This window comes from Microcoleus sp. B9-D4 (genome assembly GCF_036705105.1).
In the GTDB taxonomy this organism is placed as follows: domain Bacteria; phylum Cyanobacteriota; class Cyanobacteriia; order Cyanobacteriales; family Microcoleaceae; genus Microcoleus.
The window spans coordinates 1-57,671 of sequence record NZ_JAUBTS010000007.1; the positions used below are offsets into that span (position 1 = coordinate 1).

The following is a 57,671-nucleotide window of genomic DNA, read 5'->3' on the forward strand; positions in this document are numbered from 1 at the left end:
AATATACCCGTAGGAGTGTTGCCAATATTTTAGGTGAAATAGCAGTGGGAAATGAGGAGGTAATCAACCGTTTAATCTTACTGCTCGATGAAACTTATGATGAAGATACCCGTAGAAAAGTTACCGAGAGTTTGGGTAATATAGCAGTGGGAAATGAGGAGGTAATCAACCGTTTAATCTTACTGCTCGATGAAACTTATGATAAAGATACCCGTAGAAAAGTTACCGAGAGTTTGGGTAATATAGCAGTGGGAAATGAGGGAGCAATCAACCGTTTAATTCTACTGCTGGATGAAATTTCTGATTATTATACCCATGAGAGTGTTACCGAGAGTTTAGGTAAAATAGCAGTGGGAAATGAGGGGACGATTAACCGTTTAATCCTACTGCTGGATGAAACTTCTGGTTTTTATAACCGTGGGAGAGTTGCTGATATTTTGGGTAAAATCGCGGTAGGAAATGAGGGAGCGATCAACCGTTTAATCCTACTGCTCGATAAAACTTCTGATGAATATACCCGTCAGAGTGTTGCCGATATTTTTGCTAATATAGCAGTGGGAAATGAGGGGGCAATCAACCGTTTAATCCTGCTGTTGGATAAATATTCTCATTATAATACCCATGATAGTGTTGCCGATAGTTTGGGTAAAATAGCAGTGGCAAATGAGGAGGCAATCAACCGTTTAATCCTACTGTTGGAGGAAACTTCTGATGGATATACCCGTAGAAAAGTTGCTGATATTTTGGGTAATATAGCAGTGGGAAATGAGGAGGTAATCAACTGTTTAATCCTGCTGCTCAATGAAACTTCTGATAAATATATCCGTAGGGAAGTTGCCGATAGTTTGGGTAATATAGTAGTGGGAAATGAGGAGGTAATCAACCGTTTAATCCTGCTGCTCGATAAAACTTCTGATGAATATATCCGTCAGAGTGTTGCCAATATTTTTGCTAATATAGCAGTGGGAAATGAGGAGGTAATCAACCGTTTAATCCTAATGCTGGATGAAACTTCTGATGAAGATACCCGTCAGATAATTGCCAATAGTTTGGGTAATATAGCAGTGGGAAATGAGGGAACGATCAACCGTTTAATCCTACTGCTGGATGAAACTTCTGATGGATATACCCGTAGAAAAGTTGCTAATAGTTTGGGTAATATAGCAGTGGGAAATGAAGGGGCACTCAACCGTTTAATCCTACTGCTTGATGAAATTGACAAAAATAACCGTTGGAGAGTTGCCGAGAGTTTGGGTAAAATAGCAGTGGGAAATGAAGGGGCACTCAACCGTTTAATCCTACTGCTCGATAAATATTCTGATTATTATATCCGTAAGATAATTGCCGATAGTTTGGGTAATATAGCAGTGGGAAATGAGGAGGTAATCAACCGTTTGATCCTGCTGCTTAATGAAACTTCTGATTATTATATCCGTAAGATAATTGCCGAGAGTTTGGGTAATATAGCAGTGGGAAATGAGGGGGCGATCAACCGTTTAATCCAACTGCTGGATGAAACTTCTGATGAAGATACCCGTCAGAGAATTGCCAATAGTTTGGGTAAAATTATTGCAACTAAACAGCAATATAACCAAGTGGTTTCTGCCCTGAAATTTAATTTAACCTCAAGATTTTTCTACCATAAGGAATTTTTCTACCAAATTACTTGGTATTGCTCCCAAAACCTCACTTATCCAGAATTCTATATGGCATGGCATAGTGAAAAAAGCAACATCTGGAAAATTTTATGGAAACACTTAAATCGCCCCATATTTTAATACCAAACTTACCCCTACCTCTCAACATTCAATCTCTAGCCGATGAAACAGAACCCAGCACTATTTGTCAAGAACTTTGCACCCTAATTTACTCCCTCGCACTTCCCGATACAGACATCCCCACTGTTAGCAACTTTGCCCAACTCAAACAACAGATTATCACCGTAAAACGCCAACTGCAAAAACCCCACCTTGCCCTAATTCTACACGACTGTTACCCTCATCCCCCACTCCTCACCTGCTATCGCAAAATCGCCGATACTAAACTGGGTTTGCACATTATCTGGATAACCGATGAACCCCTCGAAGCACCTCTGCGCGGTTTTCCCCCCAGTCAGGATAATTTGTTAGGAGTAATTCAAACTTGGTTAGAGGAATTTTAGGGAAGAAACCGGGTTTCTCACATTAATTTATTTAATCACCCGAAAAGTTAGATTAATTCTGGGCTGAGTCGATTTAGCCGTTTTCGGGACATGATGCTGCCAAAACTTCTGAGTACCACTCCCCATCACCAAAAAATCACCATCACTTAAATTCAGTTCAATTTTGTTTTGATGATCGTCCCTACGTCTAAAGATAAAACGCCTGGTTTCTCCCAAGCTGAGAGAACCAATTACCGAACCTTTGGCTAAGTCCTTTTCATCATCACTATGCCAGCCGATATAATCTTGACCATTGCGATATAAATTCAGCATAACTCCATTAAACTGAGTATTAACTAAAGGCTCGATTTTTTCTTTGATTTGTAATAGCGGTTCATTCCAGGGTAAGGGCTGCATGGTCACACCGGAATAGGTATAAGCCTGAGTTCCATAATAAGCGGTTAACCGAGGCTGAAGCACCGATTTGCCAAAGATTTTTATCGGTTCTTCTTTCCAGGCTATTTGATTCAATAATTCGGTAAAGAGTTGCTGACTTTCTGGAGGTTGAAATAGGCCGGGATAGAAAATTACTTCGGCATTATTCAGTTCTAGGTTTTGCTCCTGGGAATTTGAATTGATATTAGGCATGGGATTATCCTTAGAAACCGGGTTTCTTGAAGAAACCCGGTTTTCTGTAAATCATCAATCAGCTATATCTATATTATAGTATTAATTGGCTAAAATGACAATGATTTCATCACTTCCACTATCGGGCTAATCAGCTTCCAAGTGGCTACCCCAAAATCAGGGAATGAAAGTCAATCTAAAATCTAAAATCTAAAATCGATTGACTGGCTAATAAATGACCTTTTGGCAGAATGAATAAAATAACCTTTCAGTGGGATGAGCAAAAAAACAAAATTAATCAACAAATGGAACCGGAATACGATCTGTCAAAAATGAAAAAAAGACCGAATCCTTTTGCTAAACAGTTAAAAAAACAGATCGCGATTTCTCTGGGAATTGATGTGATTGAATATTTTGAAACAATGGCTCAGGAAAAAGGTATATCTTCCCAGGAACTAATTAATCTTTATTTGCAAGACTGCGTTGTTTCTAAGCGTAAATTATCTCTGAATTAGCGACCGGGTGCGATCGCTTGCGGATGATGAGGTATAATAGTAGCATTAGATATTTCTCAACACATTGTTGAGCGTGAAAACACGCCGCATCATAGTTGGGAGATTTCCTCGCTCGTAATTCCCGCAAAGCCGTAGTAAAATCCCCTTCAGCTTTATCAACCCATTCAACTGTTAGCGGATTCATAAATCACCTTTCCTTTTTCTATAATTTCTCGCAAGAAAAAATCATTCCAGGCTAGGCGTTGCTCAATCTCTACAGGAGTTCGCACTAACAAATCTATGGCAAACTTTGGTTGAACTTTATTTAAAATTTCCCAAGTTTTGCGAAAATTGCTCCCTTTGTATGGCAAAATCACTAGCATATCTACATCCGAGTCATTTTGAGGGTTTCCATAAGCATAGGAGCCAAATAAAATAATTTTTTCTGGCTGAAATTCATTGACAATAGCCTGACTTAATTGCATGATGTTCTCCCTTTCTATCATACTCAATAAATGCTCCTTTATTGATTTTTTTGTAATTAAGACCAGTCTCAAATAGGAATAAATTGCATTTAGTTTAATCAATTAAATTTATTCTAGCATAATTGTAAAGTCTGTCAAGATCGTCTTAACTCTAAAAGGTTGTAACTCCTACCAAAAGCAGTCCGACTCCCAGTTGGTTTTTTTATTAATTTCCTCTCTCGTTCTTTTTCCTACCTATCGGTAGTAAGAGAGAAAAGATTCATTCTTAGAGTGACCAATGCCTCCCAATTATATCAACCTTCTTTCCCAACTAATAGCCAGACATGATTTTCACCAAAATAACTTCCCAGAAGCAAGCCACTTGCAGCCAACTGCAACAGCCGATTTGTGTGAGTTTTTAGGCGAAGAGGTTATTTATCAGACAATCGCGACTGCTACAACTCCTAAGCTCTACAAAATTCCTCAAGACTTGCCGCCTTCAATAATTTCTGCTTTGCACAGCCAAGGCATTCAACAGCTTTATTCGCACCAAATTAAAACACTCAAAGCCGTGCGCCAGGGCAAAGATGTCATCCTCAGCACAGCAACAGCTTCTGGCAAATCTTTAAGTGCGTACTTGCCTATTTTAGAGGGCATTCTCCAACATCAATTTACTGCACTCTCTATTTATGGCTTGAAAGCTTTAACAGCCGACCAAAGTCAAAAACTTGCCGATTTGCTCCAACTGATTCCTGAGCCTGCGCGCCCGCGCCTTGCCCTTCTAACTGGAGATACTCCTCCCAAAACCCGAGAACAATTATTAGCTGCAAATCCCAGCATAATCAGCGCCACACCAGAGTTAATTCACTATGCGCTGAAAGGCGTTCACTGGAGTCAGCCTTGGCAGCACTTTTTAAGTCGCCTCCGCTATATTGTCCTAGATGAAGCTCACACTTTTAACGGAGTTTACGGAGCTAACATGGCTAGCTTAATTCGCCGATTAAAATTGGCAGTAGACGAGCGCGGAGGTTGTTCTCAAAAACTGCAATTCCTGATGTTGAGTGCTACCGTTGGCAATCCCGTTAAATTAGCGAAGTTACTATCTGGTAGAAGTCGAAAGCGAAATATCAATGAACCCGAGCGGTTAGTTTGGATTAACTCTAGCGGAGCTGCTGTCCCAGAACGGCAATTAATTGTTACTAAACCGACTCATGATGCTAATTCAGATGTTGCTCGCATCATTATGTTTTTGTTGCAGCAAGGGCAAAGCGGAATTTGCTTCGGTAACGGCAGACAAGCAATTAAGAACTTGTGGGCAACTTTTAAGCAAGAAGCTGTAACTCAAACTAACTCGGGAATTGAGTCGCAAGTAGCAATTTTCTACGGCAGTTTAACAAGCGAGCGCCGCATGGAAATTATTAACTCTTTGCAGTCAGGAACAGTTAAGTGTATCCTCAGCACTAGCGCTCTCGAAGCAGGAATTGATTTACCTCAACTTGACTTTGCTATTATTAGTGGATGGCCGGGAAGCTTGCAAGCTTTTAGGCAGAGGGCTGGCAGGGCTGGTCGCGCAAACTCCGGTTTAATTGTCTTCATTCCTATTGCACAATCACCTTTGGATAACTATTTTGCCGAGCGCCCTGAATTGTTGGTGTCAGCCGAATCTGAATTGGTGAGCTTTAATGCCAATTATCCCATAGATATTGCCAAACATTTGATGTGCGCGGCTGTCGAAACAGGCATTCCTGCCAGTAAGCTCAAGCACTACTTTGGCAAGAGCGCTCCTCAAATTGCAACGGCTTTAATTGAGCAAGGTGTTCTTCACAGAAGCCGGGATAAATTATGGGCTAAGGGCTTTCCCCATAAAGATGTAAACTTTCGAGGGGGAACGGGTTCTAGCACGATACAACTGGTGGATGCGGAGACTCAAGAAGAGATTGAACTCCTCAGTGCGGAGATTGCTTATCGAGAGGTATTTCCTGGTGCTATTTACCGCACGCAAAACTCAGACGGCTGTTTGGTGACTTATACTTCGCGCTCACTCTTGAATGGCAAAGCTATTTTGCAAAACACCCCTGAAACTCGACTGTTTACTGTAGCGATTAGCCACACTCATACCAGCCTCAAGCAGAATTTGAGTTTGCCTCAACAAATCCCGTTGGTCATTCCAGAAGTTGAAGGAAATGTTCAAACCAATTCAACGGATAGTAAGGCAATTCCAGCTCAAGCTATTCTGGAACTGGTTTGGGGAGAAATTAGCCAACTCGTCACTGGTTATCAATTATTAACTCGCAATTACGAGTTAACTTGTCTCAATAGAAAGTGTGTCAATTACAAAGAGCATTTACCAAAATGTACTGCCTGTCCTGTTTGTGGCAAGAGAACTCGCTCTGCTGAGCTAACATCGGTTCTTAATGAGGTAAACTTTGAGCAACCTTACGAAATAAAATTTGCGACTCCTGTACTGCAAATTAGTTTTAATTCCCCGGTTGAATGTTATCTGCAACAGGTAGTAACAGCTACTCGCCAGGAATTGCTTCAATCTCAACAGCAGATGGAGCCCGGATATCAGCAGTTGTGGGAGTACCCCGCGAATTTGTTGGCTATTCACAGTTTCGGCCATCAAATTTTAGCAGCTTTACCTCTGACTATTTTGGCTTCACCTAATGATGTGAATTTTCTAGTAGAGAAGAGAGGTGCAAATGACTATGCAGGACTCTTTTACGATTTAGCAGAAGGAGGTTCGGGAACCTCGGAAGCTATTTTTCGTTCTCTCCCTCAATTAGCTCATGCGGCTGCTGAGTTAGCCCGCAGTTGTTCTTGCAGTTCTGGCTGTCCTAAATGTTTGATTCAGTCGGGATGCCCTGATGGTAACAAAGCTTTACTCAAGCAGGTGGGGCTGCTGCTGTGCGAAGCATTTTAAGAAAGGGGAAGGGGAAGGGGAAGGGGAAGGATAGAAAAAGCTAATTATTTGGGGAGGTAAAAGGGGGTAGAAGGGAAAACAATAACCTGTTTTCCCTTTTATTACCTCTAAACATTTACATTTAGTTGCAAATACTTTTCCAAAAATTAATATATTTTTTTTGCTTCTCTCTCACTCTTATACATTTGGTTTAATAAATAAAAGCAAAATTTAATCTGTCCTTTATCGTCTCCTTCCCCTTCCCCTTCCCCTTCACCTTCTTAAAATGTGCGAACCGCTACTGCGGTTTTTAGAGGTGCATTTTTCAGACTTGTACTCGTCAGGAACCTCAGCCTAAAGGCATGAGGCTTGCCGGAAAAATCCAGTAAGCCATTCTGACCAGCCACAGTCTTAACTGACTACATTTCGAGAGTCACGACACCCTTAGATGCGTGCTAGTCTTCTGCTCTGTCGCTAACAATTAAACAGTTTTACGGTCACTGAAACAGTGTTGTTAGCTTAACAAGCTCTTGAAATATTGGCGAAGCAAACATTACCCCGCAAGGGAGAATTTCATGCAAAACTATACCTTTGTACTGGATCCAAATAAACAACCACTACATCCCGTTCATCCTGCCGTGGCTAGAAGATTACTCTCGAATGGCGAAGCTGCGGTCTTCCGTAGATACCCATTTACCATCATTCTTAAACGTGCTGTCAATACAACTGAACAGTCGATGGCGTTCCGCCCCGCAAGCTACGAGATCAAACTCGATCCCGGTAGTAAAACTACGGGAATTGCGCTACTAAAAGGTGAAAATATCATCTTCGTAGGTGAGCTAAATCACAGAGGACAAGCAATTAAAGCTAGCTTGGATTCTCGTCGTGCTATCCGTAGAAGTCGTCGAGCTAGACATACCCGCTACCGTCAAGCGCGTTTCCTAAATCGCATTCGTCCGAAAGGTTGGCTAGCTCCTAGCTTAAAACATCGAGTAGATACTACGCTGACCTGGGTCAACAAATTCATCAAATTTGCACCCGTAAATAGTATTGCGATGGAGTTAGTTCGATTCGACCTTCAACAACTAGAGAAACCTGAAATTTCTGGGGTCGAATATCAGCAAGGCGAATTACTTGGGTACGAAATCAGAGAATATCTGCTCAACAAATGGGAGAGAAAATGTACTTACTGCAAGGTAGAAAATATTCCTTTGCAGGTAGAGCACATTCATCCCAAGGCAAAAGGAGGTAGCAATCGAATCTCTAATCTGTGTCTAGCTTGCGAAAAATGTAATCTCAAGAAAGGTACTCAAGATATTAACGACTTCCTTTTAAAGAAGCCAGATTTGCTCAAGCAAATTATGGCACAAGTCAAACAACCACTCAAAGATGCTACCGCCGTCAACTCAACCCGTTGGGCATTGTTTAATCAACTCAAGCTAACGGGATTACCTGTTACGACGGGTTCCGGCGGGCAGACAAAATACAATCGCACTCGATTAGAGTTGCCCAAAACTCATTATTTTGACGCTGCTTGTGTTGGCAAGGTTGATAAATTAATTGTGTTAACCACTCAACCATTGTTAATCAAGGCCAACGGTCACGGCACTCGACAAATGTGCCGCACTGATAAATTTGGTTTTCCATCTCGTTATGTACCTCGTGACAAATTTGTCAAAGGTTTTCAAACTGGCGACCTTGTTAAAGCAGTAGTAACCAGGGGAAAGAAAGTTGGTCAATATATTGGTCGAGTGGCTGTTCGCAGCAGTGGCTCTTTCAATATTTCGGCAAAAGAATTGGTACAAGGTATTAGCCATAAATACTGTCAGACTCTTCAGAGGAAAGATGGATATTCATACCAATTTTAACTCAAGTAAAGCCGTCTTTTAAGACGGGGTTTCTACCCATTATTTTGATGAAAAATAAGCTTGTCTTGCCAATCATTAACTCCAAAATTAGAGAGTCAACGCTGTTACATTTCAGAAATCAACCCTATAAACCAAAGAAAAAGCAAGCTTTAATCCCCAACCTCACACGAGATTTAAAGCATGGCTGGCTTTTAACAATTCTCGCACAAATAGACCGATGTTTGTGGGGAAGGTGGGATTATTGGGCTTTGTGTCAAGCTGTCCCTAGTCATGCCTGGATGCGGTGGAAGATGGAGCCAATGCTAGCCATTCTGGAGAACAGAAAACCAGAAATTTTACCCAAATTTGTAATTGAGGAAACTTTGCCAGCAGAACCGATTCCCCAAATTGAATGGCAGCATTCTCCTACCGCAGAAGCCATGTTAGATAATAGCCTCAATTGCATTCCCAAACATGGAGAATGGAAAACTTGGTCAGCTTGGGACTATTTGGAGTTTTTCTTGGACTGGGTTTTGTTCGCATTCGGACATCCAGCTTACAAGATTTTACCCAAAGAACCCGCCGACTGTGAAGGTGCATCAATGCGCCTTTATCAGATGTTTGACCTGTCAATTCTTATGCTGTATCCTGAAGATTATATGGGCAGACTGCTACCCCAAATTTGCGGAAAGACTGCTCAAAAAAGTTCAGGGTTTTATCCTACACCCTTAGCTTTGTGTCAGTTGATATCTAAGTTAGTCAGTGGTGATAAGACAGAGCGAATTTCCAGCTTCAATGAACCTGCGTGCGGTACGGGTGCTTTAATGTTAACACAGTCGAATTACTGTCTGAGCGGTATCGGTCAAGATGTAGATCGTACTCTATTAAAATGCGCTTTGTTTCAGTTTTATATGTTTTCACCTTGGCTGGCTGTTCCGATTTGGTGGTTGGGTCAAACTGATTTGCTCCTTGGCAATACTTTAAGTAGCGATCGACCCGAATCAATAAACGCTGCTTACTGGTATAATGAGTGGTTTGAGCCAGTCGAGTCTCAGGCTAAAAATGATACTGATTGTCCAGTCGAACATGAAATAAGTTCAGGAGAAAGCTCAGAAGTTATTGACTTGAATGATCAGACATCAATTCACTCTAATCCAGTAGTTCAAGAAGTTATTAAGGGCAAACGCCGACCCAGAAATACGACAACATCGCCTCATCAATTTACGCTGTTTAATTTGGACGATTTCTAGCCCAATAGCTACCTATTGAACAATTGTTGTGGTGTAGGTGAAGAGTTGAGTTCAAATCACCTCTACGTTATTCTCATTGTTACGAACCAAGCTACCGATATCGTTGGTAAGCTATCACGCATGAGTTCGGAATTCGGAAAGCAACAAGCCGAATATAACGCTGTCAGACACTCAGTTGTGAGCGCGACTACACAACCAATTTAGGGTGCATAGACACCAGAACCTCTATCTGTCAAGGCAGATGCGCCCTAAACGCCTGCTAATTTAGGGTGCATCAACGCCAAAACCATTAATCTATCAATGCCTATGCACCCTAAATGACTCGCTTGCTTTAGAGTGCATAAACGCCAGAACCACTAATCTATCAATGTCTATTCACCCTAAACATCGGTAATTTAGGGTGCATGGATGCCAGAACCATTAATCTATCAATCGCTATGCACCCTAAACGCCGATAATTTAGGGTGCATAAACGTCAGAACCACTAATCTATCAATCGCTATGCACCCTAAACGCCGATAATTTAGGGTGCATAAACGTCAGAACCACTAATCTATCAATGTCTATGCACCCTAAACGCCGATAATTTAGGGTGCATAAACGCCAGAACCACTAATCTATCAATGTCTATGCACTCTAAAAAACTTAAGGCTTGAGCTTGCCCAGATAGAACGAATGATGCGTGCCGCCCTTACGAAACCTTAAGTAGGCATAGGGGCCACATCCTTTGATTGTCTTGGATTCGATGTATCCCCTACTACCGCGCGCACCGGTAGCAGCCATTTTTTCTTCTCGTTTATCTTCCCAGTCTGAGTCGGCTTCCAATTCCGACAACCTTTTCTCTTCAGCTTCAATTAGCACGTCAATTGCATCCTTCAGGTACTTGAGGTCTTCCAGCTTGAGTTGATAGCAATCCTGCAACACACTGTGCAGCGTTGGAGTTTTCACGGAACAACTGCGCTTTTTGGGCATAACCAGTCAAATTTAGGGGGCAAGCAATCGCACACTCCGCAAACCTTGAGTCAATGCACCCTAAACTGATAGAGCGCAAGCGGGCTGAAGTTTCCACTCAAACCTCGTGTCTTGTACAATTTTTAGTATTGGCTTACTGCTTGTTAAAACTGTAGCACAGATATAAGGTCGAACATGGGACGGAAACAGAAATCGCCTTCAGGTATTATTTTTCGGGCGAGAGTTGCGCAACAGACACCAGAAAAACTTGAAAAGCTTGCAGCTTCGATGGGTCACTTGTACGGAGGTAAGGGGAAACCCGGTGCCATACTGGATATGCTGGCATCTGGAGATTTGGTTCTCGTACCCAAAACCGCAACAGATGTCATAAAATCTGTGGCACAGTTTTTGGAAGAAACCTCGCCGTCGGCCGTCAAATTGGATCGTAAGCGGGGGGACGGTACTCAAACAATTCCTGCGGGGTCACAGCAAATCTAGACCGGTCTATCCCTGATGTTGGTAAAGCAAACGATGCTTGATTGCGAATCGCTTGAATGTCCTCAGAACTCCGTTCAGAAGACAGCACAAACTGAGTCCTTTGATAGCGCAAGTCAGCAATTGTTACCTCCCTGGGCTTCCCTTTACAAATGGTGAGTGCTTGGGAAACAGCTAATCGTCTCTAATCTCACACAAGATTGGATTAAAACTGTGCGTTTTTTTCCACCTGCTTATAAGCGGATACTACTTATTTAGTTAAAATACCTTGCTTGAATAACACTTCAGTTAGTGGCAAAAATGCTTTTTTAAAGTAAAAAAAACATAAATTGGGCTTGCTTTCAACTAGGAAATTGGTAATTTTTTTTCCATGATTCTACAAGAAAAGGCGAGGCAGTGTCAGGCGATTGCCTGACCGGAGTATTTTTGCTTAAAGACTATCCAATCGAACGCGAGGTATAAATATTCTCAACATTGCTTCATGCTCTGTGACAGTTGAGGGTGCAGGATGTGGGCTATAAATTTTTAATCCCATTCCGCACTCCCGGACTTTTTCTGTGGCGATCGCCGCTATTGCTCAGCCTTTTATAATCTGAGCAATGTACCTCCTTACTCTATCAGATCTCAATCAAACTATTCATACTAGCCCACTACAAGAGCCACCTCTTGTTCCTTCCTATCTCCAAGAACGCTTGCAACTGCTTGTCAAGCAAATTTTAATGGGATTACCTGTCGAGCCAATTCTCAACAGTCACCCCCAGTTCCAGCAGTGGGTTTTCCAACTCAAAGAACTATCGCCATCACTGTTTTTACCGCAGCGAAAACTGTTTGTTGACATTCCAATTCAAACAAAACTAGACCGAACAAAAAGGGGAGTGACAGAAGAAAATTCTTCCCCTTCTCCTCCATTTAAAGTGATACAAGTCCGTACAAATGTGGGTTTAGTCAAAGGAACACCCAGACTATTTGAGTGGGCGATTCGCCATCCTGTACTGACTTGGCAAGACCGAGTTAAGTTATGGGTAGCTGCCGAATTCTTCGAGATCGAGCCTCACAAGCTGCAACTGATTATTTTGGCACTGCACCCGACTCAACAAGCAGAAAAAGTTCTGTTTGCCTGGGACAGCAAGCAACACCGACAAACTCAAAATTGGCTTTTGACTACCATTGAACGAGAGACAGAACAAACAGTTATCAAGCTCAATGGTCATCTAACACCTCAACCGAAGAAAGTAGCAACAGCTATCAATTTGGATGAAATCAACGAAGTATCGATATAATCAGTTCACATTTTATTACCATCCTCCTATCGAGAGACATCCACCTTCCGACGAAATTGCCCCCAAATAAATACTTTTCTTCTCTCCATAGGAGGATGACACTCTTTAATATGAGGAAAAACAATAGACTATGGATAAAATGTAGTAGGAATCTTAGCCGTGACTGCAACTACCGCCACCCAACCAAAAACAAGCCAACTAAAAACCATCCTGATAGTTGAAGATGACCCGATGATGCAGCTCGGTCTACAGCATATCCTCAATAACCAACCCCATTTAACAGTTGTCGCCCAAGCTGTTAACGGCAACGAAGCCGTCAGTGCCGCGCTGCAACACCAACCAGACATCGTGCTGATGGACATTGACTTACCCGGAATCGACGGTATTGCAGCCGCGCAGCAAATCAGAGCCGCACTGCCGCATACTCGCATCCTGATGCTCACCCACCACAGCAATCCAACTCAAGTTATGGCGGCTTTGTCAAGCGGCGCTCACGGCTACTGCGTTAAAGGCACTAACGCAGAACAACTTCTAGCAGCGATTACGACTGTGCAAGAAGGTGGCAGTTACCTAGACCCTAAGATTGCCGACTGCGTGCTGCAAAATCTCAAAACGCCACTGCCCGAAAGCTATGCGAATGACGACATCAAGCTGACTGAACGGGAAATGCAGGTTTTGCAGCAGCTAGTTGAGGGTAAAAGCAATAAACAAATCGCTGCTCAACTAGGAATGAGCGTCCACACCGCCAAAGGTCATGTAGAGATGATTATAGCTAAATTTGAAGCGAGCGATCGCACCCAGGCTGCCGTTAAAGCACTGCGTTTGGGGCTGGTTTAGCCGTTGGAATGCACCTTCTAATTGTTCTAAAAAAAGTGGTTTTTGAGACCTAGCTATCGCGTAGCAAATTATGGCATCTTGTCAATCTTCAAACTTTGGCAATGTCAACCAAAACCTCGCTCCTTTTCCCAATTCGCTATCAACGCCAATCTCTCCGCCGTGAGCCTCAACAATTTGCCTGCAAATGAAAAGTCCCAATCCCAATCCTTGCCTTAAACTAACTCCAACTCCCCTCGTATAAGGCTCGAATAATCTTGCACATTGCTGAAGAGAAATTCCTGCCCCATTGTCTGCAACCGTACAGCGAACCATCTCACCTTCCTTTTTAGCTTCTACAGTCAAAATAAACCCAGACTGATTGTATTTAACAGCATTGTCGATCAGATTGCCAAACACCCGCCAGAGCTGCTGGGCATCAGCATTGACTAAAGGCAAATCGGCTGCAAAAAGCTGCTTAACCTTGACTCGATGCTGGTTGAGAATTGGTAATCTTTCAATAAGAATATTTTGGACTAAAGTGGGCAGCGACAGCGGCTTCATGGCTAAAGAAGCACTTTTCACATCAAACTGTTGTGTTGCTGTTAGTGACTCAATCAACTGGAGTTGGCGCGAACAACTTTGCACCATAACCTCCACAGTCCGCCTATCAATAGCAATGTTACTGCCAGCATCATTGAGGCGACTTCGCAGCAGCAGCGACATTCCCGATAGAGGCGATCGCAAATCGTGCGAAACAGCGTGCAACAGCATTCTTAAATTGGCTTCTGCTTGCTGTCTTTCTTGAATTTCCTGGCTGAGCTGAACATTTTGTGTAGCCAATTGCACGTTAACGCAGCGAAGTTGTTGCTGTAAACGCTGCATTTTAAGTTGGGCAGATACCCGCGCTAACACTTCAACAGGCTCAAAAGGTTTTATAATGTAGTCAGCACCGCCCGCCTCAAACCCTTTTACTTTGTCAAATACGTCATCTAAAGCGCTGATAAAAATTATAGGGATATCACAAGTAGCTTCAGATGCTTTAAGTTGACGGCAGACTTCATAACCATCCATACCGGGCATTTTTATGTCTAGCAAAATCAAGTCGGGCGCTTGCAACTCTACTGCTTTTAAAGCTCGCTGTCCACTAATCAACTTCCTGACTTTGTAACCGTTTTCAATTAGCAATTGAGAAAGTAGTTGAATGTTAGCGGGAATATCGTCAACAATCAAAATGTCAGCCAAAAATTGTTTAGTTTGCTCCATCATCTATCGCCACCAAAGGACAGAGTTTTGAGTTTTTTCCGAATATTGCCAACCGCTATTTTCTCAGCCGCGCTGTTCGCACCAGCAGCATTAACAGGCGACTTAACATCAGCCACAGTCACGGGTTCTTCTGGATCGTTCGGATGTGGCAGCAATTGGTAAGCGAATCGAATCCGCTGATCCAGCTCTTCATCTATATTGAGCAGTTTACCCGTCTGCTGCTCTACTGACAAAGCTTTCGCCCGCCTTTCAAGCTGCGGTCTGATGCTGCTGTCCCACAGTTGTTCAGACTCTTTAGCTCGCTTTATGTCGCCGGGCCGCACCGGAATCTTGAGAGGGTAGGGAAATAAAGCTTCCGTCCCCGTTGCGTAGGCCGGTGAAGTGATGACGCACTTGCCTTGAGGAAACCTCAGAATTTCGTCAGGACTAATCAGCGGTTTCTTTTGCAACTGTTCGCTCCAGTTGACAGAACGGCTCGTTTGCTGCCCCGTCGAGCTGCCGGTCGATCGATTTTTTACCAGCACTTCCACTTCCCCGTACCGCTTAGAATATTTCTCGGCTGTCTCAAAATCGCCGGGGTTGAAGAGGACATGAGTTGACAAAGCACTGGCGATCGCAGCTCCTTTTTTATCCCCATATAAATTATAGAGTTGATTGAGCGATTGAATCCCAACAATCGGCACGCCACCAGCAGAACGATATTCGTTAGCCCACTGATCCATTCTGTCGAACTTGAGAGATGGAAACTCGTCTAAGCAGTACAAAAATGGGTCAGAACGTACCCGACTCAAATTAGACACCACACATAAGTGAATAGCAGCAGCTAACAGCGGCCCCACTACAGTGCGCCTTTGGTCATCTAATTTGAAAATAACGCACTTTTTGCCTTCTAAAGCAATTGGAATCGTGCTGCGACCAATAAATGCCCGCAACAAATCTTTTTGAATGAAACTGGAGTAGGTTGCCTCTGCGGTTGCCTTAATGCCCGCCACAGTTTTTTCAGCATCTTTTGAACTTAATAACTGCGAAAAACTAGAGGCAATCCACCTGTCCATTTTGAGGGGATGACCGTCGGGCCGATGAACGGCGTGGTCGATGCGCTTGACCAAATCTGGGAGTTGAATAATTGCGTACACAAAAGCTAAATCCGGGTAAGGACTGCTTTTTGCCAACTGCACTAAACCCTTCGCCATCAACTCGCCTGCTTTCTCGAAAAACTCATTGCCTTTGCTCTCCCCCGGACTAGCATTTCGAGCAATAACTTGTCCAATTTCTGCTGCCATTACTGCATCTTGTGCATCTCTCATAAAATCCAGAGGATTGATAGTGCCGCTGTAAGCTTCCCCCGGTGCAAACACTTGCACATCGTAGCCGTAGCGCACTGCAAGGGGTGCAAGCAGTTTCATTTGGTCTCCTTTTTTGTCGTAAATAATGACAGGAAACCCTTGCTGAAATGCACTTTCAACCATCCGGTCAATGACGCTGAATGTTTTGCCAGAGCCCGGAGCGCCAATGACTAAAGTTCCGCGTTCTGCGTGGGGAAACCAAACTGTAGGAGATGCACCTAATAGCGTTTGCAATCTAGCGCTCAATCCCTGACAACCTTTAAACCAATAAGTCGGCGTACCGCTCCACAAAGTGACGGGCTGCCGTTTTTTTTCTTTCATTTGTTTGAGGGCAGAGCCTGTGGCTGCCAATTTTTCAGCCGTCCCGCACAGCCGCCCGGAGGTAATTTTACCCTTCCCATTTCCAACTAATTTGGAAGCAATAAGTAAGCCTGCCATTAGCCCTAACATTGCCAGTCCCTCTGGCTTCATAAACTGACCCAACAAGCCGCCAAAATCTATGCTAGTTAACGAACGTTTAGGAGCTTGAACTGCCATTGGTACCAAGGTAGCTTTGTTAATTTTAGGCAAGAATTGCAAATTGTTCATTTTTTTGAGCTCTTAAAAAACTAAATGTTTCAGCTAGCGGCTATCGCCTCAAGGGGGAAACCATGACAAAAATAGGTAAACAATGGTAAGAAGCAATAACGCGAAATCTCCCAGTAAGACAGTACAGAATTCTAGTGGAAAGTCCCACACGCAAAAGAACAAGAGTGCTGATTATTACGAGATAGATCCGGAGCTATTCAACAGTGATTACAACCAAACTCGCAAGCCCTCTTTGCCCTATGGAATCGTGATTAACGATAACCCAGCAGGTATTTTGCTCCCGAACGACCAGCTTGTCAAAGCGGAATGGCACGTAATACCTAATGTTGAGGAATTGACAACGGTCGAACTAAGCGAAGAAGTGACAGGCTTGCTGCTCCCAAAAGCGAGAATGTTGGTATTAGCTTTTGTGCCTGAGTACATCCGCTACAAAGATATTGAAGAAAATGGAGAATTAGCAGGTACTTTTATTGGGCTTTACGACGAATATCGCGATTCCCTCGATAAAAAGACGCAGGAAGTGTGTTCCGAACACGCTCTCATCTTTCTAAATGCCAAAAACCAACCCCTGCATCAGGTACCGATTGTCGTCCGCTTCAAGAATGTAGCCCTCTGGAGCTTTAAGAGCGCTAGAGAAGAATTTTACCGCAATTTGGAACGGGCATTTGCTGATTGCTTTGGGAGAGATTACAGCGGTAAAAATGACAAGTGGCGCTCTTTGGGAGTGTTGAATGTCGAGTTTAGAGCTCTTAAAGAAGGGGAAGGCAAAAATAAATCGTTTTGCTGCAAAACTCACAGCATTACTCAGCCAACTGATGCTAATTTTCACAAGCTATTTCTCGGTCAAAAACCACAAAAAAAATTGATTTGGGGACTGCACAATAACATTGCTGGTTTCATTGAGGCTAGCGATGCCGGGTTGCCAGCTATAGCTGCTGGTGCGGAACCTGAAGTCCAGGCATTGCCAGAAAGCGTAACTAACCGCAAAAATCGAGGTAAATTGTCACCCCCTCGCAAAATTGCACAAGTTGAAGGAGGAACAGACTCAGAATTAGAGGAATTAGATGAATTTTCCGAGGCTGCTGAGGTTGAAGTTGAGGTTGATTCAGAAGAAGATTTTGACTTCGATGAACCCGCAGACTACTAAACACTAACTACTGAAAAGCTGGCTGTCAGCAAGTTGATAGGTAAGGCCGTCGTAGCAAAATTGAAGCTGGCGGCGGCCTTCTTTGGAAAGCTGATTCACTCCTAGACAAGGCAAACCCTCGTGCGAGGAACTGTCAGCCTCAAACAAAGGAGTTTTCGGCGGTTTATGGGGATCGAGATAAGCTGCAAATACTTCTGTTGGCATTTGACTTGAATCATTAGGAATTAAGTAGCCAACATAAAGGCAGCCTTTTGTGCCGCACAGAGCGGAATTATTGAAATCATAAAGGTTCAGCCGTCCTACCGAGCCATTAACTTGCCACACTCGCATTCTCTTAATCGCTTCCGCCGCTGCACTTTGCCCAGCCACTACTTTGAGTTCTGGAAGGCTGCTGTGTTCCTTTACGATTAGGGTTAAAGTTTCTTTTGGAGTGACTCGCAAAGCTTGTTGCCAAGAAGCTGGTGCGGTTGTTGCTGAACTAGAATTCGTGCAAGCAACTGTCCCCAATAATAGCGACAGGGCGGTAAAAACTGTCAAACCAATGCGAAACCAGTAACCAAGTTGATTTAACCAAACCGGGGGGTTGACAATCTTTTGGGTGCCTGCTGTTTGTTGCTTAACTCTATTTTGTTTAACCATTTGTTACTCCACTCCTACAAAATACAAGAAAAAACAGGACACTAAAGCCGAAAAAAAAGACAATAAAAGAGAGATTGTTTTGCTGAACTAAGCTGTTGTATGTCTAAATCTTAAAGTCAATTTTTATGACTGACTTCGGGGAATACAAAACGAGTCTACAATTTATATCCTGAACAGCTTAGAAGTCATATCTAATCAGTTGACATCGGAATTATTATCTCTCTCTTCTCTTTCTCTGTGTCCTCTGTGCCCTCTGTGGTTTAATCATTCCGATACCACCAATTTTGATATCAATGCCATGAAATTAATGGTTTCAGCAATTAAAAACGTCCTGGTTGTAGAGAAGGTTGTTAGACTTGTTAATAACTTGCTTTTCCACCTCCTCTTTCCCCTGGTTCAATGGGAGAGTGCAGCCGTGCCAAAACTAATTGCTAGTCCCAAACCGATTAGAATCATAAAAAATTGCTGCTTTCGCTTGTAAAAAAGTCGAATTAAGAACCACATTCCCATCAAAAAAGAGCTAATGAACAGCGCAACCTTAATACTCCCACTAGCATTTAAAGTAATGCCGGAGCCGACAGAGTTGCTGATGCCATTGCTGTCACCAGAATTAGCTTGGCAATTGTCGCTGGTATTGTGGTTATAAAGCTCTCGAACTTTTTCCCCGTACTGTTTGAGAGAGTAGCCGCCTAAAATGTTGGAATAGCTGGCATCAATTTTACTGCCAGAACCCCCAAAGTGTTTTTGCGCTACTCGCTCAATTAAGCGATCGCCCTTGAAGACCTGCCCAGTTTTAGGGTCAATTTCCTGTTGGCTGCTGACTAAGTTCTCAGCTAGAGAATTTTGCAAGACTTTATCCTGAACAGCAGGAGGAAAATATTGGAAGAGTTCGTCTCTTGTAGGTTTTTGGCCTTTGTTGACGTTCAGGATAAAGTTAGCCCCCCCTGGAATTGAGCTGACAGCACGCTGCACCTCTTCCCGGTAACTCATCAACTGATAGCGACCGATCGCCCGCCCGCAGTTGCGAGATCCTTCGGTACAAACCATCTCGCCAATAGCTTCGTAATCGCCACTGGCTGCATTTTCCAAATTGGCGATTCCTTCGGAAAGCTTTGCTAACGCCTCCCCTAATGAAGCTACATCCACACCGTTAACGTAAGTTGCGGGGCCCGCGCACTCTCGCTTTGATTCAGGTAGAGGCTGAGTTGGTAAAGTGTTTTCTTTAGCTTGATTGGAACTCAGTGGCTTTGAAGGTTTTGTTTCGGATGCGACGCCTTTTGAACGCGAAATACTGTTAGAAGAACCGCCCTCCAATCGACCGACAAACATAGGCGAATTAACGCTGTAACTGAGAAACGGAACCGGACCAATAATGTAAGGCGATTTGCCGCAGGGCAAACTAAACCTGAAGTACAGAGCCGTGTCAACAGTATCGCTGGTTTCTGACGGTTCCATTACCACTACTTTAAACACTTCCCCAAAAGGATGCCGGCCCGTCGGTTCCCAACCGGTCAAACAGCCAGAACCGCCTCGCACTTCCTGGTATTTGCCGCTAATCCACTGCTTGCCTTCTAGCGGCCCTGTGGCGCGGCGACCGGCGTTTTCCATGTCGTCGAGTTCGATATAAGCGCAATCTTTCTCGCACGCTACCGCAAATCCTTCTACATTAGAACCGGAAAGTGTGTTATTGCGCTTGTTCTCGTACCGACTGTAGATCGTGTCAATTCGCATGATTGTGCTGCCAATAGACGCAATAGGAACAGGAAAAGTAGAAAGCGGGACTTGACTCAGCAGCGGAATATTGCTGATGAGTTCCTCTGACCAGCCAGAGAACTGTTCTAAATTTACGCTATTAAGATTGGGAATTTGGGCGATCGCAAACTCAGATAGGTCAATTTGGTTGAGTTTTGCCTGCGCTAGTTGCGGTACTTGTTTTACAGCTTGACCAATTGGTAATTGGTTGATGTTAGGGTTCACTCCGGCTATTTGAGAAGATAAAGAAGCAATTGGAGGAACATCGCTCAATTGAAATTGACCCAGATTCGGAACAATTTCAACCAAGTGACCGACAGTTTGCTTACCAGCTAAGGGAAATGCTGACAAGCTGATATTTTCTAAATTGATATCCCCTAGTGCCAATTGTTCAATTGCTTGCAAAGACAGAATTTCAGGTTTTACATCGTTGATGTCCCCCAGCTTCAAGATGTTGTCAACAGAAGTGCCGGCTTGCCAGCTTCGACCGCCTGAACTTCCAGAACTAGCAACGGCGGGCAGGGAACTAAAGGTAATCTGGTTCCAATCTGGCAGCAAAACTCTAGATTGTTCTTTTTCCCAAATTTTAGTAGGTAAGGGACTGGCGCTAGCAATTAATGGAAAGCTTAAGAAAGTAATGCAGATGAAAGCAAAAATTAGGCAGAGTGTACTGGCAGCTATTAAAGCAGATCCTACCTGGCTTAATTTTATTAACTGCTTTGGACTGTTCATGGGAATCCTATTGATGTTAACTCAAATGCGGGTAAAAAAAGCTGCTCTATTCTCTCTAGTTTGGAAAAACGTTAAATGGTTTTTAAAACATTACGAAAAATAGAGCAGTATTGCAGAAATTAGCCATCAGCTAAATCTCCCTCTCCCCCTCTCTCGCCCTCTCCCTCTCTCCCTTTCTCCCCCTCTTCCTCTCTCCCTCTCCATTTTAGGAATTACCCAAAAACCCGGTTTTTGAATGTAATTCCGTCATTTTAGGTTGAGGATGAGAACGAGAAACTGTTTTTTTTAGGTTGATAGTGCGTCCTGGACTGCATTTCTCCATCTTCGCTTTTTTCTTTAATCAAGCTCCAGCTCAAGCTGTGGATTCGGGCGGACTGCTGAATCTGTCCAAGGAGTATCTGCTAGGTTGGACAAGTCATAGACATTTTCTTGGTAACCGTTGTCAAAATTACCTTGGCGAACTTCTTTAGATGACGAGTAACCGACAGTCAAATCGGGTGCTGATTCGTAACCGGAGTTGTTATAGCCGGAATTAGGTTCGATCGAAGCATTGTGCATGGTTTTTCTTAGTTTATGTGGTCAACAATTCCAATTTAAATCGCATCGAGTTCGTGCAACTTCATTCCTGTGAGCGATTTCGTTCAGTAAAAATTACCCCCTCTAAATGGAGGGGGCGGCTTTAGGAAGGTTGCCTAACGGCTCTCAGCACTGGGCAATTATACGAAGTCGAGAAAAATGTTTTTTAAGAGAAAGTAGGAACTAAAAGCTAAAGAATACCCATGCTTAAGAGAGGGGATATGATGCAGGTTGGGGTGCGTTCAAAGCTACCAAATTACTTCCGCATTTTTTATTAATTGTTCAATAACTCCAAGCAAATCACTTGGTTTGGTGCGAGAACACCTCCGACTTTTATTACTTGCAGCTCTCCGCTTTCGTCTGGATATTGTGCTTTAACTTGGGCAATTGCTGCATCTAAACTAGATGCCTGAGCAATATACACCTTCTCAAGAGCACTTAGTACCCAAATAGGTTTGGGCCACTTATGTCGAGGTTGGAGAATTGAATAGTGAATCACTTGACCAGTGTACTGAACAATTTGCTCGATCGCAGTTTCCGAACAAAACTCACCCAATTCTGACTCAATACATTGTTTGAGTTCTTTCGCAGGGATTTGCTCAACAACTGATTCTAAGAGCATTAATGCTGGTCTTGTCTGCTCTAATTGAGTGTGTTCCTGCACGACTAATGACTCTACGAAGTGACTCACCTGCTTGATGATTGAGTCAAAATCTAGCTCCATCAATAAATGACCTAAATACTCCCTTAACAAATTTCTTAGCTTTTCATCAGAGATATTGATACCGCAGGTTTTTAGATAAAGTGAAGGTTTATTACCCAAATTCCGACCGCAGCCAACTTCTCCATTAGCTGCATCTTCTGCTTCTATCAGTTCCATCAAGCGCGGATAACTGGTTGTATCATCTATTGTGGATTGGGGCTGGGAGGGGATTGAGTTACTCATTTGTCTTTCCTTAATGTTTCAAAGTAATTAAGATTGTCGGGTTCTTCAGGATCTGGACCGCAGTCTAGCAGCCCCACTTTCAACTTTCTATAAAATACTAGCGCACCAGGCAGTGCGTGGAAGCCTATCCTTCCTTGGTATTCTAGTTCCTCACTACGAGCAATCGCAAAATCTATTAGAGTTCCACCTACTCCTTTATAAGTGGGAGGATTGCTAATAGCTGGTCGATTCCAGGGAGCCGTTGCTAAGGCTTTGACGTACACCAATCTTCGTCTCAATTGAGACTCAATATAGCAGCGTTTTTTTAAAATATCGATAGTCATTAAACCCTGAGTTATGCCATCACACTCAATGGCATATAGTTCATCTCCTGGTAAAAACTGAGTTCTATAGCTTTTACTAACCCAATTCCAGTATTCATCTTCTTCTCCACTCCCTCGAAGCGTTGGTTGCCACAGGGTTGTCGCATCTTCTAAATGCTTCTCAGTAACGGATGTCAGGATAGCATTAACTACCTGTCGATCTCGAACTCGAAGAAGCTGGATAGGGCGATTCAATTGCCAAACCTAATTATTGTGACAACTACATTATATGTCATAATTTTAAAATTTCAATTCAAGCAATATTTTCCAACTCACCTCCCTCTAAAAATCTTTTTCAAAAGCTAATCGTACAGACGCTAACGCAGCCGTTTGTAAAAAGATTCCAGATGGCAAACCAGGCTGCGACCTTTTAGGCCGCACTTGGGATAGTCAAAACAACTGTTGCCAGCTCTAAAGTTGGCCACTATTTTCAATCAAAACCAGGGTTGGCTGGTTTTTTTAGACCAACCGCCATCCTTTATGTCTCTTACCTTATTCCTAAAGTTCAGGACTTAAATTGATTTACAAAAAACAGACTTATAACTCGTATACTTCCCAAATAAAACCCATCATCCTCAAGCTACCTAATGTCGAAAACTCCTTAAAAATAGTTAAATTTTGTGCATTATTGACACAACGATATTCTTTCACTTTTTTATAAACGGAACTAATTATGAAACCTAATCCACTAAAAGAGCAGAAACAATCAACCGCTATCCCAACTGTTTTGAGTCCAGACAAACTTAAAATAGCTCATTTGCAAGTTACACTTAAAACTCCTTATCAACTGATCGATACTGCTTTCAATCTTGAAACAGCTCTTCAACCATTCCAACAAGCAAAAATTATCGGTATAGACTGCGAAACGACAGGGCTTGACCCCTACAAAGCCAAAATTAGATTGTTACAACTTGCCATTCCTGACCATCCAGTAATCATTGTAGATTTATGGGCCATTGAACCGAGTTCCCTCGAACCATTACGCTTGCTCTTAGCGAGTCCTGCACTGAAGGTAGGTCACAACCTCAAATTTGAATGGCAAATGCTCGCTTTTGCCGGACTGGAACCATCCAAACCCTTTTTCGATACCTATTTGGCTTACCGAGTGCTGACGGCTGGACTAAAACGCCATTTGTCCCTAGATGCTGTCACTGAGAATTTGTTGAAAGTAAAGCTAGACAAAACGCAGCAAGTTAGCGATTGGTCGGCAAACTTAACACTCGCTCAACTCCAATATGCTGCTACCGATGCTGCAATCTTATTCCCGCTGGCTGCTGCTCTGCAACAAAAACTGAAAGCTTCTAAGCTTTGGAAAACTGCTTTACTAGAGTTTGCTTGTCTGCCTGCGGTGGCTTCTATGGAACTCAACGGAATGCTTTTAGATAGAGAACAGTGGAAAGTTTTGGGAGTGAAGCTCTGTCATGAACGCGACTCTCTTTTAAAACAAATTAATTCACAACTCCATCGACCTAACCCTAATCAACAAATCTCTCTGCTGCCCGAATTTACGGATACAATTAATCCTCGCTCTCCCAAGCAAGTCTTAGCGGCTTTGCAAGAGAAAGGTATTCCTGTTACTTCCACTAGCTCTCAACATTTAATTCCTTTGCAAGGCGAGTATCCCGTTATTCAAGCACTGTTAGAATATCGCAGTTTATCGGCTCGTATCGATACTTTTACTCTGGGTTTACCTGAACGCATTCACCCGATTACAGGGCGCATTCATCCCAATTGGTTTCAGATTGGTGCTAGATCAGGACGGTTTAGTTGTCGAGAGCCAAATTTAACGAATATCCCCAGAGATAAGGAAACCCGACAGTGTTTTAAAGCTGCACCCGGTTACGTCCTGCTCAAAGCCGATTACAGCCAGATTGAACTGCGGATCATGGCGAAGGTTTCGGGCGATCGCACGATGGTGAAAGCTTACTCCAAAGGGGAAGATTTGCACTCTCTCACAGCTTCCTTGGTGCTAGCAAAACCTTTATCTAAAATTACTGTCGAAGACAGACAGCTCGGCAAAATTATTAACTTCGGTTTAATTTATGGCATGGGAGTTACGAAATTTAAGAATATGGCTCAAGCAGAGCATGGAGTCACTTTAACGCTGCAACAAGCTTCACACTTTCGTAAGAAGTTCTTTGAATCCTATACAGGTATCAAACAATTTCACGGCAAAGTTCGGAGCGCCTGGAGCCGAGATATTCGAGAGAGTCGGACAGTCTTAGGCAGAAGGAGATTATGGTCAAAAGATACTAAACCACTGCTTAACGAAATGCTAAATAACCCAATTCAAGGGATGAGCGCTGACATTACTAAACTCGCTCTTGCTCTCATTTTTTCACCTCTAAGCTGCACGGATGCTAAACTGATTTGTGTGGTTCACGATGAAATTTTAATAGAGTGTCCTCTTGAAGAAGTGAGGCCAGTTAAAGCCTTGCTTAAAAAAGGTATGGTGAGAGCCGGGAATAAATTTCTCTCTCCGATTCCTTGCGAGGTAGAAATTAAAGTGATGGAAAGTTGGGGAGGGTAAGAGATTAACGGGGAAAGATTGGGGAGTGGGAGTAGGGAAAAAACGAACCGATGCTATTGCGATTTATCATGCACTCAAGTTTTATCGTAAGCAGATGGCCGATACTCGAATAACTCTTGCTCTCCCGCCGCAAATTTAGACCCATCCCTCCCAGAAGCAGGCCGAGCAAAGGACGCTTTGTTGCGAATCCCCTGGATATCTTCAGAAGAACGCTCAGACGACAGCACAAACTGAGTTCTCTGATAACGCAGATCGGCCAATTCAATTTTACCAGGTCGCCCTTCACAATAAGCTCGCTCAGCACAGCGTTTAACTGCGATCGCAATTTCAGCGCTCGTTGCTCCGGCATAATCAGATAGTAGCGAATACCACTGTCTGTCGCTCCAAAGATTCTCTTTTCCTTCCCCAAACTGCTCTGGGAAATACTTAGCTAAGTGCAAATTGAAAATCTCATAGCGAGCGCCGCTGTGTGGCAAATCCACAAACCAGATTCCGCCGTCGTCAAATCTGCGGATAAGTTCAGCCGGCAGCATTTCTAAGCGGTTAACAGTAGCTAACATTAACACGGGGCTCTCATGTTCCTGCATCCAGGTGAGCAATTTCTGCGACAGTCGCCTAGCTACACCGCCATCAGCATTTGATTCCCAGCCAGAAAAACCCTTGTCAAAATCGTCAAAGAACAGCACGCAGCCGCCCAAATTATCGGCTGTATCCAGCATTTTGTTGAGAGCGCGATCGGGATTAGAGGAACCTAGAATATTGCCCCAACTTGCTGCTAAAAGCGCATAACCTAGCTTCTTAGCAGCTAGCTTTGCACTCAAACTTTTGCCCGTCCCCGGCGGCCCCCACAGCAGCATTCCTTTGGGAGGTCTGAGGTGATATTTCTTGGCATCAGCTTCTGACAGCTTTACGACTTCGCTCAAATAAGCGTCTAATAAATCTAAACCGCCAGCATGAGGCACGTCGGGAGAAGCAATGAACTCCAACCCCTGGTCTCGAAGTTGCGATATTTTATGCTCCAATACCAACTGTGCGATTTGGACAACTGAAGCAGTCATAGAGAGCGATCGATCTAACACCAATTCAATTTCAGCAGTTGGCAGCCCTAGACTAGAAACAGCCAGCCGTTTTTTAGCAGCTACCGCATCTAAACCAAAATCAAGGGAACAATTGCGATCGCAAAAATTATCCACAAGAACTTCGACTTCAAAGCGATCGGGTAACGGGCAGTTGAGTAGAGGAATTAATGGCCTTAGCTTTGATGGCAGTTGGATGTACTCGCCCAGCAGTACCCAATATTGCTCGGCTGAACGCCCTTTCAGCTCAAAGAATGCGTTAGCCAATTGAGAATAACGGCGGATAAGAGGCTGTTCGGTACTGTCTGATTCCAAAATATCCTCTAACAAAAAGATACCGGGACAGTCATTTTCCAGCAGAAATTGCAGGACATCACTCTCGACAGATAGCTCAGTTTTACATAAGACGCATTCACTATTATACATCTGGGAAATATCTGAAACGCTTGTCATATCTGAATGACAACCTAAATTCGGGAGATGTTTATCCAAACACCGCACCTGTTGAAGAGTTGCATAGCCAGGATTCCAATAATAAACAGGTAAACCACACTCACTGGCGTACTGATGAAATGATGACAATATTTTTTGGCGATCTGCACTGTAATATTCGAGGGCAAATATTGGAGTTTGAGTCGCTCTTAAATTAGACGAGATCGTGAAATATTTCATGAATTTATACATCTAAATAGAGGATGTTTAACATAAAACTTTAACTAACATAATTAAAAATTAGCGTCCTGCTAATGAGCGAAATTCTCCCCCTCAATTGGAGGGGGTAATTGTGCCTAACGGCACTAATAAATTGATGTTATGCAAGTTAAATTGTCAATCATGGTCACAAGTAAAAAGCAAACCGCCGCCACTCCCATTCGCTCTCATTCACCAGTGCCTGCTAAATCTAAGCCACCTGAAAAACAGAACAGTCAAACAGTTAGCAGTAACAATGGAGCCAAATCAAAACCTCAACCTAACCTCAGCCCGGAGCAACTTGCTGGCGAGCTAGTCAAACAGATTCGCAATACAATTCATAAGAAGTACGGTGTGACAATTCAGCGTCGCGATAGCCGTATTTCGACAAAGGTTGGCCACGCAATTCGCGAAAAACTGGGATTGGATATTCAAGCTCAGTTGAACAAGCGCAACGGCAATGGCAATGGTAAAAAGTTCGACTGGCAAGAGTGGAACAATACTGTGTTTCCCAAGCTAGTTGGCCGACCCGAGGAACTCAAGTATGATGTCGAAGTTGTTGCCTTAGCGATGAGCCAAATTTACGATACAATTGCTGACAACCCGCAAGCTGCCATTGCCGATTTAATGGAGTTCAATGCTCAAAGCTTAAAGCGTCGCAACGAGTTAGCTAAATCCTCAGAAGAAGATACTGAAGAACTCGATGATGATGACGAGCTCGATGATGAAGATGATGAAATTGATGACATACTCGATGAAATTGATGACGAAGACGAAGACGAGGAAGGCGATGAGGATGAGGATGATGACGATGAGGAGGATGATTTTAGTTTAGACGAAGAGGAAGAATTTGAGGAAGACGACGAATAATTGCTAAAGTTTGATTAGAAAGCTCTGCTGAAAAAGCAGAGCATTTTTTTGCCTCTATCGAGGCCTTTTCTACGAATCGCAATTGAGGGTAATGATTGTCGCCACCGTCCGAATCAGGACGCTCTGGGAAGCAGACCCAACAAATTCACAATCAAGGAAATTTTGACCTTGATTGTGAATTTAATTTTACCCACTCACCCACCACTATTTTTTTTGAATTAATTGTAATTAGCAGACTGCCGTCGCTTTAGTTGTGAAAAAAAACACGCTTGAGTGTTAATCATGGCTAATCGCAAATCAGCTCCAACTCCGATGCAAAAGCAATTTGCAGAAACTCTTGAAGAACAGCGCTTCGAGATGTTTTTGCACGTTGCCCGCGAGTTAACGGGACGTGCCAAACAGCGACAGTTGCAGAAAGGTAAAGCTCTTGACTGGGAAGCGTTCAATACTTGGTTTAACAAGCAATATGAAGGCTACTCGGCTGACGAGATGCTTGAAGAAATCTTGAGCAACGTTTACTGGCTTTCATCTGAGCAAGCTGTGATTGACTTGCACTTCCGTTATATCGAATCGGCAGTCAAAGCTTCTCATAAGAAAAAGGCAACTGACGATAATGAAGAGATTGATGATTTTGTCAAGTAATCAATGACGACCCCCGATAAAGGGGATAAAATCCTGCTTGGAGCAGGATTTTATTTGCCCGCCCACCCACCGCATTAGTTCCGTTTGCGATATTTGCGATCGCATTCTCAGAAGGCTTTAGTAAGGTTTTGATATTAAACGCGAGCGCGTTTGAGAGATGTTCCACTTGCAAATAAATTATAATCATGTACGAACATATTCAGCATTTTCTCACCCTCACAATTGAAACTGTGGTAATTTTTGGTTACGGTGGCTTAATTGTTCACTATCTCGCTACGCTGTTAGCATCGAAGCGGATGAATCATTCTGAAAAACTCTCAGCAGAACTTGCCCCAGATTTTGTGCCTCTTCTCAATGAAATTGCTTCCTTTCCTGCTGTTACCGAATCGGCAGCAACTCCAGAACCCACAGAAGAACAGCGCCTCACCTCTTCGCTACAACTTAAAGCCGAATTTGCTTCTAATATTCAACTCGATACCGACACATTAAATCTACCCTTCATTCAAGTCGCTAGCCTGAGTCTCCGACAATGCCGCACCGTTATTCGAGCGCTCAATTCCACTCTCCCACGAAGTGAGCATATTCGCCTGAAACTAAACAAAAAAGATGTGCCAGCAGATTCGTTAAAATTTCAAATTAAGAAGCACTTTGAGCATCGACCGCAGCAAGTTGTCTCCCTAATTGAGCAAATTTTGAAAGCTAGTTAAAATGCTCGGAGAATCAACGACTAAATTAGTGTTCTTTTTCAAAAAAACTTCTGGTAACGAGTTGATAGAAAGTTTTTTTGAATGAACCCTCCTTTTCCTGACCAAGCTATTAGTTACTTTCTTCAGCGCCAAGGGGAATCAGACCCTTGCCAATCTGTTCGCTCAACTCGTTGAGACTCAATCCCAATTCAATGGCGATCGCACGAATTTCCTCCATCCTACCGACGTTACCTGGATATAAGCTACATAGCAGCATATCTGCCGGCAGCGAAGATTTTTTGTGCGGTTAATTGCAAGTCGGGAAAGATTGATGAAATAAGCCGATCGTCATTTTGAAACAACTGTTTTTGATACTCGTCTTCTCGCAGCGTACAAATTGTAACTGTCGGCTGTTTGGGTTTGCCAATATATTCTCTGCCGCCAATGCCCAGATAGTCAACAATCCAATACTCAGGCACTCCTAGTATGGCGTAATCTTCAACTTTGCGGGCGTAATCGTTCTGCCAGTTGGTGCTAACGACTTCAGCAATCAGTTTAATTGAGGAACCTGATGTAATTACAGGTTCTTGTTGCCACAAAGGTTCATTAATTAGTCGAGTTTGGTTTAATACAAGCACATCGGGGCGAAATGCTGTTGCTGTTCCTAATAGTTTGATGAGACAGCGAGGGGGGATAAGGTAGGGTAGATCCAGGCGGTCAATTTCTACATTCAGTTTTCGTCCCAGAAAACCGGATATTTGTTCGTGCGGCCCTGTTGGTTCCATTTCGGTTAATTCACCATCAATCAGTTCGTAGCAATCGCTGTCGCCGTAGCTTGTAATAAATTCATCAACAGTTATAAGTTTTGGATGTGATTGAACCATTATATTTTTTCCTGATATATTGGCAGGGCACAATACCGTAAGTTAGAACATTTTTTAACCGATAAAAACACCGTTGTTACTATTAATAAAACTTCTCGTAACTAGTTGATAGAAAGTTTTTTTGCTCTAACCTCTCTTTCCATATCTGGCAATTAGTTACTTTTTTCACCATTGCCAAGGGGAATCAGACCCCGGCCAATCTGTTCTATCAACTCGTTGAGACTCAATCCGCGTTCAATGGCGATCGCGCGAATTCCTTCCCATCCTACCGATGTTACCTGAATATTTCTTTGCTTCTTGGGTTCTTCATAGCGGGGTTGTCCCCCAGAGCGGTTGAGGTTGGCTAGTGAGTTGGGATGGGGGTGAATTCCTTTCCTAGGTGACATAGCGTGGATAGCATTTCCTTTTTTTTACTATTTTCGCATTTTCTGGAGGCTTCTCGACGATAACTATGTTAGTGTTGAATAGTTCAAGAAAATTCCTGCCCGCGCTGACTCCCCTACTCCGGTTGCGGTCGAGCGCGGGCGAGCCTTGCATTCAACAAACTCGCCAGGAATGCGTCAAATGCAATCAGAAGCAGACGATCGGGAGCCGCAAGCGTTAATTGTTTTGCCGGGGGGTATTGGAGGGTGTACCTCTTGTGCTGCGAAACAACTGCGAATCGACCCCGAATTTCAATCTCTCATTCCTCCCCTGAGTAAAGACGAAAAAGCCGCCCTGCAAGCGAGCATTCTGGAGGAAGGATGCCGCGATCCGTTAGTAGTCTGGGCCGAGGAAAAGCTTCTCATCGACGGCCACAACAGGTTCGCCATCTGTACCGCGCACGGCATACCATACAAAATTGTAGAGATGTCTTTTGACAGTCGGAATGCAGTCAAGGTCTGGACGATCGCCAACCAACTGGGACGGCGCAGCTTGACGCCAGAATCCGTTAGCTACCTGCGCGGCACCTGGTACGAGCTGACCAAGGAATCTCACGGGGGCAAGCGTTCGGCAAACTGTCATTTTGACAGTTTGACAGACAAAGTATCGCCAGATAGAGCAAGCTGTCAAAATGGCAGCTTGACAGACAAAACAATGCCAGATGAGGCAAGCTGTCAAAATGACCACTTGACAGACAAAACAATGCCAGAAGGAGCAAGCTGTCAAAATGGCAGCTTGACAGACAAAACAGCACGAGAGTTAGGAGAACGGTTCAAAGCTTCCCCCAGAACGATTTACCGGGATGCCCAATTTACTCGAGCTGTGGATGCTCTCAGTTTTATTGGAGGGGACGAAGTGAAGTGGAAAATACTGAATCGCTCTGCTGGGCTGACCAAGAAGCAGGTCATCGCTTTGGCAAACGACACTCGCAGCAATCCGGCTCAGGTTGCCAAAACTTTACAGGGGCGCGACAAAAAAGTAAAACCTGAAGGCGAACCTAAGATCGCCCACCACCTGACGCTCAAAATTGGTTCCTTGGTGGAAGTGTACGCGCCCGATCGCCAGGACGTTAACGGTCGGTTGGGGCGCATTCAGTCAGTGGGCGAGAAAACGGCTACCGTGTGGATGCGGCACATCCCTACTCTTGCCATGAATTTGCATACCTTCAAACACTCGGCTCTTACTGCTGTACCGCTCGAAAATCAACCCGGACTTCAAGAAATTTGCGATCGCACTGGCCGACTTCACCAATTAGGAAATCTAGATCCTTTTGAGATAGAAATCCTCAACTTGTTAGAAAGAGCAACGGTTCTTACTCCCACCGAATTGCAGTATTTAGAACATATTGAGAACACACACAAGCTTGATTGAGTGCCTCACAACTATTTTCCCTTTTGAGAACAGCAATAACTTCGGAAATTTTATTTGATTCACTTGACAGTTCAAACACTGAGCCAATCAATTTTTGTTGAGCTGCTAATTGTCGCAGTGAATAACAAGCGATCGCTCGCACTCGCTCAGGAGACTTGCTAGCATTTTTAGCAGCAAACGGCCCCCAGAAAGCACTCAGTACAATCTTAATCTGTTCCGATATTGGGTATGTTTGACTCAAACAGTAATCCCAAACCATGTTATCGAATGGGTCGTCTAGTGCAACTAAAACACCCGATATTTGCGACTGCACTTGCTTCTGATTTTGGTCAGGTAACGGCTGATTGTTCAAATTGGCAATCATAGATTTCTCCTGTTAAGCTAACTTATTTACATCCCATTCAAGACTTTAGTATTTGCCATCAAGGAACAAACTCTCGTTCTTGAGGGGAGCGAATCCACAAAGTACAAAATCCTTTTTGTGCAGGTTTACCCTCTACTGTCAGCGTCACCCCCAATCGATTTATCTCAGTTTCACACAATTTTTTGCCACCTTTCTCGCTCAACAAAGCTTGATTCCAGCTCATAAGTTGGCGAGCATATTTCCCTTCATTGCTTGTTGCCCACTGAATTGTATCCGCGTTCTTGCGAGCAAACTGACCCTCTTTGCTCAGCCCCCATTCGAGAGCTACAGCTTGTTCTAAAGTGAGCTGGCGCGGCCCTTTTGGGTCGAGTTCAGGCGGTGGAATGAACCGGGGCACAGCTAACCCGATAAAAGCGCCGATCGCCATTGCCCCTAACACCACCCCGCTCCCAAAAATCACCGACCAAATATCGTGAGCAACTTTCTCTAAAGCTGCTTGTCGCACTAGGGTGTAAACTGAGTTAGAAATGTGGCGATGTTGCACCTTAACAGCCGCTTTTCCCTGCCGTTCTAAAAACTCCCTGCTTTCTTTTTCCCAATTTTCAGTAAGCTGCCGAACTTGTTCCAGTTCTTGAGAAATAACAGCTTGAGAATCTTTCAAATCACCTTGCCATTGAGATTGCCAATTCTTGAAAAACTGGTCAATCTCTTGTGGTTTTTTTTCTAACAGCAGTTCGAGTTGACCTGTAGCCAGCAATACGATAAAAAGCGGGTCATTTTTATTGAGACCGTATCGGTAAGCTGTCTGAATGACATGAGAGCGAAATTTGGAGTCTTTGCCCTTGAGTACCTGGCTGATTAGTGACTCAGTATCTCTCTCGTACATGGGAGAGGCAGATAAAGGATCTCTGTTCAGAGCTTCTCTTTCCCTCGAATCATCGTCTATGAGTTCCCAAAACTCCTTTTCATTTAGCTTACTCCCATCGGATTTCAACTTTTCTTCTACTGCATCTTCTGGGAATGTATCTGGAGAATCGGGCAAACTTTGCGAATTTTCAGCGGATTGTATGGAATTATTTTTGGTATTATTAAGTCTGCCCTGTTCCCTTGGCGTTTCCAATATCTCGCCAAACTCTTCAGAGTCAACTTCGGAAAGTTCTTCTAAAAGTCGATCGGACATTTAACCTCCTACCTAATCAAAATCCTAATCTTTATGCTGTTCTGCTTCGCGCATTCTATAGTGTGAACTCATATTTTGTCCGTCTCCTAACGAGTTCATCACCCATTGATCTCGTTTCCGGCTGCATCGTCAGGTGATAAATTAGAGGGCAATTTATGAATGATTGTTACAAGTCGCCACCTATCTCGGCGCAATTTTCAGTTGTTCGATTCACAGTCAACAGCGTCGCCCTGAGCGGAGCGTCGCCCTGCCCTTCGACTACGCTCAGGAACCGCGTAGCCGAAGGGTCGAAGGGTCAACAGTCAACATCATGTCTGAGTGCAACCGGAATTGATATGACTGTAAAATTTACAGGAATACCCGCAAATTATCGGTTTAGACACTATCTGTAGTATTAAGATGTGTTTCGGCACACCCAGCCCGCTGGCCCAGTGGTGAAGAAGTTTTTGAAACCCTGGAAATCTCGTAGCGGGCGATCGATCAATCTTCTTCTTTTCAGAATTTAAACGCAATAAACAACGTTTATTGCTAATATCCAACGCCTGGGATAACACAACTGCGTTGATTGCACTCAGCCAGCGGGCTGGTTTCGGCACACCCTATCAGTAGAGTCTGTGCGTAAGCCTTAATTTAGATTCTTAAAAGCTTACGATACCTTTTTTACAAATTACAGCCTCCTGAGACTTTACAACCTGTTGCTTATTTGGTTACTCATTTTGTTGCTCATTTTCTCTCTGCATTTCCTCATTTTTTTTTTGTTCATAAGGAGCGATGACGTCTTTTTTATTGCGATTGGGTGCGTTGTTAAACAAACCTACATCTTCTATCAGACGGAAACAGTCTTCCAGAAAAGTATGCAATCGCTGCTGACTAATCAAGAAGAATTCAGAGTGTTTCATTGCTTGAGAAAATGACAACCGCTTCGTATCAATAAACTTGCGCTCTCTTGCACTCAGAGCAGGCAAATCTACCACAGGAATTCGGTAATTATTAATGAGCTTGTTCATTTCCTTATGGCTTTGTACGTGCGACCAATCTTTGCAAACTCCAAAATTGCGGACAAAAATGTGATTGAGCTGACCTTCAAAGTAGTTGAAAGAGTCAATAAACATTTCAATGCTGTCCGTCGTGCCACCGCAAATAAACCACTTGCATACATCAACTCCTGACTGCTCTTTAAAATCAGGAGAGGTTAAATTAGCTTCGTCAATCCATTTGTTGATAATGCTGTAAACCCGAGCTGGTAAATTGACAATCACAGGAGTTTCTACTGCTGTTTCAAAAATAATATCGATATCGAAAAACTTCTCTTCATCTTCAACTAAAGCTACGATTTTTGCATTGTGTTCAGGATAGCGCTGCTGCACGTCAGGATTTTGAAAATCGCCATCAATTAACGTGTACAGCAGTTCATACTTCTGATTGAATTCAACCAGAATCCGAGTTAGCATCGACTTGCCAACACCACCTTTCTCGCCGTCAACCAAGTGAATCATGTTAGTCATTTCATTCCTCCTTGCTGGATGTCGATGTCTATTCAAGACTTAATAATTTTTAACTAAAGCTAGGCCCGACCATTGCCGGATCGAAACCAGCTAAGTTAAATGCGCTGTTTTCAAACTCAACTTCTCCCGAAAATTCCTCTGGTTCTTTTTCTTCGGGCAAACTTGCGGGATTTGAACTCTCAGGGGCAGTTAATTCCGTAGCAATAGATGCACCTGAATTCGATAAGTGAGGGAAAGTAGCTAAAGGAATTAAACCCGAAGAAATACCAGGGGCAATTACTCCTAACTCGGTACAGTTAAATCCCGCATCTCGGCAAACTTCATCTATCTGCCTAAGCAAAAAATTAATGCTTTCTCGCCTCAAATACTCTAACTCTGTACTAGAATGACTACCGCTATTGCGTAATGATGCTAACAGCCACCGCGCTTTGATTAGAGGTAAAATCGTTTCCTGTAAACTAAAAAAAGGATGATTTTGCAGGTAAGATAGCAAGATAGCGTCTTCGGAATCTGGCAAAACTTGACAGCGCCAGCAAAATTCCTTGTAACGTTTTCTAGGCATAATTCCTCACCTTCTTTCCAGCACCTCGGTAGGGTCCTCCCAATAAGAGAGCTGCATCTAAGTTTGCTTCTGATTCCTCTAATGAAGGTTCTGTATTGGACGACTCCTCCTCCTCACTCCATTTATTAGAATCATCTAAGCAGCTATCTTTGATACTTGAATCAGCATTTTGTTGAGCGCAAACTTCACTGTTTTGTTCAGTAATAATTTCAGTGTTTTGTTCAGTGGGTTCCTCAAATTTTTGTTCAGCGGGTTCTTCAAATTTTTGTTCAGTAATATCTTCAGTCTTTTGTTCAGTAGATTCCTCAAATTTTTGTTCAGTAGATTGCTCGGATTTAGCGTGAGTAAATTGCTCAATTTTTAATTGAGTAGGTGGCTCGGATTTTGGGTGAGTAGGTTGTTCAGATTTGGGCTTGGTAGATTGTTCAGATTTGGGCTTGATAGATTGTTCAGCACATTCTTTTACACTCTGTATATCAGTTGGAGGGAGTGGAGCATCTCCTGAAGTAGAAGTTGTATCTTCTGCCCTCTGAGAAGTTGCCGCAACAGAGCTTTGCCTCAGTACCTCAAACTGAGATTTGAAGTAAGAAAATAGTCCGTAAACATCAGCTATGCGGCAACCTAAACCATCAGGGTCAAGTGTTTTTGGCACTGTTATGCCTGCGTGCCAAGACAGCGAATAAGGAGAAAACTGATTTCGCAGTTCTGGCTTCATATATTCAGAAGTCCCCCCGCAAAATACAATTTCATCTAAATCGGGCGGCAGCACTTCATTAATCCAATGAGATAGCATTCGAGCGTAGTCGAAGCGAGACAGCTTGACTGCTTCAATCAATTGGTCAACTTCTCGATCTTTAGCTGTTTCCTCTCGATTCCGAGCAATTCGGTAAAAGTAAGGGCGGTTGTAGCTTACGCCCGCTTGAGCGATTGATAAAGCCAAACGGGAAGCATCGTAGTTAGATGTTCGCTCTTGAACTAGATCCACCAACCTTACCATTCCTAAGTCTGAAGTTTTGCCCTTACCGACAGCACCGCGTGCCGAAACTATTACCGAAGCATTGCGAAATCCTACCATAACAAAGGCAGTTACCCGCTGCTTGAAGGCTGAACCTAAATTACTGTTGTGGATCAAAGCAATGCCGCCGCCTTCTTGCAAAGCTTGGGTTTTGTCCAGGGTAACGGAGAGCTTGCCTGTGGGTGTTTCAAATGAAGCAGAGTATTGACTTAAGAGTTCAAAAAATTGCTTGGAGTCATTAAACTCGCCTGGGGGCAAGAAAACGGAGATCGCAGCGCTAAATTGACTGCCTAAATCTAACTTCCGCGACACTACCCACAAAGCTGCTAGAGCTTTGTACAAAGCGCTACTGTACTTCAGTCCCGCTAAACCGATGTGAGCATTGAATTGCGATGCTGCTAGGTAACCAACGGCTCGGCATTCATTACCAATTGCCACCCAAGCAATATTTTCGGGAGATGCTGATGCGAGGTTGGGTTGTGTGAAACAATTGGCTATGTCTTGGCTCACTGGCCCCACCTGCGATTCCATTACAAAGGAGTTCGCTTTACTGCCTGCTTGCGAGCTTTGGCAGAAAACTCTAGTAGATAAGCCGCCAAAATCTATAGCCAGAATCGCATCTGGTATTGAGGATTTTTTCTTCATAAACGCTGGCTTTTATTACGTTACAAAATGATAGTATTGGCTTCAGTTTAAGTCTGACCTCACCAAATCCGGTGGTTTTGGATAATTAAAATAGCCCCCTCCAAATGGCGGGGACAGGCTGCCTTTCAAGGAAAAAATCTTGGGTAGATTATCAGGGAAAGAGCTTTAGAGTTGTAAGAAACGGTGTAGGTATTGTGAGTGAGATACCGAGCAGGTACGCCCAAAGTATCTTCAATAAAGTGTTTGAGTTCGGTGTGGGAGTAGCACTTCTCGAACGTACCCCACTTGGTAATTACGCCATCGTTATAAGCAATACCCGCATGATTGGTCGATCGCGGGCGTGATAGCACTAACCACCAGAGTTGGGCGGGTTAAGTGGTAAGCAGAGGTCATACTAAATCAACTTAATATCAAGAGTAATTTTAAATATACGAAAAATTTAAAGTAAAGGGCTACCGCTAGGGTGTAAAAAATAGGGAGTAAGCTATGCTCTACGCTTTGATTAATTCAACAGGAATCCATCGGCTGGAAGTAGAAGAAAAGTTGGAACTTGCAGATTTGCAAAACCGAGTGGGCATTGCAGGTGAACCTGCGTTCATAGAATATGTCCGGAATCAATTTCCAGATCCCGCGATAGACCTAATCTGTGATGAGGAATTCTTATACAAGGAATTGCCCTTAACCTGCATTACTCGTCGCAGTATTGCACTTGGCGGTCAAGTGATTGCTACTGCCTGTACGGATGATGGTGAAACAATAGGGTTGACCGAAGCTCAGTTTCAATTAGTCGCGACAAATCTGATTATTGCGAGCAGGATCTAATCTATCATGCCTCAAGTTTGCGCTTGGGGCAACTTCCTTACCCCGAAACTCCTGAAACCGACTCAATTGTGCAGCAAGCATGGCAACACATGAACCCAGACCAACGTGCTCTGATTTCCAGTCGCTGTGAGGCTCACCGAGGGCGCACTAAGTCATTGCATTTACTTACTGTAGAACTGGAGGACTTGGATAAGCTAATCGACAACATCGAAGGTGAAGAAATCACACCCGAATTAGAAGTAGCGGTGCAACAACTCTTAGAACAACGGGGTAGTACCTACGAGCAATGGCTTTCCAAGGTTGATAACTACTGCGCTGCCATTACCAACCGCCATGCCCTGAGCCAACAACGTAAATCTGAAGCAGAACGCCTGAATAAACTCGCAGCTACCGACAGCAAACGAGTGAATTGGATGAAACAGCAACTCAAGAGCTGTCTCAAATCTCAGGGTGTCAAGAAACTAAGGCTGCGCCGCATCCACTTAACTATCAGCAACAATGGCGGAGTTTTGCCCCTCAAACTCCCTTGTGAAGTAAATCAACTTCCTCCCCAGTTTCAACGCATTGAAGTATCGCCCGATAATTCAGTCATCCGACAAGCCTTGGAAGCGGGAGATATCGAAGCTCAGAAAGTTGCACAATTCGGAGGACGCGAAACTCATTTGAGCGTTTTATAGATTGCCATTAAGCAGCAAATAATCACTTTTTACCAAGGACTATTTCCTGCTGAATGTTAACATAAAAACAAAAGTAATTTTAATAAGATAGCTGTCGCTAGTGTAGAAAAAACACTAAGTTAAAGGTACACAATGCACTGCTGTTTAGGGTTAGATTGTCCTCAAATGGGTTTAGATGAAGGCGGAGAGTGGGGAGCCTCTCATAGTTGTAAAAACACTTATTCTGGCTCCTTCCTTCTTCCTTCTTCCTCTTTCCTCCTGGCTCCTGGCTCCTAACTCCAATTTCTAGCTTGGCTGCAAAAGTGAGATGTTCCCGGAGAGTGCATCAACGAAGAAAGTTGCTACCGTTACACAGAAGCTGGGAATTTGTACGAAATAGTGCTACTCAAAGGATTCCCAGGTGCGGTGTATCTTTGCTGGCATAGCAAGGATAATGCGAACACCGAATGGACTGATGAAAAGTGGGGGTTCAAGCACCTCAACAACTGCGATTGGTTGCTGCACAGCAGCGCATCATTGAATGCCTTTGCAGAATGGCAACACGCCTATTACAAACTAAGCTCTAGAAACAATACCAAGTATGTCCGCAGTGACTTATTTGATGACTTTGAGTATTTGAGAAAGCAGGTAGACCCAGACTACGGGAAACGCCAAGAAAGCAGCGCTCTCATCCTATTTGAATAACAGAACACATAAAAATGACCAGAAACATTCACACATTCCTCAGAACGGCTTGCTTCGTGAGATGCCGTCACCATTCCCATCACGAACGAGGATACACCTTAAAGCATCATAAACTTGAGGGCATCATTCAAGTTTGGTTCAACTCTTTTGAGCTGTTGGATGAGGCAGAAAAAGTTTTGAGAACAGAAGGGCTTGAACTAAAGATAACTTTGGCTGATCAATCTAACGGCTGTTTTCTTTCGCTCGATTGTTAGATAACTACTACACTCTGGGATTAATGGAGTCATAAAAGATGCAGATTTTCTCATTGAGGAAGTACAATCCCATGTCTCATTCCAATCGGATGGTATCGCGCTATGAGTATCCCAACTGCTATCACGACAATGTGTATAACTTCAAAAAAATGATTTATCCAATCAACCCGTTTGATGATGGGGTATGGATTGAAGCTAGTCGGGTTCCGCCTGAAGTGTTCGTGCAGTCTATTAAAGTAGAGTTTATTCTGAGAGATGCGAAAAATCCTTGGCTGAATGTCATCAAAAATGATTCATCAGAAATGATGGTTCGTGTTGATGCCCAATGGATTCAAACATTTAAAATACCCCGATATCTGGGAGGTAACTCAAATGAAATAACAACAAAATAAAGAGCAATTCGTTGTTGAGCATTGACTAAAACAACGGTAGATATTGAATACACGAAAGGCCAAAAAACCAGCGTTTCCATGCCCTTTTACTTGAACAAGGAGGAATCATGTTAGGAACACACTTCATCGAATTACCCGTAGCGATGCCACCCATGTTACCGGGGATGGTGGGAGTCAACAACACTCAATACTTTGCTCTTTATTACCAAGGAAGCAAAGCCACCTGGAGTAATGGCAGAGCAATGGCTACATTTAGCTACTACGCCGTGTATGCGCCACTGATAGAACACATAACTCTCGCAATCCACTTAGAATCTTACAACTTAGGCTCTGATGATGAATTGCCCGAACACGCAATTTTATGCGACACTGTTCGCCATAAAATGTATGTCGGCGCGTACAAAGAAATCGATTATTTCCTGTTACAGCAGCATCCCCATGAGCCGTCCCAGTTGACCGCCCAAGAGTTTGAAGAAGCCGTGAAAGCGGTGGAAAGTATGACCTTAGAGCAAATGCAGCGTTTGGGAATGTTCGAGATGTTCGGCAACACCAATCCCCAAGCGCGCCTCGCAACCGCAGAATTGGTGCAGTGGCTAGACCAACAAATCACCGAAGAATTGATACAGCAATATATCCAATTAGCTAATCTGGGTAATTGGACAGCGGTGAGGGCATTAGACACCCTCAAGCGTAGAATCTCAGAAGGTAAGAAATACCACCAGCAATTAGAGAGCAACTAAATTATCTATGCCGGAGAAGTCTCGATATTACAGCCCCGGCATGGGTACAAAACACCCATAGTGTAGCAAACGCGGAGTTAGCCCATGAAGCGATTGACTTGGAGGGATAAAGCAATTTATTCAGTAATTTTCTCGATGCTTGGCAGCTTTCTAAGAGTAACGAAGACCTTTAACAACCAGCCGGGAAGTCCCTCGGTATATTTAGAGGGGATTAATCTGAGCGCTGCGCGAAGTACCCCGAATAAATTACCGCAGGGACTTCCCGGCTGGTTGTTAAACAAAAATACGAAATTTCCTCTTCAACGGCGAACACGCTCGCGCTGGAAAACTGTAAAGCTACCTTTAAACAAAGTAAACGGACACCAGCGGATTCGGATCGGATACATTGTTTCATGCCGATTCCAGAGAGCACTCCATAATATCCCAGTCAATGCCATCATCGGGGAACAAGGATAATTGCCCTGGCGATACGTTTGATTGACCGCGATTGTGATAGGACAGGTGACACGCGGTACACAGAGCGATTAAGTTTTCTGGGCGATTGTCCTCCGGTATCCGATTGCGATGGTGCACCGCTAAAGTTAAGGCACATCGTTCAGATTTGGTTAAGCCGCTTTGTTTACCGGGTCGGAGTTTACCGGGTCGGAGGCATTGTTGATGGCACTTTGCACAACGCCACCCCGCGTTTTCTTTCACCGAAAGCGCAATCTCTTGCCAATTGTCGGGATATCTCTTTGGTTTAGGCATAGCGGTAAAAGCTCATCTTTTCAAAATAGGGCGATCGCTCTGTTATCGAAGTAAATTCAATTCAAAGTTGTCAGCAGTCAATGTCAACTTCAACGCTGTCTTAATTCTCCCACAGGAATTCTGCCAATAAGCGAAAATCTTCAACGGTGGGCTTATACTCGCAAGCTACTTCCCATGCTTCGGTTAAAATAGCCCATTGTTCGGGAGTCTTAGGTTTTTGGCGCACCAGACAGAGTGAGGAAATTGGTTTTGATGCGGGCTTCTGATGGGTTAACCCCCGATTTTACCAGTTGTAGTTCAAATGATGGATGGATGCTGCTGGCAAGGATGTCGGCATAGTCCATTTCCAGCAAATTGATTTGTTCGATCGGCCAGTCAGTCATTCTCTGCATTCCATATTTCTTAGTGCCTATCTGCCATCATTTCACGCTTGTCTCATTCTTGAGCGATCGCCAAGTAAGAACACACAAAGTACACAGCAGCAGAAACTCGCTTGACGATCGCACACAGTCCCAGCGACCCCTGGGTTTTTTAGTTGGTGACTTTTGGGATGACGAGCGTTGGTGAGGAAACTTGAAAAGCAGTGGCTACACAACTTCTGTTAAGCTTGCTAGATTAGCGAGTAGTCTAAAAAATCAACCCTATGAATTCACTAACCTTTTTGCACAACATCAACATCAACAGCGCCATCATCAGCGTTTTGAACTTGGTGCTGTTTCTTGAATTGACGATCGCCTGTTGCCGGGGAATGTACCGGGGTTGGACGATCGGTGAAGCAACTGTTGGCAAAATATTCTTACTAACCACGATCGCTGCAATCATGTTTCGCTTCTGACAATCGTGGCCGCATGAGTTTGCGGTGTTAAGTGTGTGGCCTCAATGCGCGTTCTGGGTGTTTGCTGGGGGATTAGTCGGCTGCACTTCCAAGTGGGGTGTCGAGCGAGTGTTTTCCCGTTGCTGATAATTATCGTTCCGAACTATCGCTTTACATCGAATCTCTAGCTCGCAACATTTGGAATAGCCCAGTGCTGAGGGGGTTTCGTACTTGGAATAAGTTATTCCGCATTGGGGACATCAATTAGTAAACAGCGGGTAAGCGCCTAAAAGTTCTAAGTGTTGCAGGATAAGTTCGCCATTCTAGTAGCTCGCGCTCTCTTCCATAAATTATCCATCCAGTTTTGTGTTGGGGCTTTCTTAAAAATCCGGTTAAGTGCTGCTGGTGTTGTGATCTGTTAACACTTGTGCTATATTCTGAAGTCTTTATCCTTCTAAAATGCTTAATTGTCGTGCAAGTACCGGGTGTGACAGTAAGAGCCAGCCCAACCCTTGCTGGTCATAGGATGTAGCCATGACATCCTACTGATAGGACTATGCAAGTAGCATACGCGAATCAGCTTGTAAGGTGTGTCAGACTCTGATTATGGATAGATTCTCACATTATCAGGGGGTTCTTATCGGGTCTACCTTATTAATTGGGAGACTTGCATAGCTCCTGGTTAAGTAAGTTATTCTATCAAACAATTAACTAATCAAGATGTAATGTTTTAGTCCAAAAACTTAGTAATGCAAAAATTTAATAAAGTCGTAAAAGTACAATACAATTAATAGTATAAATTTTACCGCAAGCAACAAGTGTAAAATTAACAGGTGCGGACATCGGCTACACTTGTCTACGTTCGTTGGTTGGAAGAAGTGAGGTATGTGTGCAGACTAGGTGTTTAGAGTCAGAGGTGGTATTTGCTTCGAGCGAGGAGCTAGTTCAGATTAAGGTGCTTGCCGATGTGCATCGGCAAGAGATAGGCTTTGTGAATCGGGCAGTCCTGGCAGAAGCGATCGCAAGTCGTGAAATTCTTTACCACCCCTTCGGCTTTCTCCATTTTCATCACCGTCGAGACAAGATATCTACTCTTTACCATCTTTGCGTTTCCCCCGACCACCGCAGGCTAGGCATGGGTCGTCAGCTTATTTGGGCATGGGAAAAACACAGTAGGAAGTGCGGTATTACAAAACTGCGCCTAAAATGCCCCCTGGACATAGAAGCTAACGGGTTTTACAACAAGATGGGATTTGATCGGGTTCAAATTGAACCTGGTAAACGCCGCTCTTTGGTTGTTTGGGAAAAGATATTATGCTCTAATATTCTCCTGACAATTCCCAAGTTTGTGGCTGCCGTAAGTGCTGGCGGCCCTGAGATTGAACGCAGTCGGCAGTTGTGGAATTCTAGCGGTGATCGGCGTAATCCCTTTGAAAACGTTCTTTACTCACCGATAACGTGCCCAGCTTCTACTACAGAATACTTTCGTCAACAAAAAGATGTGGGAAACATTTCGGAAGTTTGGCTAGATTGCGGTGCATATCAGGTGCAACAGGGGAAATTTACTTACGATCGACTGCTGGAATTTTTAGATAATTTTTATCGCAATAATACTTGGGCAGATGGGTATGTATTGCCCGATATTGTACCCATCTCAACTGATTCAGATGAAATAGTGGAGTACAAAGTTCGCGAAACGCTTTACCATTGCGAAAAATTTTTCGGTAAAATGCCTGTTTATGTACAAGAACGCGCGATCGCCCCCGTACACGGACGCACTATCAACCAAATCAATCGCTGCATTGAAACCTATGCAAAAATGGGTATTACCCGTATCGGCTTTGGCTCTTGGGGAACGTCAGGACCCAACGGCAGCGTTAATATGATTTCTGAATCTAGTTTGGCATTGTTTAAGATTGTTGGCAGTATCGCCCGCGAAAAAAACATGAAAGTTCACTGCTTTGGCATTGGCGGTCCAAACAGCTTTTATCGCCTCCGCAACAACTCCCTTGTACCCCATAGCTTAGATAGCTCAACCTGGTCAAAAGCAGGAGCCTTCGGCAGCATCTTTTTTCCGGGTACTTCTCAAATTCAAATTACCGTTAGACGCGGTTTTGAAACTACTAAAACTGGTCTAGAGGAACTCAAAAAATCTACGCAACATTCATGTTACTTTTGTCAAAGTATTGATAAATTGAGAACAAGCCGAGAATATCGGATTATGCACAATTTAACTGCTTGGTTAGATACTTTAGAACGCGCTTTATGAGCAATAAATTAACTTTACATATTCAGCAAAATACTACGCTAGAAAGAGTAGCTATAATTCTTGATTTTTTGAAAAATAAAGAAACAAATTTTGAACAACTTGGAGCTAGTTGTAATTTAGGGCTTTCCGTTCTCCAAAAAGTGGTATTTCCCTTCTTGCGAAATCTTTCAATTATTTCAAAAAAAAATCCCCCCTCACTGACACCTCTTGGTCAAGTTGCAGCTAAAATTCAAGAGTCTAACCCCGAATTGCTAGGAGATTTTTTACATTTAGTAATTTATAATCTACACCAAGAAGAAGCTGAAAAAAGGTTTTCTTGGACTTATGCTACAGTTGTACAACAACTCTGGTTGCGAAAAGAAGTTGTTTTATCACCGCCCGAAAAAAAGTCCCTAGTTGGAGAAGTAATTGAAAAGGCTGCTGTGAAGTTTGAACTACCTACCAGTGAAATAGCATTTAGTGATACGAGTGTGGCTGGTGCCCTCAATTGGCTGCGATCGTTATCACCCAGTGTTATAGAACCAGAAGGCAAATACGAACACTTCAGCCGTCGCTACTTCAGTGCCGCTCCTATTTTACTTCAGGCAGTAGACACAATCTACAAACAGCAACAACGAACCTATGGAGTCAAGATTTTCTTGCGAGAAGAAGTTCAAGAGGCTATTTGTCAAATGTTGTTGCTAGATCCGAGCGGATTAGATGGTAGCATAGATAATGCTAAATGCACCTATGATTATGATCGAGGTGGCTTCTTTGACTGTGGCTATGAAGGGGGATACGGACAATGGGTAATGCTAACTCAATCCCCTGAGTGGACTCAATTGCTTTAGCTAAGTATTAGCATTCTCCGAGACACACTTTATATTTACAATCCATGAACAGATTATTAGAACAACTAGACTCTATCCAAGCAATTGTCGATACAGTCAATCCCTCCCAGATAGAAAATGAGCCTCAAGAAGTAGCCAGAGTTTATAATCTATATGCCACCACCTATAACCCAATTGAACCCGTAAAAACTCTAAAAGACCATTTGATTGAGGAAATTGGTAAGGGTAAACCTGTTACTGGCTACCTTAGTGCCGACTATGGGTATGGTAAGACAGCAACACTAATTTATTTATGGCAGCAGTGTCAGGATCATAAGATAATGGCGGTGCCACCTTTCAAGTTTAAAGAGCTGGGAGATTTGATGGTTGCCACTTATGGCTGGATAAAAACGCGCCTCAAACCAGAATTTCTTCCTCAGATTGAGGTACTGTATCGCAAATATGGCTTGAAGTCTCAGCAAAATATAGCAGCAGACATAGCGCTTAAGTACAAGTTATCTGAAGAGAAAGCTTTAAAAATTATTCAACAATTAAATACTGACACCACAAATACTGATAATGTTTTGAATTTTTGGCAGGAGACAGTTTTTCTCCTCCGACAAGCAGGTTTTGCAGGTTTAGCAATATTTGCGGATGAAAGCCAAGAATTTTTGCGAACAGAAGAAGGTGCTAGCGTTCGCATCCAGATTTTGAGCGATTTAGTTAAAGGAATGCGAGCTTTGGGTTCTACGCCTGTTGCATTAATTCTAAGTATGCCGACTACTCCGACTGAATCAGCTATTGAAGAACAAGCTGGTGATATTATTCACCGTATGAAGGAACAGAAAGTATCTCTTAGATTAGCTGGTGCGTACAGCTCTGAGTTCCCAGCAAAACTGTGGAATTATTTGTGTACTAATTTTCTGGAAGACAAGGCGCAGCAAAATCACTTGGCACATCCAGCAACAATTGAAAGTTTAGGGCAATTATGCGATCGACAAAACTTCAGCAATGGCCCTCGCACCGTCATTGAAGTATTTAAACGCATCATCCATTTTGCTCCAAATAATCAGCGTCCCTATACTCCTTTAGATTTGATTCAGGATTATCTAGAAGGACAAGTACAGTTATATGGCACGGAACAACACAAAATTAGCAATACTATCAAAACCTTGGAGCCGTTGATCTCCTTTCCAAAACACCCCAAAGGACGAGAGGTAATCAAGCTACTCGCTGGTTTCCCCTCAGGCCTTTCTGAAAGTGTAGCTAAACAATTTCAACTCTTAAAGGAGTTGAAAAAACTAGCAGAAGATGACAATTTTTACGGGCTGCACATTATACAGCCGACTGAGCGCACTTTTGCTTTAGTCGCCCTTCTTCAGACAAGCATTCCCACAGTTGTAGATAAAATTCTAAATCGATTTCGTCAGCAATGGTTTGGAGAGTGGAACGATACTCAAAAAGAAGAGATGGCTACAACGATTTTCAAGTCGGAAATTATTTCTTTACTCTTCCCACTTTCTAGAACTGGTCAGAAAGCCAATTGGTCTTGGCGTTATAAAGGGGAGTGGAAGCAGGATAGATTCGGAGTTTTTAATTTATTAGAAGGGGCTCCAGAAAAATATAATGCGGATTTTCCTAAGCGTTCTCTTGTTATCAGTGTCGGGAGTAAAGAATCTGGTTTAATGAGGTTTCAATCCCCAGAAGAAACTCACTTAGATTGGCGGTTTTACTTTAACTATGAGCGAAAAGCAACCGTCGTTCCACAAGTTTTAACTGCGATCACCGGAACTAATCAAGTAGACTTCCATCTTCAGTTAGGTCGAAGTTTTGAAGGCGAATATCCCACATCATTCGGCTTACTCCGCAAAGTCATGGCTTCCGAACAATGTTCTGTTTGTACGCTGCTGAGTTTGTCTCATTATATTCAAGACTGGCTCTCAAAAAATCCTGAAGTCAGTAAAGCCGATCGCTCTAGATTAGAACACCATCGCCAAGAGTGTCACCAGTATGCCATGCGATTGCTGTTTCCGGCGATTTCGCCTCAAACTTGGGAAATTGGGGGCCTCAAGGGGGTAAATGGCTCAGACAGTAAACTTATCGAATCAGTGTTCTATCAAAAATGTAAAGCCTTATTTACCGATTATAAGTCTTTCTATAATAGTCTGAACCCGACGTTACGTAAATATAAGTTCCTCTTGGAAAAAATACCTTTATCTGTTCGCAAAGGTCGTCAGTTATATCAAGTTTCCAAAGAAGAATTTGAAAAATTGTTTGAAATGGGGAGTTCTAGCCTACCCAGTGTTTTAGCGGTTTTCAAACAACATGGCTTGATGAGTGGGGAAAAAATTGCCAAGCGGAAAGAAGGAAATTCCCAAATTAAATTTACAGAACATCCTTTGGAATCGTTTATTAAAGAGAAACTGCAATCACAAGGCAGAACACAAACAGTTGAGACGGCGTGGGGACAGCAAGATGTTAAAGCATTAGAGTATTCAAAGTTATGGAAAGCAGTTAAACTGCTTGGCTATCTTGAAGACGAGTTCCAAGAAGCTCTTGAATGGTTGCAGCGGCGACGCTACATAGAGTGGGCGCGTTCAACGGATATTATCCGCGAAGCCAGTTTGGAATTAGAGCCAGAGGAGTTAAATGGTCAATTAAAAGAACTCCGCGTTCGGGTTTCTTCGTTACTTGAAAGTTTTGATGAGACGATTTTACGTGAAATCAATGAAAAGATAAATGAGGAGGAAAAAATTCTTGATGCTAACCATGAGTCAGAGGTAGCTCTCGACCAAGTTCATAGAAATATCCAAGCCGAACGGGAGCTTCTAGAAAATTTTTGCATTGAGAGGCGCTCAACCCTGCAAAAAGAACTGCGTGGAATTAAACTCAGGCTAGAAAAATTTACCTTAGACTTGAATGCTTCTAAAATTAGTCAAATGATTGAGAGTGATAGCGGCCTAGAATCTTGTCTCAATGACTACCGGATAATTTTGGAAAGGCAAGTAAATCAGCTAGATAAAGATTGCCAAAGCCTAGCTAGTTCGCTTAAAGTAAATGAAACTGATATACTTGCATTGCATCATCAGCTAAAGCATTGTCAGCAGTTTTGGCTAACTTGCGAACCCACTAAATTAAGGCTTGAGGAGTTGGTAGATGGTTTAGAGAAGTGGCGGATTATTCTAAATCGAGCACAGATGTTACGAGAGAATTTGAATAAAGACCCAGTTCGCTTGATGCGTTACGATGATGACTTTGTTGACCGGGTTGTTAAGCATTTTAGCAACAATCAGCTTGAGAGTTTTAGACAGTACGATTTACTGCAACAACCTTTGGTTGAACTTGAAGAGGAAATTAATGGTGAACAGCGCTCGCGTCGAGAGGCTTTCGAGCAAATGCTTAGTCGTTACGAAGTCTTACTGGATCTAATTTCAATTAATGAATCTCCTTTGAAAAATCGATGCAAATTTGATGATGAAGACCGGGATGGATCTTACCACATTATGAAAGGAGTTGTGTGGGAAAATTTGCAAAAATTCTGCGAAGGTTTGGTTTCAGAATGGGAGCAATTGGAGCGTGATTTTTCCTTTATTTCCCAAGAACGCGACCACGATATGACAGAGTTTTTGAGTCAACTCACTGATTTAAAAACACAGCTATCATTACAAAGAGAACAGTTGCCATCTGCGATCGACAGCTTAGCCAACCTTGAAGAACAGATAAACGAACTCAAATCTATTTTTGAACGCGGTCAGGTTCTTCAGAATAAATTGAAAGAAATTCATTTTAAAAGAGATGAAAGCCTTCTGGAGGAAGAAAGACAGCTTTTAAATGCCATTAGCTCTGACAACAGTGCGATCGCCATTAGCCAACTTCGTCAAAATTTGCCACATAATCAGGAGGTATGGGAACTCTTAAAGACTTTGTACAAAAAGGGACATCTAGAGATTATGCTTCGCCGTCGGGATTAATCTTTAAAGAGTGAGGACTCCAGCTCATTTGTTAACAGACTGCTCGCGATCAGCCTCTTCCGGCAGATGGTGTTTCTACCACTTCTGTTCGCTCCAGGTTGCGTTAGCAAAGCTTACCGAGGATCTGAGGTCTATGAGTTCTCCTCTCAAGGCGAGACCATAACGCTTTAACCAATTGCCTATTCGCCAGATTTGGTGATAACCTTGAGAAGGTAAGCTGCCTTCAGGAGGTCTTAACCCGTATAGCAGAGAGCAGTAAAATATTGTGACCTTAGTGTTTACTGCAATAGACTCAACCTTTTACTTATACGCTTAAAGGTACTATGTCCAAGATAATTCCAGTTTTTTACTTACCAAAAGAGTATTATGAACAGGACATGAGGGTACTGGCGGAAGGGCTTGTAGCTAATAACGGTCAGATATTAAAGGCTGCATTGTCTTGGTTGGAAGGTAAGCTAGTTACTCATAAGGCACATAAAGGAAAGCCAGTAGGAACCCCCATGTCTGCTACAACTATAAAAAACTATTTAGCTGGTTTTTATGTTCTCGATATTTATAAATTAGATGGTCAGTTATATTCAGAAACTACGCCTGAAAAAACCAGAGCATCAATTTCGGTTCAGTCTAAAATAGAAGTTATCAAGCCCTTAGAGACTCTGGCTAAAAAGTCTTCTTCTCTTGAAGTTTTTAATGAAAATTTAACTCAAATTTGTTCTCAATATTCCCCAATGGTTAAAACTTACAGTAACGATAGATTTTTACTGTGTGAAAAGTATCAATTATCAGAAAACCCTGAACTTGCTAAACTTCAAGAGTTATTAATACAACATTGTGGCTATAGCTATGTTGGTAATCCAGGGGTGGGTTATCTCGATCTGTTTTATAGACACAAGATACAAATTGACAATTACTTAAACCTTTTAGACTTTATTTTAAAAAATTATCGCGATATTGCCCAGAAAAGTCTGGGTCTAGTTCCAGTTGCTCAGATTCGTGATAGAATTATGACGCAAGGATCAGATTATACGGAAGAACACTTTAAAAAACATCTGATTCAGTTGCAACTGACTCACCGCATCGAATTAAGGACAACCAAGTCTCAGCTTGCCCGTAATATGGGAATTGAGTGTATTGACATTCGAGGAGTCAATTACGGATTTATCAAACTTCTAGAACCTGCTATTGCTGTCTAAGTATGTCCTATCAAGATGTTAAGGGAAACCTTGTACCGCCTGCTCTAAATCCCTACGTGGCTTCTGGCTCTGCTATGTCAGTATTAGAGCAGAACTATGAATTTACAATTGTTCATACAAAGTTTATTGACAATCTCCTGGAAGAGGTTAGACAATCACTCAATATAAAGAGACCAATAAAACTATTTTTTGTTGGAGATTATGGATATGGCAAGACAACTTTATTAAATCTTATAGCCAAAGAATTTCATGATAGACAAGGCATTTGCATACCCATTAAATTCTCTGAGATAGTTACGCCTATTGCAGCGTCCAGCCAGCCAGATAAGCACTTTGAGAGTCTTCTGGGAGCTATTTTTACCAAGATGTATAACGTTTTGATTAGAGAAGGATGTTTGACTAAACAAGATGAAGTATTATTCGAGAAGATAGAGTTTATCGATTTATTTGAAGTTTTTTTGGAAATGCTGAATCGAACGCAGAAACAGAATATATTAATTGCTTTTGATGAAGTAGAGCTCCTCTTTTCCAACCTAGAACTAAAACTTTCATATTTTATGACTTTTTTGCATGGGTTGTCCGAAAAATTTTCAACCAGACCGGGTTGGGGATTGTGTATAAGTGTCACTCAAGAATACTACAGTCAAATTATTTCAGAAGCTAAACAGTTACAAGAGGCTAGGTTTAACTTTAAAATTATAACTCCTCTACCTTTCTCCGAAGTGAAAGAATATATAGAAACAAAAAACAGTTCAGTTACTTTGAGAACAACTGATAAAATTTATCCTTTTGAAGAAGAAGTAATTGATTTTATTACAGTAGTCTCTGGAGGGGTTCCAAGATATGTAGAAACTATTGGCCAATTGCTTTGGGCAGAAGCAGAACCCCACCACACTTTGGTTAGTATTGAAACTGCTAGAAGAATTTTCAGTAATACTTATCGAGTTTACGCCTTATCATATTTCTCAGAGTTACGGGACAGTTTCAAGTTTTCGGAAGAATCGGAGGCTTTTTTGAATATTCTCTTTTTTAGCGGTGGGAGAAGGCAGTCTATTCCAGAGCTTTTGAAATTGAAGGATGCTTGTTCAATTTCATATTTTTATGGACTGTCCGATGAAAAAGCTGATTATAGGTTGAATAGAGCACGTGTAGAACTTAAAAATAAGTTAGGATCTGAGTATTTAGAAGTGTTTGGGCAAAGACCATATAGGTACACCCTCACTAGCTTAATTTTCCAAGATATCTTCCGTTCCCGTGAAAGAATTTAATAAGAAAAAGCGTCGAATATATGACCCAAAAAGATTTTAATCAGTACCTCAACTTAAAGGGAGATAATATAACGAAGGAAATTCAATTATTGCGAAGAAAACTGTCAGATATAATGAACCCCTATAGAAGACCTATATCTTCTATTTTACCAGAAGAACGCCAGGTAGAAAATTCTTTATTATTTGACGATATAGATATTGAGGCTTGCTATGAGAGGTTTGATAGTTGGGATGGTTCTTTGTCAAAGAAAAAAATTCGGGATTGGATTAATCAGTTTGAAACAACTCTAGACCAAAACATAGCATATTTACTCCTGAGTAAGTTTCAGTTTTTCTCCAAAACTCATATTGAATCAGCTAGTCAAAATTTACAGAAAAAGTTACTTGACTTACTTCTGACAAAAGAGAATCTTTGCAAAGCTTTTCGTGACGATCCTAAAGTTGCTTTGAAAGGTAATGAAGCTGAATTTAAAAAATGGTTGAGAAATAAAATTATTAGATATGCTGAATTACCTTCACCGCCGAATACATCAGTGGAAAGTCAATACGGCCTTTGGGGAATTTATGAAAGGTCGGCTTTGACGGCAACTAGCGTTCCTGATGGCAAAAAAATTAGACCTCTGAGCAAGTATTTTCAAGCAGGTACAGAAAACTATGAAACATCAGTTTTTGTGTTTATGGACTATACTAACGGTTCTGGTAATCAACTCGCCAAATGTATTAGAGAAATCAATAAGCTACTCAAACAATATCCTGCATATCAACAGTCATTGTTTATCTTTATGTATGTAGTTCAGGCTACATCATTCAACTTAGCTAGTATAGAATTTGCTTCTGAGAACAGTGAGACTATCTATTATGAATCGATGCTCGACTATAAAAGCCAAGAAATTACGGATATTCTCGACAGCCACCAAATTTCTAAATCAGAATATGATGATTTCATAGAAAAATATTGCCTGCGTGCTTCTGGAACATCATCCGTAGGCTATCGTGAGTCGGGAGCCTTAACCTGCCATCATTATAGTTGTCCCAATAATACATTACCTTTTTTTCATAAACCCAGTACAAATTGGGAACCGCTTTTTAGAAACAGTCAAACACCAAGCGCCACTCGCTATAAGCAAAAATGATTTGCTAGACAAAAATCTACGCACAATCTCCCGGTCGCCGGAGAACCATAAATGGGTTGGCAGGCTCGACCTGATAACCAGGATACTGCGATCGCGCGCTCGCCACCGCTGCAATCCACTCTGGATGGTCATCATTCCATAAAGGATGTCGAATCATTTTGATTGTCCGCCGTCGAGCATTCTGGTGCACGTAGCCAGTGAGAGTCTCAAACTGCACTGGTGCACCATAACCCAAGCGTTGAAGTGCGGCTGGAATTGGAACTTGCACTAAGTTGAGCCAAGGATTCTGAATATTGCCCCAAGAAGAGTTGAGATCGATCGCCGACGCAGGATTAGACACCAATCGTGCCATATCTAAAGCCAGTCGCCAATCCAATAACCCGTGATAAGCCAGATTTTGATAGTCCCGCAAACACAAATTGCAGGAAGTATCACAATCACTTCCGTGCTCGTGAGGAGTCGTCCATTTCCAGGCAATGCTGTTTGAAATTGTTGGATCTGCCCGATCCATCAGTCGTTGAAACTCATTCGGTTGGGCGAGAAATTGGCAATATCCAGCTCCATTTTCCAATTGATCGCAAAGAAAAGCTTGACCTATAATCGCTCCATTCTGCTCTAATGAACGAAAACCCGCCTGCAACTCCAGTGCATCCACATCGAGAAGAGAAGCAGCCGCTACCCGCAGCCAAAACGCGAAAGAATACCAAGCAGCACGACCTTCAACTGTAGTTGGATTGGCAAATATGCCATTAGGCCATTCCTGAATATTTACTAATAGGATATCTGTTTTACGTCGAGATAGTAGAGCTACCCGATAAACCGCTCCAGATGTACTAACCGAACTGTTTTGCTTAGATACAGCATAAGCTCCTGATTTATGTCGATTATCAATCCTAACTCTTTCGTAGAAGTCAAACCCTCCAGTGCCACCATTATCATTAACCGAAATGATATTGTCATTGAATGCAGATACAGAAGCATTAAGGACAGATGCAGGCGTGCCATTATTTGCAGGCGTGCCATCATTCGGAGGGATACTCAAAGAAGGTCGTGTCGATCGCGGTTGCCACTCAAATTGCCCATCAAAGTCCTCTGGTTGCAAGTCTGTAAAAAATGCCTTGGGTTCCCTGGCATCAATGTAACGCATCGCATCATTTACACCACAAACTGGACATTGAGTTGTTGGCGATCGCTGACCGCCAGGGAGTGGTTCATTTAAGGTTATGTACGGGTAGATTACCGCTTGACAGTTACTACAAAGTCCGAGAGATTCGTTGCCCTGAGTGAGTGCTGGGACTAAGCCTGGTGCGGTCGCAATTGTGTTGCCTTGAGGATACAATTCAACCACACCACAAGCAGTGTGAACCGCCTTATCTTTGACAGTCTCAGATCCTGGTGCAAATTGGCTGATAGCCACATCAAGGTTGCGATCGACTATTCCCGTCTCTGGTGGCCATTGAGCGCCCGGTGAGGGCCAGCGCGTGTAAAGCAAACGCACCCGCGTTGGAAAACCAAACATCGGTAATAACCCCGCATTTGCCAAACGTTCGCTCAGCGCATTCTGAGTGTATGTAGGGTCATTTACAACATTTTGAATGGCATTTATCAGGTTTTGGCGGAGATAATTCAACATTTGAGAATTACTAGCATTCGATAATGTTGTTTGCACCCGCAAAATATCCAAAACTGACAAAATCTTCGGTTCATTGGCTGGATTGTTTAACCAATTGGCGATCGCTACTTCATAATTAGCCCAATTAGCAACATCACCAAACTCACCGTGTACGTTGTCAGTCCCACCTAAAGACGCAGTGATTCCTGTGTCTGTGAAAGCTTGCCTTAACACTTCTTTGATGAGGACGCGCTGGAAAATTTCTTGACTCTTCATCTCAACGTAGGGCGGTGGCGGCGGATCGCCTGTGATGCTTTCAGGACGCTGGAAGTAAAAGTCATCGTGACTTCGGCCTCGACAGAAGGTAACAGCTAATGAAACTCCCGCAGAACGTCTGCCAGCACGACCAACTCGTTGCTGATAATTAAATCGGCGGGGCGGCATATTTGCCATCATTACTGCTAGCAATGCACCAATATCTACCCCCGCTTCCATTGTCGTTGTGACGCTCAATAAGTCGATACCCTGAACCCGCAGAATTTCTTGATTGATAGGGATGTCTTGAAATAACTCCTGGCGCCTAGTTCGCTCTTTTTTGTCAGTTTGACCCGTTAATTCCTCTGCATTCATGCGGAACGGCTGACCTGATTGCTCTGAAAGATAGGTATAGTAATCAAAGTCGCTTGTTGTCTGTCCTGGTGTCAGATGAATTGTGGAAGTATTCGGATTGTCAAAACGGCGATCGCTGTTACATTCGGGGCAAACTCCAGCAGCAGGTTGAATAAAGAAAGCATTGCATTGCGGACAACGGAATCCCGGACGCGAACCATCAGAATTTGCCGGGGGTGGTAAAACGAGATAGAGGCGATCGGGATCGAGTATAAATCGTTGACTTTGAGATTGATTTGAAGGTTGGATTGGAATGACTTGTTGTAACTGATGCTGCACGTCGCTTAGTTCAAGGCCCGTTCTACTAATGTACCGTTGAGCAAACTTAGGCAAATCTGAATTATTGTCGAGACGGACATGGGGAAAATAGCGATGTAATTTCCGAATTCCTAATTGTCGAATCACTGCTTCAGTTGCTTCAATCAACGGAGTTCGGTTTCCTTGATATTGATAGCTAACCCAACCCTGTGCCAGTCCTTCAATAGTCCGAGCAATGTGGGGGAAAAGAGCATACATCAACTCTTCAGTTAAGAGAGCTTCCAACAGGTCAGCATGAGCTCTCTGTTCCTGGGTGCCGGGAATAACTCGTGCGATTGGATTAGCATTCCAGTTGTAGCAATCAAACCAAGGAAACCTTTCTACTCCCCTTCCCTGTCCGACTGTATAGGTCATAGTCCGAAAGCTGGGTCTGCCCGGACAAATGCCATAATTGAGAAGGCCATCTCGAATCTTATCCCGCAAATTCAGAAGAGGAATTCCCCCTGGGTAGCGCTCTAGTAATCCTAGCCATTCGTCACGAGCCTGCTGATTACTTGAGGGCAAATCATCAATCCAGTCTCTTGCTTCATTTACCAAAGCCTGATTAGTATTGCGAAATCGGTTGCGCCGAACCATATCATCAGGCTGCGGATTCGCAACAACAGCAGTGTAAAGATCTGGGTTCAATGCCTGCAACCTAGTAAGTGCTGTCTGGTTATTTGCAGAAGTAATGCGGAGGAAGCCTACAAAGTCATTCCAATAATCTTGAAAAGACTGAATCAGCAACATCCGCGCCATGTCGCGATAATGATCGCGCTCCATCCCTGCAGCTAGCTTGGCGGCATCTTGACGGCTGTCGGAAAATATGACCAGCTTGCGAGACGATCGACTGGTGGGGCTTATTGGTGCTGGCATTTCTCTCAGAAGTCCACTGGCAAGCACTTGGCAAGCTTTCTGAAATCCGGTGCGGTGGAAACGCAGGGGAGTAGGAAATTTGTCTCGTCTTCCGTAGTCAGCATCACAGCGAGGACATTTACTTGGCAATGCTCGTTCTTCTGGATGATTGCCTGTCACTTGATAGAGCCACCCTGGTATTTCTTCATCTACTTGTGGTTGAGTGCTATTCTGCGTAAGTGCGCCTGTAGTCCGATTTAACTTGGCACGAACCCATCGGCGTTTTATTTTATCAAGCGTCCATTCTGGGTCTTGTGGCTGCGTATCCCAAACAGGTGTCTCTCCAGGCAAAGGCCAAAAAACTCTATAATTTCCGTAGCGTTGATTGAGAGTAATACGGTCAGGGATTCCCTCTAAATCGGGTTGATCGGGTGTAAGAATTTCTACATTTGTGTTTCCTATTCGTTGAGTAGTTTTGTTGTAGCCTCCAAGAAAAACCTCTCCACACACTTCACAAATAATTAAGTCCAAAACACGAGAACCACAGGAGCAGCTAAGGCGATGAGTGGCATGAATTGCACCAACAGTCGGAGGATTCGGAGTGTTCTGCCTTATATTTCGATCGACTGGTGAATGGGTACAGTTAGGATTACAGCAAGCCCATAAGTTTTGCAGGTTGCGGAAGAATAGATGACCGCGTACAGGTTGAGGCGATCGCCCCGTACTCACTCGTTGAGACATTCCCAGTCCTAGAAGTAGCCCCCGCATCGCATCAGATACCAACCCATTACTCGCAGCACCAGAGAAAATTTGACGGTCTAAATCTGTTGGATCATTTAAGTGTTCTGCATCTATAACTTTCGTAGCCCTCACTGTAGGGTTAGGATTACTTGGATTAAGCAGACGATCGACTTCGCGACAAGCATCTCTCAGTACATCTGCTGCGCCTAAAGTAGCCAGTGCTTCTCCAAGATGTTGTTCCGCACTTAGTCCAGATCCTGCCGGTTGTCCAAGCTGCATAGCCAAATTAGACATAGCATTCCGCACTTGATTAGATGCTGAATTTGGCGGTTGCATTTCCTGCAATGGGTCAGCTTGTACTGACTGAGCAAACTGGGCAAAAGCATTTTGATAGGCCGAAAGATTGAATCTTGCCCCTGGTGTTGGTGGGGTTTGTTGTCCTGTGATGAAGTCAAAATTATCGCGGCCAAAAAACTCACGCAAAAAGTCTCTGCCCTGTTGATTTGGCTCAAGGCTAGCTGTAGTCGTCAAAATCCGTAGTTGTGGCGAGTCTGGTGTCAATCCCAAACGCGAATACAACAATCGCAGAATATAAGCAACCTCTGTCCCCGGCGTACCGCGATAAGCATGAAGTTCATCAATAATTAGGAAAAATTGGTTGTCG

The 57,671-nt window shown here is 43.1% G+C and carries 52 protein-coding genes (1 of these 52 running past the window's edge); 28 read left to right on the plus strand and 24 right to left on the minus strand.

Annotation, left to right across the window (positions count from 1 at the left end; genetic code table 11):
* Together QUB24_RS06025 and QUB24_RS06030 are read left to right on the plus strand one after the other, a co-directional pair.
* Positions 1–1,778, plus strand: a 1,778-nt coding sequence (locus tag QUB24_RS06025; RefSeq protein ID WP_333151641.1) for a HEAT repeat domain-containing protein, incomplete at its 5' end; no start/stop codon positions are given.
* Positions 1,748–2,161, plus strand: a complete 414-nt coding sequence (locus tag QUB24_RS06030) for an NACHT C-terminal alpha/beta 1 domain-containing protein (RefSeq protein WP_333151643.1) — start codon at positions 1,748–1,750, stop codon at positions 2,159–2,161. The genes QUB24_RS06025 and QUB24_RS06030, both read left to right, overlap by 31 nt.
* 27 nt (positions 2,162–2,188) lie before the next feature.
* Here QUB24_RS06030 and QUB24_RS06035 read toward each other — a convergent pair whose 3' ends face one another.
* On the minus strand, positions 2,189–2,788 hold the full coding sequence (locus QUB24_RS06035) for an alpha-ketoglutarate-dependent dioxygenase AlkB (protein WP_333151644.1): 600 nt from the start codon (positions 2,786–2,788) through the stop codon (positions 2,189–2,191).
* A gap of 230 nt (positions 2,789–3,018) precedes the next feature.
* Here QUB24_RS06035 and QUB24_RS06040 point away from each other — a divergent pair, with 230 nt between their 5' ends.
* Complete coding sequence (locus QUB24_RS06040; RefSeq protein WP_333151646.1) at positions 3,019–3,282, plus strand: antitoxin; 264 nt, start codon at positions 3,019–3,021, stop codon at positions 3,280–3,282.
* On the opposite strand, the gene QUB24_RS06045 is transcribed toward QUB24_RS06040, so the two are convergent.
* Positions 3,257–3,466 carry a HEPN domain-containing protein gene (locus QUB24_RS06045; RefSeq protein ID WP_333151648.1) on the minus strand — a complete coding sequence of 70 codons (210 nt, stop codon included), beginning with the start codon at positions 3,464–3,466 and terminating at the stop codon, positions 3,257–3,259. The two genes, QUB24_RS06040 and QUB24_RS06045, sit on opposite strands and share 26 nt — an antisense overlap.
* Positions 3,447–3,746 (minus strand): nucleotidyltransferase domain-containing protein, encoded by a 300-nt coding sequence (locus QUB24_RS06050; protein WP_333151651.1) that lies wholly within the window; start codon positions 3,744–3,746, stop codon positions 3,447–3,449. The genes QUB24_RS06045 and QUB24_RS06050 overlap by 20 nt, the downstream gene beginning before the upstream one ends.
* 277 nt (positions 3,747–4,023) lie before the next feature.
* Between QUB24_RS06050 and QUB24_RS06055 the strand changes: the two genes are divergently transcribed.
* The 3 genes from QUB24_RS06055 (at position 4,024) to QUB24_RS06065 (ending at position 9,724) form a co-directional block, all read left to right on the plus strand.
* Positions 4,024–6,648: a DEAD/DEAH box helicase gene (locus QUB24_RS06055; RefSeq protein WP_333151653.1), complete on the plus strand. Its 2,625-nt coding sequence runs from the start codon at positions 4,024–4,026 to the stop codon at positions 6,646–6,648.
* A gap of 554 nt (positions 6,649–7,202) precedes the next feature.
* Positions 7,203–8,495 carry an RNA-guided endonuclease IscB gene (iscB, locus tag QUB24_RS06060; RefSeq protein ID WP_333151655.1) on the plus strand — a complete coding sequence of 431 codons (1,293 nt, stop codon included), beginning with the start codon at positions 7,203–7,205 and terminating at the stop codon, positions 8,493–8,495.
* 47 nt (positions 8,496–8,542) lie between these two features.
* Complete coding sequence (locus QUB24_RS06065) at positions 8,543–9,724, plus strand: hypothetical protein (RefSeq protein ID WP_333151657.1); 1,182 nt, start codon at positions 8,543–8,545, stop codon at positions 9,722–9,724.
* Positions 9,725–10,369: 645 nt separating this feature from the next.
* Here QUB24_RS06065 and QUB24_RS06070 read toward each other — a convergent pair.
* Positions 10,370–10,672 (minus strand): hypothetical protein, encoded by a 303-nt coding sequence (locus QUB24_RS06070; RefSeq protein ID WP_333151659.1) that lies wholly within the window; start codon positions 10,670–10,672, stop codon positions 10,370–10,372.
* Between the two features lie 198 nt (positions 10,673–10,870).
* Between QUB24_RS06070 and QUB24_RS06075 the strand changes: the two genes are divergently transcribed.
* From QUB24_RS06075 to QUB24_RS06085, 3 genes are all read left to right on the plus strand, one after another.
* Positions 10,871–11,173 carry a hypothetical protein gene (locus QUB24_RS06075; protein ID WP_333151661.1) on the plus strand — a complete coding sequence of 101 codons (303 nt, stop codon included), beginning with the start codon at positions 10,871–10,873 and terminating at the stop codon, positions 11,171–11,173.
* 596 nt (positions 11,174–11,769) lie between these two features.
* The gene (locus QUB24_RS06080; RefSeq protein ID WP_333151663.1) at positions 11,770–12,450 is read left to right on the plus strand and encodes a hypothetical protein; all 681 of its coding nucleotides are present in this window, start codon (positions 11,770–11,772) and stop codon (positions 12,448–12,450) included.
* Between the two features lie 159 nt (positions 12,451–12,609).
* A complete protein-coding gene (locus tag QUB24_RS06085) occupies positions 12,610–13,287 on the plus strand; it encodes a response regulator transcription factor (protein ID WP_333151665.1) in 678 nt (225 codons plus the stop codon).
* 81 nt (positions 13,288–13,368) lie between these two features.
* Here the strand turns inward: QUB24_RS06085 and QUB24_RS06090 are convergent, their stop codons facing one another.
* Together QUB24_RS06090 and QUB24_RS06095 are read right to left on the minus strand one after the other, a co-directional pair.
* Positions 13,369–14,532, minus strand: coding sequence for a hybrid sensor histidine kinase/response regulator (locus tag QUB24_RS06090; RefSeq protein ID WP_333151667.1), 1,164 nt, complete (start codon positions 14,530–14,532; stop codon positions 13,369–13,371).
* The gene (locus QUB24_RS06095; RefSeq protein ID WP_333151669.1) at positions 14,529–16,463 is read right to left on the minus strand and encodes a type IV secretion system DNA-binding domain-containing protein; all 1,935 of its coding nucleotides are present in this window, start codon (positions 16,461–16,463) and stop codon (positions 14,529–14,531) included. Before QUB24_RS06095 ends, QUB24_RS06090 begins: the two co-directional genes overlap by 4 nt.
* Positions 16,464–16,545: 82 nt before the next feature.
* On the opposite strand from QUB24_RS06095, the gene QUB24_RS06100 reads away from it, so the two are divergent.
* Positions 16,546–17,610, plus strand: a complete 1,065-nt coding sequence (locus QUB24_RS06100) for a DUF5895 domain-containing protein (protein WP_333151671.1) — start codon at positions 16,546–16,548, stop codon at positions 17,608–17,610.
* A 3-nt stretch (positions 17,611–17,613) separates the two neighbouring features.
* On the opposite strand, the gene QUB24_RS06105 is transcribed toward QUB24_RS06100, so the two are convergent.
* The 5 genes from QUB24_RS06105 to QUB24_RS06125 form a co-directional block, all read right to left on the minus strand.
* Positions 17,614–18,249 carry a hypothetical protein gene (locus QUB24_RS06105; protein WP_333151673.1) on the minus strand — a complete coding sequence of 212 codons (636 nt, stop codon included), beginning with the start codon at positions 18,247–18,249 and terminating at the stop codon, positions 17,614–17,616.
* A gap of 396 nt (positions 18,250–18,645) precedes the next feature.
* Positions 18,646–20,733, minus strand: a complete 2,088-nt coding sequence (locus QUB24_RS06110; RefSeq protein WP_333151675.1) for a hypothetical protein — start codon at positions 20,731–20,733, stop codon at positions 18,646–18,648.
* Positions 20,734–21,069: 336 nt separating this feature from the next.
* Complete coding sequence (locus tag QUB24_RS06115) at positions 21,070–21,291, minus strand: hypothetical protein (protein WP_194008911.1); 222 nt, start codon at positions 21,289–21,291, stop codon at positions 21,070–21,072.
* Positions 21,292–21,583: 292 nt separating this feature from the next.
* Entirely contained in the window at positions 21,584–22,255 is a 672-nt protein-coding gene (locus tag QUB24_RS06120) for a hypothetical protein (protein WP_333151677.1), read from the minus strand.
* Positions 22,252–22,812 carry a hypothetical protein gene (locus tag QUB24_RS06125; RefSeq protein ID WP_333151679.1) on the minus strand — a complete coding sequence of 187 codons (561 nt, stop codon included), beginning with the start codon at positions 22,810–22,812 and terminating at the stop codon, positions 22,252–22,254. The genes QUB24_RS06120 and QUB24_RS06125 overlap by 4 nt, the downstream gene beginning before the upstream one ends.
* Before the next feature lie 478 nt (positions 22,813–23,290).
* On the opposite strand from QUB24_RS06125, the gene QUB24_RS06130 reads away from it, so the two are divergent.
* A complete protein-coding gene (locus tag QUB24_RS06130) occupies positions 23,291–25,147 on the plus strand; it encodes a bifunctional 3'-5' exonuclease/DNA polymerase (RefSeq protein ID WP_333151681.1) in 1,857 nt (618 codons plus the stop codon).
* 74 nt (positions 25,148–25,221) lie between these two features.
* Here QUB24_RS06130 and QUB24_RS06135 read toward each other — a convergent pair whose 3' ends face one another.
* Positions 25,222–26,895 (minus strand): AAA family ATPase, encoded by a 1,674-nt coding sequence (locus QUB24_RS06135; protein ID WP_333151683.1) that lies wholly within the window; start codon positions 26,893–26,895, stop codon positions 25,222–25,224.
* A 141-nt stretch (positions 26,896–27,036) separates the two neighbouring features.
* Here QUB24_RS06135 and QUB24_RS06140 point away from each other — a divergent pair, with 141 nt between their 5' ends.
* The 3 genes from QUB24_RS06140 to QUB24_RS06150 all read left to right on the plus strand — a co-directional run bounded on the left by QUB24_RS06140 (position 27,037) and on the right by QUB24_RS06150 (position 29,132).
* The gene (locus QUB24_RS06140; protein WP_333151685.1) at positions 27,037–27,783 is read left to right on the plus strand and encodes a hypothetical protein; all 747 of its coding nucleotides are present in this window, start codon (positions 27,037–27,039) and stop codon (positions 27,781–27,783) included.
* A gap of 282 nt (positions 27,784–28,065) precedes the next feature.
* Positions 28,066–28,425, plus strand: coding sequence for a hypothetical protein (locus QUB24_RS06145; protein ID WP_015179737.1), 360 nt, complete (start codon positions 28,066–28,068; stop codon positions 28,423–28,425).
* A 185-nt stretch (positions 28,426–28,610) separates the two neighbouring features.
* Positions 28,611–29,132 carry a hypothetical protein gene (locus QUB24_RS06150; protein WP_333151687.1) on the plus strand — a complete coding sequence of 174 codons (522 nt, stop codon included), beginning with the start codon at positions 28,611–28,613 and terminating at the stop codon, positions 29,130–29,132.
* Positions 29,133–29,241: 109 nt separating this feature from the next.
* On the opposite strand, the gene QUB24_RS06155 is transcribed toward QUB24_RS06150, so the two are convergent.
* The 3 genes from QUB24_RS06155 to QUB24_RS06165 form a co-directional block, all read right to left on the minus strand.
* Entirely contained in the window at positions 29,242–29,388 is a 147-nt protein-coding gene (locus tag QUB24_RS06155) for a hypothetical protein (protein WP_333151689.1), read from the minus strand.
* Positions 29,375–29,995 carry a Uma2 family endonuclease gene (locus QUB24_RS06160; protein WP_333151692.1) on the minus strand — a complete coding sequence of 207 codons (621 nt, stop codon included), beginning with the start codon at positions 29,993–29,995 and terminating at the stop codon, positions 29,375–29,377. Before QUB24_RS06160 ends, QUB24_RS06155 begins: the two co-directional genes overlap by 14 nt.
* 152 nt (positions 29,996–30,147) lie before the next feature.
* Positions 30,148–30,381, minus strand: coding sequence for a hypothetical protein (locus tag QUB24_RS06165; RefSeq protein WP_194012320.1), 234 nt, complete (start codon positions 30,379–30,381; stop codon positions 30,148–30,150).
* A gap of 169 nt (positions 30,382–30,550) precedes the next feature.
* On the opposite strand from QUB24_RS06165, the gene QUB24_RS06170 reads away from it, so the two are divergent.
* Positions 30,551–31,789, plus strand: a complete 1,239-nt coding sequence (locus QUB24_RS06170) for a hypothetical protein (protein WP_333151695.1) — start codon at positions 30,551–30,553, stop codon at positions 31,787–31,789.
* Here the strand turns inward: QUB24_RS06170 and QUB24_RS06175 are convergent.
* From QUB24_RS06175 to QUB24_RS06200, 6 genes are all read right to left on the minus strand, one after another.
* Positions 31,731–32,153: a hypothetical protein gene (locus QUB24_RS06175; protein WP_333143561.1), complete on the minus strand. Its 423-nt coding sequence runs from the start codon at positions 32,151–32,153 to the stop codon at positions 31,731–31,733. The two genes, QUB24_RS06170 and QUB24_RS06175, sit on opposite strands and share 59 nt — an antisense overlap.
* Positions 32,154–32,211: 58 nt before the next feature.
* On the minus strand, positions 32,212–33,333 hold the full coding sequence (locus QUB24_RS06180; RefSeq protein WP_333143562.1) for a DUF6753 family protein: 1,122 nt from the start codon (positions 33,331–33,333) through the stop codon (positions 32,212–32,214).
* Between the two features lie 707 nt (positions 33,334–34,040).
* The gene (locus tag QUB24_RS06185; protein ID WP_333151697.1) at positions 34,041–34,838 is read right to left on the minus strand and encodes a mobilization protein MobD-like protein; all 798 of its coding nucleotides are present in this window, start codon (positions 34,836–34,838) and stop codon (positions 34,041–34,043) included.
* Positions 34,839–34,887: 49 nt separating this feature from the next.
* Positions 34,888–35,400: a hypothetical protein gene (locus tag QUB24_RS06190; RefSeq protein ID WP_333143564.1), complete on the minus strand. Its 513-nt coding sequence runs from the start codon at positions 35,398–35,400 to the stop codon at positions 34,888–34,890.
* Positions 35,393–37,060 carry a hypothetical protein gene (locus QUB24_RS06195; protein WP_333143565.1) on the minus strand — a complete coding sequence of 556 codons (1,668 nt, stop codon included), beginning with the start codon at positions 37,058–37,060 and terminating at the stop codon, positions 35,393–35,395. The genes QUB24_RS06190 and QUB24_RS06195 overlap by 8 nt, the downstream gene beginning before the upstream one ends.
* A gap of 125 nt (positions 37,061–37,185) precedes the next feature.
* Complete coding sequence (locus tag QUB24_RS06200; protein WP_333151699.1) at positions 37,186–37,410, minus strand: hypothetical protein; 225 nt, start codon at positions 37,408–37,410, stop codon at positions 37,186–37,188.
* A 136-nt stretch (positions 37,411–37,546) separates the two neighbouring features.
* On the opposite strand from QUB24_RS06200, the gene QUB24_RS06205 reads away from it, so the two are divergent.
* The 6 genes from QUB24_RS06205 to QUB24_RS06230 all read left to right on the plus strand — a co-directional run bounded on the left by QUB24_RS06205 (position 37,547) and on the right by QUB24_RS06230 (position 40,629).
* Positions 37,547–37,882: a DUF3846 domain-containing protein gene (locus QUB24_RS06205; RefSeq protein WP_333151703.1), complete on the plus strand. Its 336-nt coding sequence runs from the start codon at positions 37,547–37,549 to the stop codon at positions 37,880–37,882.
* Between the two features lie 23 nt (positions 37,883–37,905).
* Positions 37,906–38,559: a siphovirus Gp157 family protein gene (locus QUB24_RS06210; RefSeq protein WP_333151705.1), complete on the plus strand. Its 654-nt coding sequence runs from the start codon at positions 37,906–37,908 to the stop codon at positions 38,557–38,559.
* A gap of 366 nt (positions 38,560–38,925) precedes the next feature.
* A complete protein-coding gene (locus QUB24_RS06215) occupies positions 38,926–39,243 on the plus strand; it encodes a hypothetical protein (protein WP_333151707.1) in 318 nt (105 codons plus the stop codon).
* A 14-nt stretch (positions 39,244–39,257) separates the two neighbouring features.
* Positions 39,258–39,497, plus strand: a complete 240-nt coding sequence (locus tag QUB24_RS06220) for a hypothetical protein (protein WP_333151709.1) — start codon at positions 39,258–39,260, stop codon at positions 39,495–39,497.
* A gap of 71 nt (positions 39,498–39,568) precedes the next feature.
* Positions 39,569–39,889 (plus strand): hypothetical protein, encoded by a 321-nt coding sequence (locus tag QUB24_RS06225; RefSeq protein WP_333151711.1) that lies wholly within the window; start codon positions 39,569–39,571, stop codon positions 39,887–39,889.
* A 107-nt stretch (positions 39,890–39,996) separates the two neighbouring features.
* Positions 39,997–40,629 (plus strand): hypothetical protein, encoded by a 633-nt coding sequence (locus tag QUB24_RS06230; protein ID WP_333151713.1) that lies wholly within the window; start codon positions 39,997–39,999, stop codon positions 40,627–40,629.
* A gap of 390 nt (positions 40,630–41,019) precedes the next feature.
* Here the strand turns inward: QUB24_RS06230 and QUB24_RS06235 are convergent, their stop codons facing one another.
* Positions 41,020–41,376 carry an HNH endonuclease gene (locus tag QUB24_RS06235; protein WP_015179769.1) on the minus strand — a complete coding sequence of 119 codons (357 nt, stop codon included), beginning with the start codon at positions 41,374–41,376 and terminating at the stop codon, positions 41,020–41,022.
* A 209-nt stretch (positions 41,377–41,585) separates the two neighbouring features.
* A complete protein-coding gene (locus tag QUB24_RS06240; RefSeq protein ID WP_333142813.1) occupies positions 41,586–41,768 on the minus strand; it encodes a hypothetical protein in 183 nt (60 codons plus the stop codon).
* 251 nt (positions 41,769–42,019) lie between these two features.
* Here QUB24_RS06240 and QUB24_RS06245 point away from each other — a divergent pair, with 251 nt between their 5' ends.
* The 7 genes from QUB24_RS06245 (at position 42,020) to QUB24_RS06275 (ending at position 52,833) form a co-directional block, all read left to right on the plus strand.
* Positions 42,020–42,211, plus strand: a complete 192-nt coding sequence (locus tag QUB24_RS06245) for a hypothetical protein (RefSeq protein ID WP_333142812.1) — start codon at positions 42,020–42,022, stop codon at positions 42,209–42,211.
* A gap of 868 nt (positions 42,212–43,079) precedes the next feature.
* On the plus strand, positions 43,080–44,459 hold the full coding sequence (locus QUB24_RS06250) for a GNAT family N-acetyltransferase (RefSeq protein ID WP_333142811.1): 1,380 nt from the start codon (positions 43,080–43,082) through the stop codon (positions 44,457–44,459).
* Positions 44,456–45,289, plus strand: a complete 834-nt coding sequence (locus QUB24_RS06255; protein WP_333142810.1) for a hypothetical protein — start codon at positions 44,456–44,458, stop codon at positions 45,287–45,289. Before QUB24_RS06250 ends, QUB24_RS06255 begins: the two co-directional genes overlap by 4 nt.
* Positions 45,290–45,333: 44 nt before the next feature.
* Complete coding sequence (locus QUB24_RS06260; protein WP_333142809.1) at positions 45,334–49,239, plus strand: hypothetical protein; 3,906 nt, start codon at positions 45,334–45,336, stop codon at positions 49,237–49,239.
* A 323-nt stretch (positions 49,240–49,562) separates the two neighbouring features.
* Positions 49,563–50,432, plus strand: coding sequence for a hypothetical protein (locus QUB24_RS06265; RefSeq protein ID WP_333142808.1), 870 nt, complete (start codon positions 49,563–49,565; stop codon positions 50,430–50,432).
* Between the two features lie 2 nt (positions 50,433–50,434).
* Positions 50,435–51,700, plus strand: coding sequence for an ATP-binding protein (locus QUB24_RS06270; RefSeq protein WP_333142807.1), 1,266 nt, complete (start codon positions 50,435–50,437; stop codon positions 51,698–51,700).
* Positions 51,701–51,720: 20 nt separating this feature from the next.
* Positions 51,721–52,833, plus strand: coding sequence for a phosphoribosyltransferase-like protein (locus tag QUB24_RS06275; RefSeq protein WP_333142806.1), 1,113 nt, complete (start codon positions 51,721–51,723; stop codon positions 52,831–52,833).
* A 16-nt stretch (positions 52,834–52,849) separates the two neighbouring features.
* Here the strand turns inward: QUB24_RS06275 and QUB24_RS06280 are convergent, their stop codons facing one another.
* Positions 52,850–57,671: the 3' portion of a DEAD/DEAH box helicase gene (locus tag QUB24_RS06280; RefSeq protein ID WP_333142805.1), read on the minus strand. It continues 977 nt past the right edge of the window; 4,822 of the gene's 5,799 nt are visible here — the last part of the coding sequence; its start codon lies beyond the right edge, outside the window; its stop codon occupies positions 52,850–52,852.

Bases quoted from the DNA above. Each gene is read 5' to 3' on its own strand.
- QUB24_RS06130 (WP_333151681.1), top strand. From the start codon at position 23,291: ATGAAACCTAATCCACTAAAAGAGCAGAAACAATCAACCGCTATCCCA.
- QUB24_RS06175 (WP_333143561.1), bottom strand. From the start codon at position 32,153: ATGATTGCCAATTTGAACAATCAGCCGTTACCTGACCAAAATCAGAAG.
- QUB24_RS06100 (WP_333151671.1), top strand. From the start codon at position 16,546: ATGGTAAGAAGCAATAACGCGAAATCTCCCAGTAAGACAGTACAGAAT.
- QUB24_RS06235 (WP_015179769.1), bottom strand. From the start codon at position 41,376: ATGCCTAAACCAAAGAGATATCCCGACAATTGGCAAGAGATTGCGCTT.
- QUB24_RS06155 (WP_333151689.1), bottom strand. From the start codon at position 29,388: ATGCTGCTATGTAGCTTATATCCAGGTAACGTCGGTAGGATGGAGGAA.
- QUB24_RS06095 (WP_333151669.1), bottom strand. From the start codon at position 16,463: ATGAACAATTTGCAATTCTTGCCTAAAATTAACAAAGCTACCTTGGTA.
- QUB24_RS06265 (WP_333142808.1), top strand. From the start codon at position 49,563: ATGTCCAAGATAATTCCAGTTTTTTACTTACCAAAAGAGTATTATGAA.
- QUB24_RS06030 (WP_333151643.1), top strand. From the start codon at position 1,748: ATGGAAACACTTAAATCGCCCCATATTTTAATACCAAACTTACCCCTA.
- QUB24_RS06160 (WP_333151692.1), bottom strand. From the start codon at position 29,995: ATGGTTCAATCACATCCAAAACTTATAACTGTTGATGAATTTATTACA.
- QUB24_RS06275 (WP_333142806.1), top strand. From the start codon at position 51,721: ATGACCCAAAAAGATTTTAATCAGTACCTCAACTTAAAGGGAGATAAT.
- QUB24_RS06205 (WP_333151703.1), top strand. From the start codon at position 37,547: ATGCTCTACGCTTTGATTAATTCAACAGGAATCCATCGGCTGGAAGTA.
- QUB24_RS06255 (WP_333142810.1), top strand. From the start codon at position 44,456: ATGAGCAATAAATTAACTTTACATATTCAGCAAAATACTACGCTAGAA.
- QUB24_RS06040 (WP_333151646.1), top strand. From the start codon at position 3,019: ATGAATAAAATAACCTTTCAGTGGGATGAGCAAAAAAACAAAATTAAT.
- QUB24_RS06230 (WP_333151713.1), top strand. From the start codon at position 39,997: ATGTTAGGAACACACTTCATCGAATTACCCGTAGCGATGCCACCCATG.
- QUB24_RS06080 (WP_333151663.1), top strand. From the start codon at position 11,770: ATGTACCTCCTTACTCTATCAGATCTCAATCAAACTATTCATACTAGC.
- QUB24_RS06055 (WP_333151653.1), top strand. From the start codon at position 4,024: ATGCCTCCCAATTATATCAACCTTCTTTCCCAACTAATAGCCAGACAT.
- QUB24_RS06045 (WP_333151648.1), bottom strand. From the start codon at position 3,466: ATGAATCCGCTAACAGTTGAATGGGTTGATAAAGCTGAAGGGGATTTT.
- iscB (WP_333151655.1), top strand. From the start codon at position 7,203: ATGCAAAACTATACCTTTGTACTGGATCCAAATAAACAACCACTACAT.
- QUB24_RS06115 (WP_194008911.1), bottom strand. From the start codon at position 21,291: ATGCACAATGCTTCGATCGAACCTAATTCCGGCTATAACAACTCCGGT.
- QUB24_RS06270 (WP_333142807.1), top strand. From the start codon at position 50,435: ATGTCCTATCAAGATGTTAAGGGAAACCTTGTACCGCCTGCTCTAAAT.
- QUB24_RS06240 (WP_333142813.1), bottom strand. From the start codon at position 41,768: ATGCAGAGAATGACTGACTGGCCGATCGAACAAATCAATTTGCTGGAA.
- QUB24_RS06195 (WP_333143565.1), bottom strand. From the start codon at position 37,060: ATGAAGAAAAAATCCTCAATACCAGATGCGATTCTGGCTATAGATTTT.
- QUB24_RS06105 (WP_333151673.1), bottom strand. From the start codon at position 18,249: ATGGTTAAACAAAATAGAGTTAAGCAACAAACAGCAGGCACCCAAAAG.
- QUB24_RS06075 (WP_333151661.1), top strand. From the start codon at position 10,871: ATGGGACGGAAACAGAAATCGCCTTCAGGTATTATTTTTCGGGCGAGA.
- QUB24_RS06090 (WP_333151667.1), bottom strand. From the start codon at position 14,532: ATGATGGAGCAAACTAAACAATTTTTGGCTGACATTTTGATTGTTGAC.
- QUB24_RS06220 (WP_333151709.1), top strand. From the start codon at position 39,258: ATGACCAGAAACATTCACACATTCCTCAGAACGGCTTGCTTCGTGAGA.
- QUB24_RS06185 (WP_333151697.1), bottom strand. From the start codon at position 34,838: ATGACTAACATGATTCACTTGGTTGACGGCGAGAAAGGTGGTGTTGGC.
- QUB24_RS06145 (WP_015179737.1), top strand. From the start codon at position 28,066: ATGGCTAATCGCAAATCAGCTCCAACTCCGATGCAAAAGCAATTTGCA.
- QUB24_RS06050 (WP_333151651.1), bottom strand. From the start codon at position 3,746: ATGCAATTAAGTCAGGCTATTGTCAATGAATTTCAGCCAGAAAAAATT.
- QUB24_RS06170 (WP_333151695.1), top strand. From the start codon at position 30,551: ATGCGTCAAATGCAATCAGAAGCAGACGATCGGGAGCCGCAAGCGTTA.
- QUB24_RS06225 (WP_333151711.1), top strand. From the start codon at position 39,569: ATGTCTCATTCCAATCGGATGGTATCGCGCTATGAGTATCCCAACTGC.
- QUB24_RS06035 (WP_333151644.1), bottom strand. From the start codon at position 2,788: ATGCCTAATATCAATTCAAATTCCCAGGAGCAAAACCTAGAACTGAAT.
- QUB24_RS06150 (WP_333151687.1), top strand. From the start codon at position 28,611: ATGTACGAACATATTCAGCATTTTCTCACCCTCACAATTGAAACTGTG.
- QUB24_RS06140 (WP_333151685.1), top strand. From the start codon at position 27,037: ATGCAAGTTAAATTGTCAATCATGGTCACAAGTAAAAAGCAAACCGCC.
- QUB24_RS06260 (WP_333142809.1), top strand. From the start codon at position 45,334: ATGAACAGATTATTAGAACAACTAGACTCTATCCAAGCAATTGTCGAT.
- QUB24_RS06245 (WP_333142812.1), top strand. From the start codon at position 42,020: ATGAATTCACTAACCTTTTTGCACAACATCAACATCAACAGCGCCATC.
- QUB24_RS06165 (WP_194012320.1), bottom strand. From the start codon at position 30,381: ATGTCACCTAGGAAAGGAATTCACCCCCATCCCAACTCACTAGCCAAC.
- QUB24_RS06110 (WP_333151675.1), bottom strand. From the start codon at position 20,733: ATGAACAGTCCAAAGCAGTTAATAAAATTAAGCCAGGTAGGATCTGCT.
- QUB24_RS06065 (WP_333151657.1), top strand. From the start codon at position 8,543: ATGAAAAATAAGCTTGTCTTGCCAATCATTAACTCCAAAATTAGAGAG.
- QUB24_RS06180 (WP_333143562.1), bottom strand. From the start codon at position 33,333: ATGTCCGATCGACTTTTAGAAGAACTTTCCGAAGTTGACTCTGAAGAG.
- QUB24_RS06190 (WP_333143564.1), bottom strand. From the start codon at position 35,400: ATGCCTAGAAAACGTTACAAGGAATTTTGCTGGCGCTGTCAAGTTTTG.
- QUB24_RS06120 (WP_333151677.1), bottom strand. From the start codon at position 22,255: ATGAGTAACTCAATCCCCTCCCAGCCCCAATCCACAATAGATGATACA.
- QUB24_RS06135 (WP_333151683.1), bottom strand. From the start codon at position 26,895: ATGAAATATTTCACGATCTCGTCTAATTTAAGAGCGACTCAAACTCCA.